This is a genomic window from Pseudomonas sp. FW305-25 (genome assembly GCF_017351415.1).
Lineage (GTDB): Bacteria > Pseudomonadota > Gammaproteobacteria > Pseudomonadales > Pseudomonadaceae > Aquipseudomonas > Aquipseudomonas chlororaphis.
Genome location: NZ_JACNDE010000034.1, coordinates 1 through 57,671, shown reverse-complemented (window position 1 = coordinate 57,671; position 57,671 = coordinate 1). Strand labels below are relative to the sequence as shown.

Annotated in this window: 48 protein-coding genes and 1 pseudogene (1 of these 49 running past the window's edge); 18 read left to right on the top strand and 31 right to left on the bottom strand. The window is 62.0% G+C overall.

Annotated features, from left to right (window positions below):
• Positions 1-7, bottom strand: partial view of an exodeoxyribonuclease III gene (xthA, locus tag J4E58_RS25165; RefSeq protein ID WP_087091635.1) — the beginning only. 806 nt of this gene lie to the left of the window's left edge; only the first 7 of its 813 coding nucleotides appear in the window; the start codon lies at positions 5-7; the stop codon falls past the left edge of the window.
• Positions 8-209: 202 nt separating this feature from the next.
• On the opposite strand from xthA, the gene J4E58_RS25160 reads away from it, so the two are divergent.
• The 7 genes from J4E58_RS25160 (at position 210) to J4E58_RS25130 (ending at position 11,288) form a co-directional block, all read left to right on the top strand.
• Positions 210-860: an N-acetyltransferase gene (locus tag J4E58_RS25160; protein WP_007929645.1), complete on the top strand. Its 651-nt coding sequence runs from the start codon at positions 210-212 to the stop codon at positions 858-860.
• 63 nt (positions 861-923) lie between these two features.
• Positions 924-2,651, top strand: coding sequence for an autotransporter assembly complex family protein (locus J4E58_RS25155; protein ID WP_037035517.1), 1,728 nt, complete (start codon positions 924-926; stop codon positions 2,649-2,651).
• On the top strand, positions 2,648-6,322 hold the full coding sequence (locus tag J4E58_RS25150) for a translocation/assembly module TamB domain-containing protein (RefSeq protein ID WP_087091634.1): 3,675 nt from the start codon (positions 2,648-2,650) through the stop codon (positions 6,320-6,322). The genes J4E58_RS25155 and J4E58_RS25150 overlap by 4 nt, the downstream gene beginning before the upstream one ends.
• A 209-nt stretch (positions 6,323-6,531) precedes the next feature.
• Positions 6,532-7,005 (top strand): MarR family winged helix-turn-helix transcriptional regulator, encoded by a 474-nt coding sequence (locus tag J4E58_RS25145; protein ID WP_007929642.1) that lies wholly within the window; start codon positions 6,532-6,534, stop codon positions 7,003-7,005.
• Positions 7,006-8,475 (top strand): efflux transporter outer membrane subunit, encoded by a 1,470-nt coding sequence (locus J4E58_RS25140; protein ID WP_087091633.1) that lies wholly within the window; start codon positions 7,006-7,008, stop codon positions 8,473-8,475.
• A gap of 15 nt (positions 8,476-8,490) precedes the next feature.
• Positions 8,491-9,693, top strand: coding sequence for an HlyD family efflux transporter periplasmic adaptor subunit (locus tag J4E58_RS25135; RefSeq protein WP_087091632.1), 1,203 nt, complete (start codon positions 8,491-8,493; stop codon positions 9,691-9,693).
• A 65-nt stretch (positions 9,694-9,758) separates the two neighbouring features.
• Positions 9,759-11,288, top strand: a complete 1,530-nt coding sequence (locus J4E58_RS25130; RefSeq protein WP_087091631.1) for a DHA2 family efflux MFS transporter permease subunit — start codon at positions 9,759-9,761, stop codon at positions 11,286-11,288.
• Positions 11,289-11,446: 158 nt separating this feature from the next.
• Here the strand turns inward: J4E58_RS25130 and lpxH are convergent, their stop codons facing one another.
• Both lpxH and J4E58_RS25120 read right to left on the bottom strand, forming a co-directional pair.
• The gene (gene lpxH / locus J4E58_RS25125) at positions 11,447-12,196 is read right to left on the bottom strand and encodes a UDP-2,3-diacylglucosamine diphosphatase (RefSeq protein WP_007929635.1); all 750 of its coding nucleotides are present in this window, start codon (positions 12,194-12,196) and stop codon (positions 11,447-11,449) included.
• Positions 12,193-12,696, bottom strand: a complete 504-nt coding sequence (locus tag J4E58_RS25120) for a peptidylprolyl isomerase (RefSeq protein WP_007929634.1) — start codon at positions 12,694-12,696, stop codon at positions 12,193-12,195. Before J4E58_RS25120 ends, lpxH begins: the two co-directional genes overlap by 4 nt.
• 277 nt (positions 12,697-12,973) lie before the next feature.
• Here J4E58_RS25120 and J4E58_RS25115 point away from each other — a divergent pair, with 277 nt between their 5' ends.
• Positions 12,974-14,671: a glutamine--tRNA ligase/YqeY domain fusion protein gene (locus J4E58_RS25115; protein WP_087091630.1), complete on the top strand. Its 1,698-nt coding sequence runs from the start codon at positions 12,974-12,976 to the stop codon at positions 14,669-14,671.
• Positions 14,672-14,689: 18 nt separating this feature from the next.
• Positions 14,690-16,072, top strand: coding sequence for a cysteine--tRNA ligase (cysS, locus tag J4E58_RS25110; RefSeq protein ID WP_053261852.1), 1,383 nt, complete (start codon positions 14,690-14,692; stop codon positions 16,070-16,072).
• A gap of 79 nt (positions 16,073-16,151) precedes the next feature.
• On the opposite strand, the gene J4E58_RS25105 is transcribed toward cysS, so the two are convergent.
• The gene (locus J4E58_RS25105) at positions 16,152-18,002 is read right to left on the bottom strand and encodes a sigma-54-dependent Fis family transcriptional regulator (protein ID WP_087091629.1); all 1,851 of its coding nucleotides are present in this window, start codon (positions 18,000-18,002) and stop codon (positions 16,152-16,154) included.
• Positions 18,003-18,296: 294 nt separating this feature from the next.
• Between J4E58_RS25105 and J4E58_RS25100 the strand changes: the two genes are divergently transcribed.
• The 6 genes from J4E58_RS25100 to J4E58_RS25075 are packed head-to-tail and all read left to right on the top strand — an operon-like array spanning position 18,297 to position 24,257.
• A complete protein-coding gene (locus J4E58_RS25100) occupies positions 18,297-19,391 on the top strand; it encodes an ABC transporter ATP-binding protein (RefSeq protein WP_007929624.1) in 1,095 nt (364 codons plus the stop codon).
• On the top strand, positions 19,391-20,506 hold the full coding sequence (locus J4E58_RS25095) for an ABC transporter ATP-binding protein (protein ID WP_087091628.1): 1,116 nt from the start codon (positions 19,391-19,393) through the stop codon (positions 20,504-20,506). The genes J4E58_RS25100 and J4E58_RS25095 overlap by 1 nt, the downstream gene beginning before the upstream one ends.
• A complete protein-coding gene (locus J4E58_RS25090) occupies positions 20,503-21,369 on the top strand; it encodes a carbohydrate ABC transporter permease (protein WP_007929620.1) in 867 nt (288 codons plus the stop codon). The genes J4E58_RS25095 and J4E58_RS25090 overlap by 4 nt, the downstream gene beginning before the upstream one ends.
• Positions 21,370-21,380: 11 nt before the next feature.
• Positions 21,381-22,181 (top strand): carbohydrate ABC transporter permease, encoded by an 801-nt coding sequence (locus J4E58_RS25085; RefSeq protein WP_007929618.1) that lies wholly within the window; start codon positions 21,381-21,383, stop codon positions 22,179-22,181.
• 10 nt (positions 22,182-22,191) lie between these two features.
• Positions 22,192-22,464, top strand: coding sequence for a DUF2160 domain-containing protein (locus J4E58_RS25080; protein ID WP_009044596.1), 273 nt, complete (start codon positions 22,192-22,194; stop codon positions 22,462-22,464).
• 50 nt (positions 22,465-22,514) lie between these two features.
• Complete coding sequence (locus J4E58_RS25075) at positions 22,515-24,257, top strand: ABC transporter substrate-binding protein (RefSeq protein ID WP_087091627.1); 1,743 nt, start codon at positions 22,515-22,517, stop codon at positions 24,255-24,257.
• A gap of 178 nt (positions 24,258-24,435) precedes the next feature.
• Here the strand turns inward: J4E58_RS25075 and J4E58_RS32120 are convergent.
• From J4E58_RS32120 to J4E58_RS24965, 23 genes and pseudogenes are all read right to left on the bottom strand, one after another.
• Positions 24,436-24,520, bottom strand: a pseudogene (locus tag J4E58_RS32120) (transcriptional regulator); the annotation flags it as partial.
• 188 nt (positions 24,521-24,708) lie between these two features.
• On the bottom strand, positions 24,709-26,172 hold the full coding sequence (nuoN, locus tag J4E58_RS25070) for an NADH-quinone oxidoreductase subunit NuoN (protein ID WP_087091626.1): 1,464 nt from the start codon (positions 26,170-26,172) through the stop codon (positions 24,709-24,711).
• Positions 26,173-26,179: 7 nt separating this feature from the next.
• Positions 26,180-27,712, bottom strand: coding sequence for an NADH-quinone oxidoreductase subunit M (gene nuoM / locus J4E58_RS25065; RefSeq protein ID WP_007929612.1), 1,533 nt, complete (start codon positions 27,710-27,712; stop codon positions 26,180-26,182).
• A 39-nt stretch (positions 27,713-27,751) separates the two neighbouring features.
• A complete protein-coding gene (gene nuoL / locus J4E58_RS25060; protein ID WP_007929611.1) occupies positions 27,752-29,605 on the bottom strand; it encodes an NADH-quinone oxidoreductase subunit L in 1,854 nt (617 codons plus the stop codon).
• Entirely contained in the window at positions 29,602-29,910 is a 309-nt protein-coding gene (gene nuoK, locus J4E58_RS25055) for an NADH-quinone oxidoreductase subunit NuoK (protein WP_085985111.1), read from the bottom strand. Before nuoK ends, nuoL begins: the two co-directional genes overlap by 4 nt.
• Positions 29,911-29,923: 13 nt before the next feature.
• Positions 29,924-30,424: an NADH-quinone oxidoreductase subunit J gene (gene nuoJ, locus J4E58_RS25050; protein WP_007929608.1), complete on the bottom strand. Its 501-nt coding sequence runs from the start codon at positions 30,422-30,424 to the stop codon at positions 29,924-29,926.
• 9 nt (positions 30,425-30,433) lie between these two features.
• Positions 30,434-30,982 carry an NADH-quinone oxidoreductase subunit NuoI gene (gene nuoI, locus J4E58_RS25045; RefSeq protein WP_003223795.1) on the bottom strand — a complete coding sequence of 183 codons (549 nt, stop codon included), beginning with the start codon at positions 30,980-30,982 and terminating at the stop codon, positions 30,434-30,436.
• Positions 30,983-30,993: 11 nt separating this feature from the next.
• Positions 30,994-32,001, bottom strand: a complete 1,008-nt coding sequence (gene nuoH / locus J4E58_RS25040) for an NADH-quinone oxidoreductase subunit NuoH (RefSeq protein WP_007929607.1) — start codon at positions 31,999-32,001, stop codon at positions 30,994-30,996.
• A complete protein-coding gene (nuoG, locus tag J4E58_RS25035) occupies positions 31,998-34,712 on the bottom strand; it encodes an NADH-quinone oxidoreductase subunit NuoG (RefSeq protein ID WP_087091625.1) in 2,715 nt (904 codons plus the stop codon). Before nuoG ends, nuoH begins: the two co-directional genes overlap by 4 nt.
• A 125-nt stretch (positions 34,713-34,837) precedes the next feature.
• A complete protein-coding gene (gene nuoF, locus J4E58_RS25030) occupies positions 34,838-36,196 on the bottom strand; it encodes an NADH-quinone oxidoreductase subunit NuoF (RefSeq protein ID WP_087091624.1) in 1,359 nt (452 codons plus the stop codon).
• On the bottom strand, positions 36,193-36,690 hold the full coding sequence (nuoE, locus tag J4E58_RS25025; RefSeq protein ID WP_087091623.1) for an NADH-quinone oxidoreductase subunit NuoE: 498 nt from the start codon (positions 36,688-36,690) through the stop codon (positions 36,193-36,195). The genes nuoF and nuoE overlap by 4 nt, the downstream gene beginning before the upstream one ends.
• 2 nt (positions 36,691-36,692) lie before the next feature.
• On the bottom strand, positions 36,693-38,474 hold the full coding sequence (nuoC, locus tag J4E58_RS25020; RefSeq protein WP_007929185.1) for an NADH-quinone oxidoreductase subunit C/D: 1,782 nt from the start codon (positions 38,472-38,474) through the stop codon (positions 36,693-36,695).
• 72 nt (positions 38,475-38,546) lie between these two features.
• Positions 38,547-39,221 carry an NADH-quinone oxidoreductase subunit B family protein gene (locus J4E58_RS25015; RefSeq protein ID WP_007929186.1) on the bottom strand — a complete coding sequence of 225 codons (675 nt, stop codon included), beginning with the start codon at positions 39,219-39,221 and terminating at the stop codon, positions 38,547-38,549.
• Positions 39,222-39,231: 10 nt separating this feature from the next.
• Positions 39,232-39,645 carry an NADH-quinone oxidoreductase subunit A gene (locus tag J4E58_RS25010; protein ID WP_007929187.1) on the bottom strand — a complete coding sequence of 138 codons (414 nt, stop codon included), beginning with the start codon at positions 39,643-39,645 and terminating at the stop codon, positions 39,232-39,234.
• Positions 39,646-40,245: 600 nt separating this feature from the next.
• Entirely contained in the window at positions 40,246-41,571 is a 1,326-nt protein-coding gene (aceA, locus tag J4E58_RS25005; protein ID WP_007929188.1) for an isocitrate lyase, read from the bottom strand.
• A 511-nt stretch (positions 41,572-42,082) separates the two neighbouring features.
• Entirely contained in the window at positions 42,083-42,838 is a 756-nt protein-coding gene (locus J4E58_RS25000; RefSeq protein WP_087091622.1) for a secretin N-terminal domain-containing protein, read from the bottom strand.
• 196 nt (positions 42,839-43,034) lie between these two features.
• Positions 43,035-43,460 carry a GNAT family N-acetyltransferase gene (locus J4E58_RS24995; protein ID WP_007929190.1) on the bottom strand — a complete coding sequence of 142 codons (426 nt, stop codon included), beginning with the start codon at positions 43,458-43,460 and terminating at the stop codon, positions 43,035-43,037.
• Positions 43,453-44,619 carry a cupin domain-containing protein gene (locus tag J4E58_RS24990; protein WP_009044587.1) on the bottom strand — a complete coding sequence of 389 codons (1,167 nt, stop codon included), beginning with the start codon at positions 44,617-44,619 and terminating at the stop codon, positions 43,453-43,455. The genes J4E58_RS24995 and J4E58_RS24990 overlap by 8 nt, the downstream gene beginning before the upstream one ends.
• 82 nt (positions 44,620-44,701) lie before the next feature.
• A complete protein-coding gene (gene purB / locus J4E58_RS24985; RefSeq protein ID WP_087091621.1) occupies positions 44,702-46,072 on the bottom strand; it encodes an adenylosuccinate lyase in 1,371 nt (456 codons plus the stop codon).
• 126 nt (positions 46,073-46,198) lie between these two features.
• On the bottom strand, positions 46,199-46,822 hold the full coding sequence (gene hflD, locus J4E58_RS24980) for a high frequency lysogenization protein HflD (protein ID WP_007929193.1): 624 nt from the start codon (positions 46,820-46,822) through the stop codon (positions 46,199-46,201).
• Positions 46,819-47,943 carry a tRNA 2-thiouridine(34) synthase MnmA gene (gene mnmA / locus J4E58_RS24975; RefSeq protein ID WP_087091620.1) on the bottom strand — a complete coding sequence of 375 codons (1,125 nt, stop codon included), beginning with the start codon at positions 47,941-47,943 and terminating at the stop codon, positions 46,819-46,821. Before mnmA ends, hflD begins: the two co-directional genes overlap by 4 nt.
• 71 nt (positions 47,944-48,014) lie before the next feature.
• Positions 48,015-48,461, bottom strand: coding sequence for an NUDIX hydrolase (locus J4E58_RS24970; protein WP_087091619.1), 447 nt, complete (start codon positions 48,459-48,461; stop codon positions 48,015-48,017).
• A gap of 117 nt (positions 48,462-48,578) precedes the next feature.
• Complete coding sequence (locus J4E58_RS24965; protein WP_087091618.1) at positions 48,579-50,804, bottom strand: NADP-dependent isocitrate dehydrogenase; 2,226 nt, start codon at positions 50,802-50,804, stop codon at positions 48,579-48,581.
• A 505-nt stretch (positions 50,805-51,309) separates the two neighbouring features.
• Between J4E58_RS24965 and icd the strand changes: the two genes are divergently transcribed.
• On the top strand, positions 51,310-52,566 hold the full coding sequence (icd, locus tag J4E58_RS24960; RefSeq protein ID WP_007929208.1) for an NADP-dependent isocitrate dehydrogenase: 1,257 nt from the start codon (positions 51,310-51,312) through the stop codon (positions 52,564-52,566).
• A gap of 90 nt (positions 52,567-52,656) precedes the next feature.
• Here icd and cspD read toward each other — a convergent pair whose 3' ends face one another.
• Positions 52,657-52,914 (bottom strand): cold shock domain-containing protein CspD, encoded by a 258-nt coding sequence (cspD, locus tag J4E58_RS24955; RefSeq protein WP_009044583.1) that lies wholly within the window; start codon positions 52,912-52,914, stop codon positions 52,657-52,659.
• 226 nt (positions 52,915-53,140) lie between these two features.
• Here cspD and clpS point away from each other — a divergent pair, with 226 nt between their 5' ends.
• Together clpS and clpA are read left to right on the top strand one after the other, a co-directional pair.
• Positions 53,141-53,503 carry an ATP-dependent Clp protease adapter ClpS gene (gene clpS / locus J4E58_RS24950; RefSeq protein ID WP_009044582.1) on the top strand — a complete coding sequence of 121 codons (363 nt, stop codon included), beginning with the start codon at positions 53,141-53,143 and terminating at the stop codon, positions 53,501-53,503.
• A gap of 29 nt (positions 53,504-53,532) precedes the next feature.
• Positions 53,533-55,803, top strand: coding sequence for an ATP-dependent Clp protease ATP-binding subunit ClpA (clpA, locus tag J4E58_RS24945; RefSeq protein WP_007929214.1), 2,271 nt, complete (start codon positions 53,533-53,535; stop codon positions 55,801-55,803).
• A gap of 122 nt (positions 55,804-55,925) precedes the next feature.
• Here the strand turns inward: clpA and infA are convergent, their stop codons facing one another.
• The 3 genes from infA to aat all read right to left on the bottom strand — a co-directional run.
• On the bottom strand, positions 55,926-56,144 hold the full coding sequence (gene infA, locus J4E58_RS24940) for a translation initiation factor IF-1 (protein ID WP_002553999.1): 219 nt from the start codon (positions 56,142-56,144) through the stop codon (positions 55,926-55,928).
• Positions 56,145-56,244: 100 nt separating this feature from the next.
• On the bottom strand, positions 56,245-56,952 hold the full coding sequence (locus J4E58_RS24935) for an arginyltransferase (RefSeq protein ID WP_087091617.1): 708 nt from the start codon (positions 56,950-56,952) through the stop codon (positions 56,245-56,247).
• A 57-nt stretch (positions 56,953-57,009) separates the two neighbouring features.
• The coding region (gene aat, locus J4E58_RS24930) for a leucyl/phenylalanyl-tRNA--protein transferase (protein WP_207255338.1) at positions 57,010-57,671 on the bottom strand (662 nt) is incomplete at its 5' end.

Sequence of the window (57,671 nt, the reverse complement as noted above, 5' to 3'; positions counted from 1 at the left end):
TCTTCATGGTCGGCAGTCCTGGCAAAACTGCGATGCTAGCCGACAAGTCGCGCGGCGGCCAGCGTGGCGGCAGGGCAGATGCGCTGCTAAGGTCCATGGGCGGTGGAACGATCACGAGCCTGAAAGGCTCGTAGCTATAACAACCGCGCAGAAGAACGCCGTCACCCAGCGCGGCCACTTCAAGCCGGGCCCAGGGGAGACCAATCGCCATGCCTGAAACCTCGACTGCCATCGCCGACATTCACATGCTCGACAGCGGCTATGCCCGCGAAGCCCGTTCCCTGCTGTATCAGGCTTATCGCCACGAGCCGACCTTCGCTTATCTGTTCGAGTCCGAACGCCCGGGATACGAACAACGGGTGCGGGCCACGGTACGGGAGCTGGTCAAGCAGCACTTCATTCAGGACCTGCCGGCCATCGGCCTGTTGGTCAATGACCGGCTGATCGGCATCGCCCTGATCGCGCCGCCCCAGCGTCGCCTGGGCATTACCGAGAGTTGGGCCTGGCGCCTGCGGATGGTGCTCAGTACCGGTTTCCGTTGCACCCGGCGTTACCTGGACTATCACGCCGCGGTGCTGGGTTGCCTGCCCAGCGATTCGGTGCACGTCCTGCCCTTGCTGGGGATTCATCCGCAATTCCAGGGCAGGCACTTCGGTGAGCAGTTGCTGCAGGCGGTGCACAACTGGTGCGCGGTGGACGAACACTCCCAGGGTGTGGTGCTGGACACCGGCAACCCGCGTTACCTGGCGTTCTATGAGCGCCAGGGTTATGAAGAGATTGGCGAGATCGCCGTCGGTCCGGTCCGCGAGCACGTTTTCTTTCACGCCAACCCGCAGGTTCTGCAAAGCGCGACCGGCTGAACAGAACTTTCCTCACATTTGTGCGCTCTATCGGGCTCCCAGCTCGTGATAGCATTCGCGCCTATGAAGTTTTCAGGAAGATTCACCAGCGGCTTGTTGCTGCTGTTCACAAGCTGTGCGGCACTGGCGCAAAGCGAATTGGACGTCAGGGTCAAACCCTCCAACGATGAACTCAAGGCCAATGTGGAAGGCTACATCGGCGGGGTGGGCGATCGCGACGAGGAAGCCCTGCTGCGTTTCAGCCGTGGCGCCGAGGAGCAGGCTCGCAAGGCCGCCCAGGCCCTGGGCTACTACCAGCCGCAGATCAGCAGCGAAGTCAAAGGCGGCGAAAAGCCGCGTTTGGTGCTGAATATCGATCCTGGCGAGCCGGTGCACCTGCGCAACGTCACCATCCGGGTCGACGGCCCGGCGGCCTCCCTCAAGGGCTTTCGGGTGCCCAGGAGCGACCAGCTGAAAAGCGGCGCGGTCCTCAATCACGGTCATTACGAAGACGCCAAGCGGCTGATCCAGAACCAGGCGTCGCGCTATGGCTTTTTCAGTGGGCGTTTCACCCGGCAGAAGCTGGCCGTGGACCCCCAGGCCGGGGTGGCGGATATCGAGCTGGTCTACGAAAGCGGTCCGCGTTACGCCCTGGGCAAGGTCAGTTTTGCCGGCGATACACCGTTCGACGAAGACCTGCTGCAACGCATGGTGCCGTTCAAGGCCGGCACTCCCTACGATTCCGAGCTGATCGCCGAGCTTAACCAGGCACTGCAATCGAGCGGTTACTTCGAGGGCGTGCGGGTCGACGCGGCGCCGACCGCGGCCGCCGCCGAGGTGATTCCGGTGGCGGTCCAGCTGGAAACCCGCAAGCCGCGCACCATGGGCCTGGGCCTGGGCTTTTCCACCGACGTCGGGCCGCGGGCCAAGGCCAACTGGACCCGGCACTGGGTCAACGCCCAAGGCCACAGCTACGGCTGGGAGGCGGAAGTCTCCGCGCCGCGACAGAACGTCGGCCTGTTCTACGACATACCGCTGGACCCGCCGCTGACCGACAAGCTGCGTTTTGCCGGCGGCTACCAGAACGAAGAAATCGCCAATACCGACACCCTGAGTAAACTGCTCACCCTCGGTCCCGAGTGGCACAGCAAGTTGCCCAGCGGCTGGCAGCGAGTCATCTCGTTGAAGTGGCAACGCGAGGAATACCGCCTTGGCGACGACTCGGGCCTGAGTACCCTGTTGATGCCCGGCATCAGCTATTCCTACCTGCGCAGCGATAACCGCATCGACCCGCACAACGGCTATCGCCTGCAATTCGACAGCAAGGTGGCCAAGGAAGGGCTGGGTTCGGACACCAACCTGTTATATGGCACCGTGCTGCTCAAGGGCCTGACCACGGTGTGGGACAACCATCGCTTCCTCGGCCGGGTGCAGTTCGGTGGCAGCGCCACCAACGGTTACAAGAAGATCCCGCCGTCGCTGCGCTTTTTCGCCGGTGGCGATCAGAGCGTGCGCGGTTACGACTACCAGAGCCTGTCGCCGGAGAACTCCGACGGCGACCGGATCGGCGGGCGCTACATGGTGGCCGGCAGCGTCGAGTATCAGTACTCCATCGCGGAAAAATGGCGCCTGGCGACCTTTGTCGACCAGGGCAACTCCTTCGACAAACTTGAACTGCCGAACCTCAAGACCGGGGTCGGTGTCGGCGTGCGCTGGGTGTCCCCGGTGGGGCCGATCCGCCTTGACCTGGCCCATGCGCTGGACGATGACGGCGGCATTCGCTTGCACTTTTCCATGGGGCCTGAGCTGTGAAGCGTGGTTTGAAGATCGCGGCGCTGGCGCTGCTTGTGCTGGTGGCGGTGCTGGTACTGGCGCTGGCTTCTATACTCGGCACCCAGGCCGGCAGTCGCTGGGCCCTGGGCCTGGTGCCGGGCTTGACCGTGGAAAACTTCGCCGGCCACTTAGGGGGACAGTGGAGCGCCGATCACCTGTTGTGGCAGCAGGACAGCAGCCGGGTCGAACTCCAGGCGCCGAAATTCGCCTGGTCGCCGGCATGCCTGATGCGCATGACCCTGTGCATCGAGCAACTGGACGTGGAGCAGGTCAGCCTGCAATTCCCGCCGGGCGCGGAAGAACAAAGCAGCGGCCCGATCAGCCTGCCGGATCTGCAGTTGCCCCTGGCTATCGAGCTGGGGCAGGTACGGGTCGGCAGCCTGCAGTTCAATGGCAGCGAGGAGCTCAAGGGCCTGCAGCTGGCGGCGCAGTGGACGGCCAAGGGCCTGCTGATCGACTCGGTGAGCCTGCAACGCGACGACCTCAGCCTCAAACTTTCGGGGTTGCTGTCGCCCAGCGGCGACTGGCCACTGAGTGCCACCGGTACCCTCACCCTGCCGGCGCCGGGCAGTGAACCCTGGGCGTTGGCGCTGAAGGTTGATGGCGACCTGCTGAAGACCCTCAAGCTTGCGGCCGACAGCAGCGGTTACCTGCAAGGCCAATTGAGCGGTGAGCTGCAACCGTTGGTGGAGAACCTGCCGGCCCAGGTGCGGATCACCGCCGATGGCTTCAAGGCCAGCGCCGAGCTGCCCGATACCCTGATGCTCAACCAGCTGGAGCTGACCGGCAAAGGCGACCTCAAGGCGGGTTACCAACTGCTGGGCAAGGCCAGCCTGCCGGCCGAGCAGGGGCCGGTGGCCCTGGCGCTGCAAGGCAAGGTCGACGCCAAGGGCGCGCAGATCGCCGCGCTGGACCTGAGCGCCAACGACAAGCAGAACCTCAAGCTGACGGGCCAGCTGGACTGGAGCCAGGGCCTGAACGCCGAAGCCAGGCTCGACTGGCTGGATTTCCCCTGGCATCGCCTGTACCCGCTGATCGAAGAGCCCGCGGTGGCGGTGCGCCGCTTCACTGCCGAGGTCGCCTACCGCGATGGCAACTACCTGGGCAACTTCAAGGGTGACCTCGATGGCCCGGCGGGGGCGTTCAGCCTCAGCAGCCCGTTCAGCGGCGACCTGACGAAAATCTTCCTGCCCCAGTTCAAGCTGGCCGCCGGCCAGGGCAAGGCTGAAGGCCACCTGAACCTGCAATTCGCCGACGGCATCGCCTGGGATACCGCCCTGGATCTGTCGGCGATCAACCCGGCGTACTGGGTCGCCGAGCTGCCGGGCACTTTGGCCGGGCCGCTGCGCAGCCAGGGCGAAATGAAGAACGAGCAACTCAAGCTCAACGCCGACCTCGACCTCAAGGGCAAGCTGCGCGGCCAGCCCGCGGTGCTGCAGGCCAAGGCCGATGGCGCTGGCGAGCAGTGGAACCTGAATACCCTGGACATCCGCCTGGGCGACAACCGCATCAACGGTTCCGGGCGCCTGCAACAGCGTTTGGCCGGGCAACTCGATATCAAGCTGCCGCGTCTCGGCCAGCTGTGGCCCGAGCTGCGTGGCCAGCTCAACGGCCGCCTCGATGTGGCGGGCACCCTGAAGGCGCCGCAGGGCAAGCTCGACCTGCAAGGCCAGCAACTGGTGTTCGTCGACAATCGCCTGCTGAGCCTCAAGCTTGATGCCAGCCTGGACAGCGCGCAACGGGCGCAAATCGACCTCAAGGGGGCCGGCATCCAGGTCGGTGAAACCGCGCTGGGCACGCTGACGGCCAGCGGCCAGGGCGATATCAAGAGCCAGAAGCTGCAACTGGACCTGCAAGGTCCGCAGCTCAAGCTGGCACTGGGCCTGGACGGCAAACTGGACCAGGGCAACTGGCGCGGGCGCCTGGCCAGCGGCGATATCCAGACCGGTGGCCAGGACTGGAGGCTGCAAGCCCCGGCCAAGCTCGAATACCTGGCCGACGGCAAACTCAACTTCGGCGTCCATTGCTGGGCCAGCGGCGATGCCAGCCTGTGTGGCGAGGATCAGCGGCTGATGCCCGAGCCCAAGTTGCGCTACCACCTCAAGCAGTTCCCGATCGACAGCCTCGCGCAGTGGTTGCCCAAGGACTTCGCCTGGAAGGGCCGGCTCAATGCCGATATCAAGCTGGACGTACCGGCCGGCGGCCCGCAGGGGCGGATCCTGCTGGACGCCAGCGGTGGCACCTTGCGGGTCAAGGAAAAGCAGCAGTGGCTGGACTTCCCGTACCAGACGCTGAAACTCGACACCACCCTCAACCCCAAGCGTATCGACACTCAACTGGCGTTCAGTGGCGGCAAGCTCGGTGAGCTGATGCTGCAGGCGCAGATCAATCCGCTGCCGAAAAACAAGCCGCTGTCCGGCGAGTTCCGCCTCAGCGGCCTGGACCTGGCGGTGGCGCGGCCGTTCGTGCCAATGGTCGAAAAGCTCACCGGCACCCTCAATGGCAGCGGGCGCATCTCCGGCGGTCTGCTGGCGCCGCAGGTCAATGGCAACCTGGCCCTTAGTGGTGGCGAAGTTTCCGGCCCTGAATTGCCCATCAGCCTCCAGGACCTGCAATTGCAGGCGCTGATCGCCGGTGAAAGCGTGCAGTTGAGCGGCGGCTGGAAGAGCGGCAAGGCCGGCCAGGGCAGTCTGAACGGCAATATCGCCTGGGGTCAGGCGCTGGTGGTGGACCTGAGCCTGAAAGGCTCGCAACTGCCGGTCACCGTCGAGCCCTATGCGGTGCTGGACGTGGCGCCGGACCTGAAGATCTCGATGAAGGACGACAAGCTGGCGATCGCCGGCAAGGTCCATGTGCCCAAGGGTGAGATCACCATCCGTGAATTGCCGCCATCGACGGTCAAGGTGTCGGACGACACGGTGATCATCGGCCACCAGACCGAGGAGGGCAAAGCGCCGATGGCCATGGCGATGGACATCGATGTGGTAGTTGGCGAGGACAAGCTCAGCTTCACCGGTTTCGGCCTGACCGCCAACCTGCAAGGCCACGTGCACATCGGCGACAACATGGACACCCGTGGCGAGTTGTGGCTCAACGACGGCCGCTACCGTGCCTACGGTCAGCGCCTGACCGTGCGCCGGGCACGTCTGCTGTTCGCCGGGCCGATCGACCAGCCGTACCTGGACATCGAGGCGATCCGCCAGACCGATGACGTGATCGCCGGCATCCGCCTCAGTGGCAGCGCCGAACAACCGACCACGCAGATCTTCTCGGAACCGGCCATGAGCCAGGAGCAGGCGCTGTCCTACCTGGTGCTCGGGCGTCCCTTGAGCACCACCGGCGAGGACAACAACATGCTGGCGCAAGCTGCCCTGGGCCTTGGCCTGATGGGCAGCTCGAACATCACCGGCGGGCTGGCCAAGGACCTGGGGATCGACGACTTCCAGCTCGACACCCAGGGCAGCGGCAACACCACCAGCGTGGTGGCCAGCGGCAATATCTCCGAGCGGCTCAGCCTGCGTTACGGGGTGGGGGTCTTCGAGCCGGCCAACACCATCGCCCTGCGCTACAAGCTGAGCAAAAAGGTCTACCTGGAAGCGGCCAGCGGTGTCGCCAGTTCGCTGGATATCTTCTACAAGCGCGACTTCTAGCTCGTCGACAATCCAGTCCCCTTTGGCGAGGGGGCTGGTGTTCACCACGCCGCTCCTCCAGCCGGTAATTCTCCCGCCGATTCTTGACTTCAAGGCTTTCCCATTAATTAGCTTAATAGTAAGCATGCTAATTATTGTTTGGATATTGGCTGCCTAGGCAGTAACATCTCGACATACTTTCGCTGCCTAGGCAGCTAACAGGTGGTCAGATGAAGCACTTCACCCCAGACGATTTCCACAATTGCCACCTCGGGCTCTTGCTGGGCCGCGCGGCCCTGCTCAAGGACCGGATCATCGACACCCACATGGAGCCCCACGGCATCACCGCCGCGCAGTTCAAGGTGCTGATCATCATGGCCCAGTTCGGCGTCGACACCCCGGCCGAGCTGTGCCGCCACCTGTCCCTCGACAGCGGTTCCATGACCCGAATGCTCGATCGCCTCGAGCAGAAGGACTTCCTCGCCCGCCAACGCTCGGAGCACGACCGCCGCCAGGTGCGCCTGGTGCTCACCGAGGAGGGCCAGAAGCTCGCCGACTGCCTGCCGCACATCGGCGCCAACGCGATGAACCAACTGGCCGGCGCCATCACCCCCGAAGAGTTGAAAACCCTGGAACAGATCCTCAAGAAAATTTTGCTGGCGGCCGGTGACCCGATCACCGTGTTGCGGGTAGGTGATAAGTAAATGAGCAGTAAAACCTTGCGTGCCCGTTTGAGCCTGGTGCTGCTGGCCATGAGCCTGGCGGGATGTGCCAACTACAGTGGCCTGACAACCGAAGGGGTGAGCCTCGATGCCAAATCCCTCAAGGCCGGACAATCCTTGGGTGGCGTGACCCTGTCGCCGGCGGCCTGGCCGAAGAGCGACTGGTGGAAGAGCCTGGGCGATCCACAGCTCGACGGCCTGATCCGCGAGGCCCTGCACGACAGCCCCGACATGCAGATCGCCAGCGCCCGCGCCCACCAGGCCAGCGCGGCGGCCTATGCCGCGGACGCGGCACGCATGCCGACCCTGGACGCCAGCGGCAGTGTCAGCCGCTCGCGGCTGTCCCGTTCGCAGGACCCGAGCGGGCAGGGTGACAACTACAGCACGATGCGCAGCCTGACAGGCAACTTCAGTTACACCTTCGACCTCTGGGGCGGTCAGCGCGATACTTGGGAAGCCGCTCTGGGCCAGGCGCGCGCCGCCGAGATCGATCGCCAGGCCGCGCAACTGACCCTGGCCGCCGACGTGGCCCGGGCCTACAGCGACCTGGGCCAGGCGCATATCGTCCATGACCTGGCCACTGAAGACCTCAAGCGCACCCGGCAGATGCTCGACCTGAGCCAGAAACGCCTGAGCTCGGGCATTGACAGTCAGTATCAGTACCAGCAGACCGAAAGCCTGGAGGCCAGCTCCGAAGCCAGCCTGATCGATGCCGAGAAAAACCTGCAGAGCGCCAAGATCGCCCTCGCGGTATTGCTCGGCAAAGGCCCGGACCGGGGCAACGAAATCGCCCGGCCGAAAGTCCTGCAGGCCAGCGCGGTGGCACTGCCGTCGGTGCTGCCGGCGGAACTGCTGGGCCGCCGTCCGGATCTGGTGGCCGCGCGCTGGCGGGTCGAGGCGGCGAGCAAGAGCATCGACGCTGGCAAGACCAACTTCTATCCCAACCTCAACCTGAGCGCCGCTGCCGGCACTCAAGCGTTGCTGGGGGACGCGATGTTCGGATCGGCCAGCCGCTTCTTCAATATCGCCCCGACCGTGTCGCTGCCGATCTTCGACGGTGGCCGCCTGCGCGCCGACCTGGATGCCCGGGACGCCGACTACGACCTGGCCGTGGCGCAGTACAACAAGAGCCTGGTGAATGCCCTGGGGGATGTCAGTGACACCATCTCCCAGCTGCGTGACATCGGTCGGCAGATCGCCGCCCAGCAACACGCCACCGACATCGCCCAGGACTCCTACGACACCGTGGTCCAGCGTTACGGCTCGGGGATCGGCAATTACCTGGACGTGCTCAGCATCGAGCAGCAGTTGCTGCAGGCCCAGCGTCAGCTGGCGACCCTGAATGCCCAGCAGATCGACCTGTCGATCCAACTGATGCAGGCCCTGGGCGGTGGTTTCCAGACCGACAATCTGGCCGCGGCCACCCCGACCCCAGCCTCGCGCACTCAATAATTCAAGGTACTCATCATGGCCACTGCCGCAACCAACAACGCTCCCGAAAACACCCCGGACACCGCCAACCCACGCAAGCGCAAGGTCATGCTGCTGGGCCTGGTGGCGCTGATCGTCCTGGGCGGGCTGGGGGTCTTTGCCTGGTACGAACTCTACGGACGCTGGAATGAAGGCACCGACGACGCCTATGTGAACGGCAACGTGGTGGAAATCACCCCGCTGGTCACCGGTACGGTGGTCAGCATCGGCGCCGACGATGGCGACCTGGTCCACGAAGGCCAGGTGCTGGTCAACTTCGACCCCAACGATGCCGAGGTCGGCCTGCAAAGCGCCGAGGCCAACCTGGCCCGTACCGTGCGCCAGGTGCGCGGGCTGTACAGCAACGTCGACGGCATGCGCGCCCAGGTGGCGGCGCAGAAGGCCGAAGTGCAGAAGGCCCAGGACAACTTCAGCCGCCGCCGGACCCTCGCCAGCAGCGGGGCGATTTCCCAGGAAGAACTGTCCCATGCCCGTGACGACCTGACCTCGGCGCAGAACGCCCTGGCCAATGCCCAGCAGCAGCTCAACACCACCAACGCGCTGGTGGACGACACCGTGGTATCGAACCATCCGGACGTGCAGGCGGCCGCCGCGCAACTGCGCCAGGCCTACCTGACCAACGCCCGCAGCACCCTGATCGCCCCGGTGACCGGTTATGTCGCCAAGCGCACCGTGCAACTGGGCCAGCGGGTACAGCCGGGCACCGCATTGATGGCGGTGATCCCGCTCGACCAGCTGTGGATCGACGCCAACTTCAAGGAAACCCAGCTGCGTGACATGCGCATCGGCCAGCCGGTGGACATCGAGGCCGATATCTACGGCAGCGACGTCAAGTACAGCGGCACCATCGACAGCTTGGGCGCCGGTACCGGCAGTGCCTTCGCCCTGTTGCCGGCGCAGAACGCCACCGGCAACTGGATCAAGATCGTGCAGCGGGTGCCGGTGCGCATCCATGTGAATGCCGAAGAACTGGCCAGGCACCCGCTGCGGGTCGGTCTGTCGACGGTGGTCAACGTCGACCTGCATGACCAGAGCGGCCCCGTGCTGGCCCAGCAGCCGCCACAAAAGGCGTCGTTCAGTACCAGCGTCTACGACCGCCAGCTGGGCGAGGCCGATGCCCTGATCGCCCGCCTGATCCACGACAACAGCGCCGCCATCGGCAAGACCGCGCAGCGCTGATTCGCCGATCCCTCTGCTGCGGCCGTTAGCGGCCGCGGCGTCTGCCTCGCTTCATAGGATTCGCGATGAGCAATAATGCCTCTTTCACGCCGCCCAGCCTGTTGCTCAGCACCATCGGCCTATCGCTGGCGACCTTCATGCAGGTGCTCGACACCACCATCGCCAACGTGGCCTTGCCGACCATCTCGGGCAACCTCGGGGTGAGTTCGGAGCAGGGCACCTGGGTGATCACCTCGTTTGCCGTGAGCAACGCCATCGCCTTGCCACTGACCGGTTGGCTGAGCCGGCGCTTCGGCGAGGTGAAGCTGTTTATCTGGGCCACCCTGCTGTTCGTGCTGGCCTCCTTCCTCTGCGGGATTTCCACCTCCATGCCCGAGCTGGTGGGCTTTCGTGTGCTGCAAGGGGTGGTGGCCGGGCCGTTGTACCCGATGACCCAGACCCTGCTGATCGCGGTCTACCCGCCGGCGAAAAGGGGCATGGCCTTGGCGCTGCTGGCGATGGTCACGGTGGTGGCGCCGATTGCCGGGCCGATTCTCGGCGGCTGGATCACCGACAGTTACAGCTGGCCGTGGATCTTCTTCATCAACGTGCCGATCGGCCTGTTCGCCGCCTGGGTGGTCAGGCAGCAGCTGAAGGCGCGGCCGGTGGTGACCAGTCGCCAGCCGATGGACTACATCGGCCTGCTGAGCCTGATTGTCGGCGTCGGTGCCTTGCAGATCGTGCTCGACAAGGGCAACGACCTGGACTGGTTCGAATCCAACTTCATCGTTATCGGTACGTTGATCTCAGTGATCGCCCTGGCGGTGTTCGTGATCTGGGAAATGACCGACCGCCATCCGGTGGTCAACCTGCGGCTGTTCGCCCACCGCAACTTCCGCATCGGCACCATCGTGCTGGTGGGCGGTTATGCCGGTTTCTTCGGCATCAACCTGATCCTGCCGCAGTGGGTGCAGACCCAGATGGGCTATACCGCGACCTGGGCCGGCCTGTCGGTGGCGCCGATGGGCATCCTGCCGGTGCTGATGTCGCCTTTCGTCGGCAAGTACGCGCACAAGTTCGACCTGCGCTTGCTGGCCGGTCTGGCGTTCCTGGCGATCGGCCTGAGCTGCTTTATGCGCGCCGGGTTCACCAACGAGGTGGACTTCCAGCACATCGCCCTGGTGCAGCTGTTCATGGGTATCGGCGTGGCGCTGTTCTTCATGCCGACCCTGAGCATCCTGATGTCGGACCTGCCGCCGCACCAGATTGCCGATGGCGCCGGCCTGGCCACCTTCCTGCGGACCCTGGGTGGCAGTTTCGCCGCCTCGCTGACCACCTGGATCTGGATCCGCCGGGCGAACGAGCATCATGCCTACATGGGCGAACACATCAGTACCTTCGAACCTGCCACCCGCGATGCCCTGGGCACCTTGGGCGGTGCCAGCAACCAGGCCTACGCGCAACTGGACCAGGTGCTGACCGGCCAGGCGTACATGATGTCCACCGTGGACTACTTCACGCTGCTGGGCTGGAGCTTCATGGCGCTGATCCTGCTGGTGTGGCTGGCCAAGCCACCGTTCACTGCCAAGGCCGGGCCGGCGTCGGCGGGGCATTGAGGGTGCGGTAGGGCAGAGGAATTATCGCGAGCAGGCTCGTTCTTACAAAAAGGTACGTCTTGCTGTAGGAGCGAGCTTGCTCGCGATAGAACGCGCAGCGTTCGCCTGGAAGGCCTCGCAACAAGGCCCTTCGGGCCTTATCGCAGCCTGCGGCGGCGCTACAGGCGGGGCAATGCCTGCTGCGACGGCACGAAGTCGAAAGCCGCCAGCTGGAAGCCCTGTTCATCCACCTGCAAGGCCCAGCCCTGACGGTCCCAGTCCCCCAGCACGATGCGCTTGGCGGCCTGGTCGCCGATCTGCAACTTGTGGATGGCCGGGCGGTGGGTGTGGCCGTGGACCAGGGTCCGCACCTTGAACGCCTGCATGATCCGCGGCACTTCGTCCGGGGTCACGTCGACGATGTCGTTGGCCTTCATGCGGGTTTGCGCGCGGCTTTCATTGCGCAGCTTGCGCGCCAGCTTGTGCCGGGTGCGCAGCGGCAGGTGCCTGAGGATCCACAACGAAACCGGGTTGCGCAGGTAGCGGCGCATGCGCATGTAGGCTTCGTCGCGGGTGCATAGGCTGTCGCCGTGCATCAGCAGCACCGGCTCGCCGTAGAAGTCGACCACGCTCGGGTCCTTGAGCAGGGTCGCGCCCGCGGCTTTGCAGAAGGCCTTGCCGAGCATGAAGTCGCGATTGCCATGCATCAGGAAAACCTGCGTGCCGCTGTCGCTGAGCTCGCGCAGTGCCTGGCAAATGGAAAGCTGGTAGGGGGTCATGGCGTCGTCGCCGATCCAGACCTCGAAGAAATCTCCCAGGATGTACAGCGCTTGCGCCGAGCGGGCACGCCCGCCCAGTAAATCCAGAAACGCCCGGGTAATGTCCGGGCGCTCCTCTTCCAGATGCAAATCTGAAATCAGCAGTATCACTCAACGATCTCGGCTTTCTCGATGATCACGTCTTCTGCCGGTACGTCCTGGTGGCCGGCCTTCATGGTGGTGGCCACGCCTTTGATCTTGTCGACCACTTCGGTGCCGGCGACCACTTTGCCGAATACCGCGTAGCCCCAGCCCTGCACGGTCTTGCCGCTGTGGTTGAGGAAGCTGTTGTCAGCGACGTTGATGAAGAACTGCGCGGAAGCCGAATGCGGCTCCATGGTGCGGGCCATGGCGACGGTGTACTTGTCGTTGGAAAGACCGTTGTCGGCTTCGTTCTGGATGCTTGGACGCTTGTCTTTCTTTTCTTTCATGCCTGGCTCGAAACCGCCGCCCTGGATCATGAAGTTACCGATGACGCGGTGGAATACGGTGTTTTCGTAATGACCGGCTTTAACGTATTCGACGAAGTTGGCCACGGTGACCGGGGCTTTCTCGGCGTTCAGTTCCAGCACGATGTCGCCGTGGTTGGTGGTCAGTTTGACTTGGGTCATGATCGGTACTCTTTATAAGGAGGAGCGTTTTCAAGGAATTCCCGGGTTCCGGGAGGCAGGCCTGGGGCCCGCGGGCCGGAACCGCGCTGGCAAAAATCCGCCAAGGTGCGCAGTTTAGCGTGACGGGCGTGAAATTCGAGGCTGTTTTTTCATTTGCGACGGATTAATCGCGGCAGATTTAAAGCCCGCTCTGTCAGGGGCTTGACCGCATCGGCTATGATATCCGTTTTGATTTATCAGGCCGCACCGGCCGCGCACTTGTACGTTCAAGGATCCTATGAGCAAGCCCACTGTCGACCCTACCTCGAATTCCAAGACCGGACCGGCCGTTCCGGTCAATTTCCTGCGCCCGATCATCCAGGCGGACCTGGACTCGGGTAAGCACACACAGATCGTGACCCGCTTCCCGCCGGAACCCAACGGCTACCTGCACATCGGTCACGCCAAGTCGATCTGCGTGAACTTCGGGCTGGCCCAGGAATTCGGCGGCGTCACCCACCTGCGTTTCGACGACACCAACCCGGCCAAGGAAGACCAGGAATACATCGACGCCATCGAAAGCGACGTCAAGTGGCTGGGCTTCGAGTGGTCCGGTGAAGTGCGCTACGCCTCGCAATACTTCGACCAGTTGCACGAGTGGGCGGTGGAGCTGATCAAGGCGGGCAAGGCCTATGTCGACGACCTGACCCCCGAGCAGGCCAAGGAATACCGTGGCAGCCTGACCGAGCCGGGCAAGAACAGCCCGTTCCGCGATCGCAGCGTCGAAGAGAACCTGGACCTGTTTGCCCGCATGCGCGCTGGCGAATTCCCGGACGGTGCACGTGTGCTGCGGGCCAAGATCGACATGGCCTCGCCGAACATGAACCTGCGCGACCCGATCATGTATCGCATCCGCCATGCGCATCACCACCAGACCGGCGACAAGTGGTGCATCTACCCGAACTACGACTTCACCCACGGTCAGTCGGACGCCATCGAAGGCATCACCCACTCGATCTGCACCCTGGAGTTCGAAAGCCATCGCCCGTTGTACGAATGGTTCCTGGAAAACCTGCCGGTGCCGGCACAGCCGCGCCAGTACGAGTTCAGCCGCCTGAACCTGAACTACACCATCACCAGCAAGCGCAAGCTCAAGCAACTGGTGGACGAGAAGCACGTCAACGGTTGGGACGACCCGCGCATGTCGACCCTGTCGGGCTTCCGTCGTCGTGGCTACACGCCGAAATCCATCCGCAACTTCTGCGAGATGGTCGGCACCAACCGTTCCGACGGCGTGGTGGACTTCGGCATGCTGGAATTCAGCATCCGTGACGACCTCGACCACAGCGCCCCGCGCGCCATGTGCGTGCTGCGTCCGCTGAAGGTGTTGATCACCAACTACCCGCAAGACCAGGTCGAGAACCTCGAACTGCCGCGCCATCCGAAAGAAGACATGGGTGTGCGGGTGCTGCCGTTCGCCCGTGAAATCTACATCGATCGCGACGACTTCATGGAAGAGCCGCCAAAGGGCTACAAGCGCCTGGAACCGGCCGGCGAAGTGCGCCTGCGCGGCAGCTACGTGATCCGCGCCGACGAGGCGATCAAGGACGCCAACGGCAACATCGTCGAGCTGCGTTGCTCGTACGACCCGGACACCCTGGGCAAGAACCCGGAAGGGCGCAAGGTCAAGGGCGTGATCCACTGGGTGCCGGCCGCCGCCAGCGTCGAGTGCGAAGTGCGCCTGTACGATCGCCTGTTCCGTTCGCCGAACCCGGAGAAGGCCGAAGACAGCGCAAGTTTCCTGGACAACATCAACCCTGACTCCCTGCAGGTCCTCACTGGTTGTCGTGCCGAACCCTCGCTGGGCAACGCACAGCCGGAAGACCGTTTCCAGTTCGAGCGCGAAGGTTACTTCTGCGCGGATATCAAGGACTCGAAACCGGGCGCACCGGTATTCAACCGTACCGTGACCCTGCGCGACTCCTGGGGTCAGTGATCAGTTAAGGAACTCCTTGTGCTAACGATCTACAACACGCTCACCAAGAGCAAAGAAGTCTTCAAGCCGCTCGATGGCAACAAGGTGCGCATGTACGTGTGCGGCATGACCGTGTACGACTATTGCCACCTGGGCCACGGCCGCAGCATGGTCGCCTTCGACCTGGTGACCCGCTGGCTGCGCTTCAGCGGCTACGACCTGACCTATGTGCGCAACATCACCGACATCGACGACAAGATCATCAATCGGGCCAATGAGAACGGCGAGTCGTTCGAGGCGTTGACCGAGCGCATGATCGCGGCGATGCACGAAGACGAAGCGCGCCTGAACATCAAGAAGCCGGACATGGAGCCGCGTGCCACCGACCATATCGCCGGCATGCACGCGATGATCCAGACCCTGATCGACAAGGGCTACGCCTACGCGCCGGGCAACGGCGACGTGTACTACCGGGTCGGCAAGTTCCTCGGTTACGGCAAGCTGTCGCGCAAGAAGATCGAAGACCTGCGCATCGGCGCGCGGATCGAAGTCGACGAGTCGAAGCAGGACCCGCTGGACTTCGTGCTGTGGAAAGCCGCCAAGCCGGGCGAGCCGAGCTGGGAATCGCCATGGGGCGCCGGGCGTCCGGGCTGGCACATCGAATGCTCGGTGATGTCGACCTGCTGCCTGGGCGAGACCTTCGACATTCATGGCGGCGGCAGCGACCTCGAGTTCCCGCACCATGAAAACGAGATCGCCCAGAGCGAGGCGGCCACCGGCAAGACCTACGCCAATGCCTGGATGCATTGCGGCATGATCCGCATCAATGGCGAGAAGATGTCCAAGTCCTTGAACAACTTCTTCACCATCCGCGACGTGCTCGACAAATACCATCCGGAAGTGGTGCGTTACCTGTTGGTGTCGAGCCACTACCGCAGCGCGATCAACTACTCGGAAGACAACCTCAAGGACGCCAAGGGCGCCCTGGAGCGTTTCTACCACGCCCTCAAAGGCCTGCCGACTGTACCGGCCGCCGGTGGCGAAGCCTTCGTCGAGCGTTTCACCGAGGTGATGAACGACGACTTCGGCACGCCGGAAGCCTGTGCGGTGCTGTTCGAGATGGTGCGCGAGATCAACCGTCTGCGCGAGAGCGATCTCAATGCGGCGGCCGGTCTGGCGGCGCGCCTGCGGGAGCTGGCGGACGTGCTGGGTGTGCTGCAGCTGGACGCCGACGACTTCCTGCAGGCCGGTGCCGAAGGCCGGGTCGACGCAGCGCAGGTCGAAGCGCTGATCCAGGCGCGCCTGGCGGCCCGGGCCAACAAGGACTGGGCCGAGTCCGACCGCATCCGCGACCAGATCACCGCCATGGGCGTGGTGCTGGAAGACGGCAAGGGTGGGACTACCTGGCGCCTGGCTGACTGATTGCTGTACTGGCGACAAACAGAAACCCGCCTTGTGCGGGTTTTTGTTTGCCTGCCATTCGGGGGCAGGGGGCGGGCAATCAATCCTCCTGCTGGCGCAATCTTTTATAGAGGGTATTGCGACTCACCCCCAGGCGCCGGGCCAATAGGGATATGTTGCCGCCCACGGCCTTGAGCTGGCGGTGCAGGTCGGGGGTGTCTTGCAGGTCGATGTCGCCGGGCGGTTCGTGGCTGGTGGCTGGCTCCATGTCCAGGTCGACAAAAAAGTCGTCCGGCAGGTGCTCGGCGCGGATCGGTTGTTCTTCGGCCATGGCCAGCGCCACCTGCATCACACTGCTGACCTGGCGCAGGTTGCCCGGCCAGGGATGGCGCTCGAACAGTTCCTGGACATCGCGGCTGAGCCCGGCCCATTGGCCGGACTCGCGGTGTTGCTCCCAGATACGCTTGAACAGCGCCTGTTTGTCGCTGCGTTCGCGCAGGGGCGGCAACTCCAGGGTCAGGCCGCCGATGCGGTAATACAGGTCCTCGCGGAAACGCCCGAGTTGTACCTGTTCGCGCAGGGAGCGGTTGGTCGCCGAGATGATGCGGATGTCCACCGGGAACAGCTCGCTGCTGCCCACCGGTTGCACGCAACGCTCTTGCAGCACACGCAACAGGCGGGCCTGGGTCGGCAAGGGCATGTCGCCGATTTCGTCGAGGAACAGCGTGCCTTTGTCGGCCTTGCGGATCAGGCCGATGCTGCCTTTCTGGCTGGCGCCGGTGAAGGCGCCTTTCTCGTAGCCGAACAACTCGGACTCCACCAGTTCGGCGGGGATCGCCGCGCAGTTGACGGCAATGAACGCCTGTTTGCTCCGCGAGCTGGCTTGATGCAGGGCCTTGACGAAAACTTCCTTGCCGACGCCGGTTTCGCCGTGGATCAGCAGCGGAATGTCCTTTTCCAGCAGCCGTTCGGCCTGGCGCACGGCCTTCTCCACCCGGCTGTCGCCGAAGTGCAGGGTGTTCAGGCTGATGGCATCTGTGTTGGCGGGAGCCGGACGGGAAGGTGGCTCGACGAAGACTCGGGCCTGGATCGGCATCTGCCTTGGACGCTTGAGCAGGCAATGGAAGCGGTTGCGACCGGCGGCCTGCAGGGCGAAGGGCAGGCCTTCGGGCTGGTTGAGCAATTCCAGCAGGGAGACCTTGAACAGGCTTTCGATGCCGACCCGCGACAGGCTGATGCCCAGCAGGTTGTCGGCGCGGCGGTTGGCCGAAAGCACCTGGCCGCTGTCATCGAAGATCAGCAAGCCGGCCCACTGGCTGTCGAGGTTGTTCAGGCCGGTGTTGAAGGTCAGCTGGAAATGCCGGCCTTGGAACAGGTTGAGGATCAGCCGGTTCTCCACGGTCTGGCTCATCATCTTGACCATGCCCAGGGTATGGGAGGGCGGCAGGTAGCTGTCGCTGGAAACGTCCAGCACCGCGATCACCCGGCGCTCGGCATCGAAGATCGGCGCGGCCGAGCCGGTCATGAAGCGGTTGGCCTTGAGAAAGTGTTCATCGTGCTCGATATGCACCGCCTGTTCGCAAGCCAGGGCGGTGCCGATGGCGTTAGTCCCACTGCAGTGTTCCAGCCAGCTGGCGCCGGCGCTGAAACCACGGGCCAGGCTCGGCTGGATAAAACGCTGGGTGCCCCAGGACGTCAGCACCTGGCCCTGGTTGTCGGCGAGCATGATCAGGCAATTGGAGTTGCTGAGGATGTTCTCGTAGTAGGGCAGGACTTCCTGGTGGGTGGTCTGCACCAGGGCATGCTGGCTCTCCAGCAACTGGGCGATGCGCTCGGCGGGCAGTTGGTCGAAGGCGGGCGCGCTCTGGTGGCTGAGGCCAAAGGCCCGGCAGCGACTCCAGGAGTCCTTGATGATGGTCTCGTGAGACAGCGGTGAGGCAGGTGCGCTCATGGCGGTAGGTCTCTGAAAACGCTTTTATTGTTGTTATTGGCCTATGCCCGGGACTGTGGCGTTTACGGGCAAAAGCGTCCATCCAGTGTTGTTCACTCTTGTTCATTGTCAACCGCCGGACTGTTCAGTTGTTCAGTGCGGGTTGTTCATTTCTGTTCAGCTGTGAACCTTCCAATAGCCTGTCTTTTAATAAATATCAGGCTTATCAGTGGCTTGGTTTGCTGCCGCGGTTCTGGCACGAAAGTCGCTCTGCTGCTCCGGTCGCTTGACTCCAATAATAAAAAAGGCCGAGCCATGTCATTAACGCTGGAGCATGTCAGTCGTGTCGTCGAGGGCCAGACCTGGATCGATGACATCTCGCTGCGCTTTGAACCCGGTTCCTTCAATGTCCTGCTGGGGCGCACGCTGTCCGGCAAGACCAGCCTGATGCGCCTGATCGCCGGGCTCGACAAGCCCGCCAGCGGGCGCATCCTGATGAACGGCGTGGACGTCACCGGGCGCCCGGTGCGGCTGCGCAACGTGTCGATGGTCTATCAGCAGTTCATCAACTACCCGACCATGACCGTGTTCGAGAATATCGCCTCGCCGCTGCGCCAGGCCGGCGTTTCGGCGCAACTGATCGAGAGCAAGGTGCTGGAGACGGCGAAGATGCTGCGGATCGAGAAGTTCCTGCAGCGCCATCCGCTGGAGCTGTCCGGCGGCCAGCAGCAGCGCACGGCGATGGCCCGGGCGCTGGTCAAGGATGCCGAGCTGATCCTGTTCGACGAGCCGCTGGTCAACCTCGACTACAAGCTGCGCGAAGAGCTGCGCCAGGAGATGCGCGAGCTGTTCCAGGCCCGCCACACCATCGCCATCTATGCCACCACCGAGCCCAACGAGGCGCTGGCCCTGGGCGGCACCACCACCATCCTCCACGAGGGGCGCCTGGTGCAGAGCGGCAAGACCGCCGAGGTCTATCACCAGCCCCAGACGGTGCTGGCTGCCGAGCTGTTCTCCGAACCGCCGATCAACCTGATGCCGGGGCGCATCGCCGGCAATGAAGTGAGCTTCGCCAATTTCGTGCACTTTCCGCTGAACGTCGATCTGCGCCCGGTCGGCGAGGGCGAGTTCCGCTTCGGCGTGCGGCCCAGCCATATCTCCCTGGTACCGAGCAACGACGACGACCTGGAGCTGGCGGTGACCGTCGAGGTGGCGGAAATCAGCGGCTCGGAAACCTTCCTGCATGTGCGCAACGAACAATTCCTATTGGTGCTGCACCTGCCCGGCGTGCACGAATACGACGTCGACGCGCCGATCCGCATTTATATCCCCACCCACAAACTGTTCGTCTTCGATGCCCAGGGCCGTCTGGTCCAGGCACCGGGGCGGCGCGTCGCGAGGGTTGCCTGATGGCCGAGATCCGTTTGCACAACCTCGCCCACAGTTACACCAGTACCCCGGCCGGTCCCGAGGACTATGCGATCCGCGAGATGAACCACGTCTGGGAGCAGGGCGGCGCCTATGCCTTGCTCGGGCCGTCCGGCTGCGGCAAGTCGACCTTGCTCAACATCATTTCCGGGCTGCTCAGCCCTTCCCAGGGGCAGGTGCTGTTCGATACCCGGGTGGTCAACGAGCTGACTCCCGAGAAGCGCAACATCGCCCAGGTTTTCCAGTTCCCGGTGGTCTACGACACCATGACGGTGTTCGACAACCTGGCCTTTCCGCTGCGCAACCAGGGCCTGGCCGAGGCCAGGGTGCACAGCAAGGTGCAGGAGATCGCCGAGGTCCTCGACTTGCAGGCGCTGCTGAACAAGAAGGCGCGCAACCTCAGCGCCGACGAAAAGCAGAAGGTTTCCATGGGCCGCGGCCTGGTGCGCGACGACGTATCGGCGATCCTGTTCGACGAGCCGCTGACGGTGATCGACCCGCACTTGAAGTGGAAGCTGCGGCGCAAGCTCAAGCAGATCCACGAGCAGTTCAACATCACCATGGTCTACGTCACCCACGACCAGCTCGAAGCCTCGACCTTCGCCGACAAGATCGCGGTGATGTACGGCGGGCAGATCGTCCAGTTCGGTACCCCGCGGGAGCTGTTCGAGCGGCCGAGCCACACCTTTGTCGGCTACTTCATCGGCAGCCCGGGGATGAACCTGATCGAGGTCCGGGCAGAGGCCGGCGGTGTCAGGTTCGCCGGCACCCACCTGCCATTACCTGAAGCCTTGCAGCAGCGAATCGCCGAGATCGATTACCAGAGCCTGAAAGTCGGCATTCGCCCGGAGTTCATCCATGTCTGGGACGAGCCTTACGAGGAGGCGCTGCAGGCCGACGTGGTCCACATCGAGGACCTGGGTACCTACAAGATCATGACCCTGAACCTCGACGGCGCGGTCTTGAAAGTGCGGCTGGCCGAAGACAAACCGGTGCCGCAGGGCAGGGCCTGCATCAGCTTCCCAGCGCAGTGGCTGATGGTCTACGCCGACGAATACCTGCTGGAGGCCCACGCCACGAACGAGGTTCAGCCATGAACAAAGTGCAGAACAACAAAGCCTGGTGGCTGGTATTGCCGGTGTTCCTGCTGGTGGCCTTCAGTGCGGTGATCCCGATGATGACCGTGGTCAACTATTCGGTGCAGGACATTTTCGACCAGTCCAGCCGCTATTTCGTCGGCGCCGACTGGTACCGCCAGGTGCTGCTCGACCCGCGCCTGCACGACTCGCTGCTGCGCCAGTTCATCTATTCGGCCTGCGTGCTGCTGATCGAAATCCCCTTGGGCATCGCCATCGCCCTGACCATGCCGAGCAAGGGGCGCTGGTCGTCGGTGGTGCTGATCATCCTCGCCATTCCGCTGCTGATCCCGTGGAACGTGGTGGGCACCATCTGGCAGATCTTCGGTCGCGCCGACATCGGCCTGATGGGCTCGGCGCTGAATGCCCTGGGCATCGATTACAACTACGCGGCCAACACCATGGATGCCTGGGTCACGGTGCTGGTGATGGACGTGTGGCACTGGACCTCGCTGGTGGCGCTGCTCTGCTTTTCGGGGCTGCGGGCGATCCCGGACGTGTATTACCAGGCGGCGCGCATCGACCGGGCGTCGAACTGGGCGGTGTTCCGCCATATCCAGTTGCCGAAGATGAAAAGCGTGCTGCTGATCGCGGTGATGCTGCGCTTCATGGACAGCTTCATGATCTACACCGAGCCGTTCGTGCTCACCGGCGGCGGGCCCGGCAACGCCACGACTTTCCTCAGCCAGACCCTGACCCAGATGGCCATAGGTCAGTTCGACCTGGGCCCGGCCGCGGCGTTCTCCCTGGTGTACTTCCTGATCATCCTGCTGGTGTCCTGGCTGTTCTACACCGCCATGACCCACTCCGACGCCAATCGCTGAGGACGGCCGCCATGACCAAGCGCAAGCTGATACCGCTGCTGATCTACATCCTGTTCCTGCTGGTGCCGATCTACTGGTTGCTGAACATGTCGTTCAAGAGCAACAACGAGATCCTCGGCAGCCTGACCCTGTGGCCCCAGGACTTCACCTGGCACAACTACAAGGTGATCTTCACCGACCCCAGCTGGTACACCGGCTACCTCAACTCGCTGTATTACGTCAGCCTGAACACGGTGATTTCCCTGAGCGTGGCGCTGCCGGCGGCCTACGCCTTTTCGCGCTACCGCTTCCTCGGCGACAAGCACCTGTTCTTCTGGCTGCTGACCAACCGCATGGCGCCGCCGGCGGTATTCCTGCTGCCGTTTTTCCAGCTGTATTCGTCCATCGGCCTGTTCGATACGCACATTGCCGTGGCCCTGGCCCACTGCCTGTTCAACGTGCCGCTGGCGGTGTGGATTCTCGAAGGCTTCATGTCCGGGGTGCCGAAGGAAATCGACGAGACCGCCTACATCGATGGCTACAGCTTTCCCAAATTCTTCGTGAAGATCTTCGTCCCGCTGATCGGCTCGGGGATCGGTGTGACGGCGTTCTTCTGCTTCATGTTTTCCTGGGTCGAACTGTTGCTGGCGCGGACTTTGACCTCGGTGAACGCCAAGCCGATCGCCGCGGTGATGACCCGCACCGTGTCCGCCTCCGGTATCGACTGGGGCGTGCTGGCGGCCGCCGGGGTGCTGACCATTCTGCCGGGCATGCTGGTGATCTGGTTTGTTCGCAACCATGTGGCCAAGGGCTTTGCCCTGGGCCGGGTATGAGGAACCGTTGATGGAATGGATGAACTGGACCGCCCCGACGGCGGCATTCTTCGGTGTCATTGCCTTGATCCTGCTGGGCATGACCACTTGGGAGCTGCGTTCGCCGAGCATCCCTCGGCGCGGCTTCCTGCCGATTGCCACCACCCGTGGCGATCGTCTGTTTATCGGTCTTCTCGGCAGCGCCTACCTGCATCTGCTGGTAATCGGCGCCACCGACTGGAGCATCTGGGTGGCGTTCGTGCTGTCCCTGGTGTGGCTGTTGGCTGTGATGCGTTGGGGCTAGCCGGGCGCGTGCGCGGCGGTCCTGCTTCGAAATTCAACCGGGAGGTCTCTATGTTCGACAAAAACAATAAGCTGCGACATAGCGTTTCATTGGCGGCCATGCTGGCATTGAGCGGCCTGAGCGCGACGGCCTGGGCCGACGCCTATGAGGACGCCGCGAAAAAATGGATCGGCAGCGAGTTCAAGCCATCCACCCTGACCGCGGAGCAACAGCTGGAAGAGCTGAAGTGGTTCATCAAGGCGTCCGAGCCGTTTCGCGGGATGAAGATCAACGTGGTCTCGGAAACCATCGCCACCCATGAATACGAGTCCAAGGTGCTGGCCAAGGCTTTCAGCGAAATCACCGGGATCAAGCTGACCCACGACCTGCTGCAGGAAGGCGACGTGGTGGAGAAGCTGCAGACCCAGATGCAGTCGGATAAGAATATCTATGACGGCTGGGTCAACGACTCCGACCTGATCGGCACGCACTTTCGTTATGGCAAGACCGAATCCATCACCGACCTGATGGCCAACGAAGGCAAGGACTACACCTCGCCGACCCTGGACATCAAGGACTTCATCGGCATTTCCTTCACCACCGCGCCGGACGGCAAGATCTATCAACTGCCCGACCAGCAGTTCGCCAACCTGTACTGGTTCCGCGCCGACTGGTTCGAGCGGGCCGACCTGAAAGCCAAGTTCAAGGAGAAGTACGGCTACGAGCTGGGTGTGCCGGTGAACTGGTCGGCCTATGAGGACATCGCCAAGTTCTTCAGCGAGGACGTCAAGGAGATCGACGGCAAGCGGGTCTACGGGCATATGGACTACGGCAAGAAGGACCCGTCCCTGGGTTGGCGCTTCACCGATGCCTGGTTCTCCATGGCCGGCGGCGGCGACAAGGGCTTGCCCAACGGTTTGCCGGTGGACGAGTGGGGGATCCGCGTCGAGGATTGCCATCCGGTGGGCTCCAGCGTGACCCGCGGCGGCGACACCAACGGCCCGGCGGCGGTGTTCGCCACCACCAAATACGTCGACTGGATGAAAAAGTACGCGCCACCGGAAGCGGCGGGCATGACCTTCTCCGAGTCCGGGCCGGTGCCGTCCCAGGGCAATATCGCCCAGCAGATCTTCTGGTACACCGCGTTCACCGCCGACATGACCAAGCCGGGCCTGGCGGTGATGAACGCCGACGGCACGCCGAAATGGCGCATGGCGCCGTCGCCGCGTGGACCGTACTGGGAAGAGGGCATGAAGCTGGGCTATCAGGACGTGGGTTCCTGGACCTTCATGAAGTCCACCCCGGAGAAGCAGAAACTCGCGGCCTGGCTCTATGCCCAGTTCGTGACCTCGAAAACCGTGTCGCTGAAGAAAACCATCGTCGGCCTGACACCGATCCGCGAGTCGGACATCAACTCCCAGGCGATGACCGACCTGGCGCCGAAGCTCGGTGGCCTGGTGGAGTTCTATCGCAGCCCGGCCCGGGTGCAGTGGACGCCGACCGGCACCAACGTGCCGGACTATCCACGCCTGGCGCAGTTGTGGTGGAGCCATATCGCCGAAGCCGCCAGCGGCGAGAAAACCCCGCAACAGGCGCTCGATGGCCTGGCCAAGGACCAGGACGCGATCATGACCCGGCTCGAGCGCTCGAAAGCCCAGGCCACTTGCGCACCGAAAATGAACCCCGAGCGCGACGCGCAATACTGGTTTGACCAGCCGGGCGCGCCGAAACCGAAACTGGCCAACGAGAAACCCAAGGGGGAAACCGTGAGCTACAGCGAGCTGCTCAAGTCGTGGGAGGCAGCGCGCAAATAAGGTTGTGGATCGGTAATGCGCAACGGCACCTTCGGGTGCCGTTTTTTTCGAGGCGCGCGATGATTGCGTTGTCGCTTTCGCGAGCAAGCCTACCCTGGCTGCTTCGTGGCGCAGGTGCCGACGGTCTTCAGTTCTGTAGGTGTAGAGGGTTGCCGCTCGATTGCTCGCGACAGCGTCCTGGTGGGTAGTGTGATCCTGCCGTGGCGTTCATCTGCCAGCGCTTCAAGGCCTTCGATCAACTCGGAAAAGATGTCTCGTCTCATCGTCTTTCCTTGCCTCTATTTGAGTGTGGCGTGTGGAGTTCACTTTAAAGCCAGGCACAGTTCGGGTATGTCAGGCATCACGGATTTGCTTGAAGGGCAATTCGCAGGGTAGGGGAGGGCCGTTCCCATAAATGCAAAACGGCGCCCGAAGGCGCCGTCTTGTTTTACTGCGGATCGTTCTTGAGTGATCAGCCCGCCAGACCGGATTGCTGGACCAGGATCAGCAGCGGTTGTGGGTAGATGCCGAGGAAGAACGCCAGGACCGCGATGGCCAGCAGCATCACGCCGCCGGCTTTCTGTTCCCAGTGCAGCTGGGCGTCGACGCGGCGCAGGTTCGGCTCGATCAGGTACAGGGTGACCATGACGCGCAGGTAGTAGAACACGCCGATGGCGCTGCCCAGGACCAGGGAGCCGACCAGCCACCATTGGTGCGCTTCGACACCGGTGGCGATGATGTAGAACTTGCCGATGAAGCCCGCGGTCAGCGGGATGCCGGCCAGGGACAGCATCATCACGGTGAGTACGGCGGTCAGGTACGGACGGCGCCAGAACAGGCCGCGGTACTCGTACAGGGCATCCGCGTCGCGACCCTTGTAAGGCGAGGACATCAGGGTGATCACGCCGAAGGCGCCGAGGCTGGTGATCACGTAGGTGACCAGGTAGACGCCGATGGCTTCCATCGCCAGGCCTTTGCTCGCCACCAGGGCGATCAGCAGGTAACCGAAGTGGGCGATGGAGGAGTAACCCAGCAGACGCTTGAGGTTGCTCTGGGTCAGCGCCAGCAGGTTACCGAACAGGATCGAGGCAATCGCGATCAGGGTCAGTACGGTGTTCAGGACACCGCTGCTGGCCACCGGCGAGATCTGGAACAGGCGCACCATCACCGCGAATACCGCCACCTTGCTCGCGGTGGCCAGGAAGGCCGCCACAGGCGCCGGGGCCCCTTCGTAGACGTCCGGGGTCCACAGGTGGAAGGGTACCAGCGACAGCTTGAATGCCAGGCCGATCAGCATCATGCCCAGGCCCAGTTGGGCCAGCGGGCTAGGCAGGCCGGTCGCGGCCAGGGCCTGACCGATGCCGTTGAAGCTCAGGCTGCCGGCTTCGGCGTAGAGCAGGGCCATGCCGAACAGCAGGAACGCGGAACCGGCGGCCGACAGCACCATGTACTTGATGCCGGCTTCCAGCGAGCGCTTGTTGAAGAAGGCATAAGCCACCAGGCCGTAGACCGGTACCGAGAGCAGCTCCAGGCCGATGAACAAGCCGGCCAGGTGCTGCGCGCTGACCAGAACCAGGCCACCGGCGGCGGCCATCAGGATCAGCAGGTACAGTTCTTCGCGGTTGCCCGGGTAACCGGTGCCGCCGTCGCCCAGGTAGGCATGGGCGAGGGTGACGCAGGCCAGGGTGGCCACCAGGATCAGCGCCATGTACAGGCAGGCGAACTGGTCGATTTGCAGCAATGGAGTCACCGCCAGAGGGGTGACTTTCAGGGCCGGGAGGATCGACAGCAACGCCAGGTTCAGACCGGCGACCGACAGCAGGAAGGTTTGCGAATGGTTGCGACGCCAGGCGATAGCCAGCATCACCACAATGATGGTGAGGCTGGTGATCAACAGCGGCGCAAGCGCGATAAAGTGTTGAATCGTAAAGTCCATAGCGCTCTTACCGGGCCGAAGCGAGTTGAGTGAAGGCGGTGCCGAGCCATTGCTGCACGCCACTCATGGTGGCGGCAGAGGTATCGAGGAACGGTTGCGGGTAGATGCCGATGTAAATCAGCAGCGCCGCCAGTCCGACCACCATGATCAGTTCGCGAGCATCCATGCCGTGCAGGACCGCGTCCGACTTGGCGGGGCCGAAGTAGGCACGGTGAATCATGATCAGCGAATAGACCGAACCGAACACCAGGCCGGACGTCGCGAGCACGGTGACCCATGGGGCACGGGCGAAGGTGCCGATCAGGATCAGGAATTCGCCGACGAAGTTACCGGTCGCCGGCAAGCCCAGCGAGGCCGCGGCGAAGAACAGGCTGATGGCTGGCAGGTAGGCGATCTTCGACCACAGGCCGCCCATTTCACGCATGTCGCGGGTGTGGGTGCGTTCGTACAACTGGCCGCACAGGATAAAGAGTGCCGCCGCCGACAGGCCGTGCGCGAGCATCTGGATCACCGCGCCCTGCAGGGCCAGCTGGCTGCCGGAGTAGATACCGATCAGCACGAAGCCCATGTGCGAAACGCTGGAAAATGCCACCAGGCGCTTGATGTCGGTCTGGGCGAAGGCCAGGAAGGCACCGTAGAAGATCCCGATCAGACCCAGGGTCATGGCGATCGGCGCGAACTCGGCCGAGGCATTCGGGAACAGCGGCAGGGCGAAACGCAGCAGGCCGTAGGCCGCGGTCTTCAGCAAGATACCGGCGAGGTCCACGGAGCCCGCGGTCGGTGCCTGGGCGTGGGCATCGGGCAGCCAGGAGTGGAACGGCACCACCGGCAATTTCACCGCGAAGGCGATGAAGAAGCCGAGCATCAGCACGTACTCGGTGGTGGTCGACATCTTGGTCTTCAACAGGTCGGCGTAGTTGAAGGTGATCACGCCGGTGTCGTTGAAGTTGACCAGCACCAGACCGAGGATCGCCACCAGCATGATCAGGCCGGAAGCCTGAGTGAAGATGAAGAACTTGGTCGCGGCGTAGATCCGGGTTTTCTTGCCGTCCGAAGAACTGTGACCCCAGAGCGCGATGAGGAAGTACATCGGCACCAGCATCATTTCCCAGAAGAAGAAGAACATGAACAGGTCGAGGGCGAGGAACACGCCGACGACACCGCCCAGGATCCACATCAGGTTCAGGTGGAAGAAACCCACGTGACGCTGGATCTCTTTCCAGGAACACAGGACGGACAGCACGCCCAGGAGGCCGGTCAGCAGGATCATCAACAGCGACAGGCCATCGAGGGCCAGGTGCACGTTGATGCCGAAGCGCTCGATCCAGACGTGCTTGAACTCCAGGGTCCAGGTCGGATCGGCGCCAGGTGCCGGAGCGAATGAATAGTCGCCATGGGCCCACAGCCAGAGGCCGAGAGCGAGTTCCAGGGACATGGTCAGCAGCGCAATCCAGCGGGGGAGGGTGGCGCCGAAGCGCTCACCCATCCAGCACAGCAGGCCGCCGATGAAGGGGATCAGGATTAGCCAAGGCAGAATCATGACGGGCTCAATTCCTTTCGCAAGTTCGCAAGGTTCATATCAGACCGCTACCAGCACGACGGCGCCGATAACCAGCACGGCACCAGCAGCCATCGAGGCGGCGTACCAACGCAGTTGACCGGTTTCCGTACGGCTCAAGGAGTTGTGGCCCCCTTTGGCCAGGCGCGGGATCAGACCGATGGTCTGGTCGAGCGGGTCTTTGCGCAGTACATGGCTGATCGCCAGATATGGCTTGACGAACAGTTTGTCGTAGATCCAGTCGAAGCCCCAGGCAGCGAACCACCAGGCCGAGAGGATGCGGCCGATGCCGCTGTTGGCGACGGCGGTAACGAAGCGACGCTTGCCGAGGAACAGCAGCGCGGCCAGCAGGATACCGGCGATGGCGATGGCGCCCGACGCCAGTTCCAGGCTGTGCTTGGCTTCGCCACCGGCATGGCCGACGCTTTGCGGCAGTACGCCGTGCAGCGGTGGAGTGATCATGGCGCCGACGGCGGTCGACAGAATGATCAGCACCGACAGCGGCAGCCAGTGGCTGATGCCATGGCCGGCATGGGCTTCGGTCTTGGCTTCACCGTGGAAGGTGATGAAGATCAGGCGGAAGGTGTACAGCGAGGTCATGAAGGCCCCCACCAGACCGGCATACAGCAGGCCGTGGTTACCGCTGGCGAAGGCTTCCCAGAGGATCTCGTCCTTGGAGTAGAAACCGGCGGTGACCAGTGGCAGGGCCGCAAGGGCCGCGCCGCCGACGATGAAGCTGGCGTAGGCCAGTGGCAGTTTCTTCCACAAGCCGCCCATCTTGAAGATGTTCTGCTCGTGGTGACAGGCAACGATCACCGCACCGGAGGCAAGGAACAGCAGGGCCTTGAAGAAGGCGTGGGTCATCAGGTGGAAGATCGCGCCATCCCAGGCGCCAACGCCCAGGGCCAGGAACATGTAGCCGATCTGGCTCATGGTCGAGTAGGCGAGAATCCGCTTGATGTCGGTCTGGACCAGCGCGGCGAAGCCGGCCAGGACCAGGGTCACGCCACCGACGACGCCCACCAGGTGCAGGATATCCGGCGCCAGGGCGAACAGACCGTGGGTACGGGCGATCAGGTAGACACCGGCGGTCACCATGGTTGCGGCGTGGATCAGTGCCGAAACCGGAGTAGGACCGGCCATCGCGTCCGCCAGCCAGGTCTGCAGCGGCAGCTGGGCGGATTTACCGACCGCGCCACCCAGCAGCATCAGGGTCGCCAGGACGATCCAGAAGTCGCCGGCCTGGAACTTCGCAGGCGCCGCGACCAGCAGTTGTTGGATATTCAGGGTGCCCAGCTGCTGGAACAGGATGAACAGGCCGATGGCCATGAACACGTCGCCGATGCGGGTGACGATAAAGGCCTTGAGTGCCGCGTTACCGTTGTTGCGGTTGCTGTAGTAGAAACCGATCAGCAGGTACGAGCACAGGCCCACGCCTTCCCAGCCGAAGTACAGGAACAACAGGTCATCGCCGAGCACCAGGAACAGCATGCTGGCGATGAACAGGTTGGTATAGGCGAAGAAGCGCGAGTAACCGTCTTCACCGCGCATGTACCAGGACGCGAACAGGTGGATCAGGAAGCCCACGCCCACCACCACGCCGAGCATGGTCACGGACAGGCCATCCAGATACAGGGCGAAGGTCGGCTTGAAGTCACCTACGGTCATCCACTGCCACAGCACCTGGGTGTAGTGGCCACCTTCCGGCGGGGCGACGTTGAATTGCCAGATCACATAAGCCGCGACAATCGCCGACAGGCCAACGGAGCCGACACCGATCAGGGCGGCGAGGTTTTCCGAGAGGCGTCCACGGGAGAACGACAGCAGCAGGAAACCGATCAGGGGGAACAGGAAAGTCAGATAGAGAAGGTTCATCCGCGCATCTCGCTGGCAGCGTCGATATCGAGAGTGTGGAAGCGGCGATACAGCTGCAACAGGATCGCCAGGCCAATACTGGCCTCGGCGGCTGCCAGGCTGATCACCAGGATGAACATGATCTGTCCATCCGGCTGCGCCCATCTGGCACCTGCGACGATGAAGGCCAGGGCGGAGGCGTTCATCATCACTTCCAGGCTCATCAGCACGAAGAGAATGTTGCGGCGCACCATCAGGCCGACCAGGCCAAGGCAGAACAGGATGCCGGCAACGGCCAGGCCATGCTCCAGAGGGATAGTTCCGATCGTAGGCATGTTCTTACTCCTTCGCCTCGTTGCGGCCCAGGTGGAACGCCGTGACGGCTGCGGCGAGCAGCAGCATCGAGGCGAGTTCGACCACCAGCAGATAAGGACCGAACAGGCTGATGCCCACGGCCTTGGCGTCCACGGTGGTGTGGCCAACACCGGTACCGCTCTGGTGGCTGAACAGCACGTACAGCAGCTCCACCAGCAGCAGGGCGGCGAGCACCACAGGCCCCAGCCAGATTCCCGGCTTGAGCCAGATGCGTTCCTGCTGAACCGAGGCAGGCCCCAGGTTCAGCATCATCACCACGAACACGAACAGCACCATGATGGCGCCAGCATAGGCGATCACTTCCAGCACGCCGGCGAACGGCGCGCCGAGGCTGAAGAAGGTCATCGCCACGGCGATCAGCGAAATGATCAGGTAGAGCAGGGCGTGCACAGGGTTGGTGTTGGTCACCACGCGGAGCGTGGAGACAACGGCAACACCTGACGCGAAATAGAAAGCGAATTCCATCTTTCTTCCTTAAGGCAGCAAGCTCTTCACGTTGATCGGCTCGGCTTCGTTTTGCGCGGAGCCTTTTGGCTTACCGGCAATGGCCATACCTGCAACACGATAGAAGTTGTAATCAGGGTTCTTTCCGGGGCCGGAGATCAGCAGATCTTCTTTCTCGTAAACCAGGTCCTGACGTTTGAACTCGGCCATCTCGAAATCCGGGGTCAGCTGGATCGCGGTGGTCGGGCAGGCTTCCTCGCAGAGGCCGCAGAAGATGCAACGCGAGAAGTTGATGCGGAAGAAGTCCGGGTACCAGCGACCGTCTTCGGTTTCAGCTTTCTGCAGCGAGATGCAACCCACCGGGCATGCCACGGCGCACAGGTTGCAGGCTACGCAACGCTCTTCGCCATCGGGGTCGCGGGTCAGCACGATGCGGCCGCGGTAGCGGGGCGGCAGGTAGACCGGCTCTTCCGGGTATTGCAGGGTGTCGCGCTTGCGAAAGCCATGGCCGAAGACCATCACCAGGCTGCGCAGTTGGGTACCAGTACCCTTAACGATGTCGCCAATATATTTGAACATGGGTCAAATCCTCACTGAACCGCGCCTGCTGGCGTGTTCAACAACACAAGCGCAGCAGTCACCAGCAAATTGATCAGGGTCAGCGGCAGGCAGAATTTCCAGCTGAAGTCCATCACCTGGTCATAACGCGGACGCGGGATGGAAGCGCGCAGCAGGATGAACAGCATGATGAAGAACGCGGTCTTCAGGGCGAACCAGACGAAGGACAGTTGCGGCAGGATGCCGAACGGACCGTGCCAGCCACCGAAGAACAGGGTGACCAGTAGTGCCGAGATCAGGATGATGCCGATGTACTCGCCAACGAAGAACATGCCCCATTTCATGCCGGCGTATTCAATGTGGTAACCGTCGGCCAGTTCCTGTTCCGCTTCCGGCTGGTCGAACGGGTGACGGTGAGTCACGGCCACGCCAGCGATGAAGAAGGTACAGAAGCCGAAGAACTGCGGAATGATGAACCACAGGTTCTGCGCCTGGTAGTCGACGATGTCGCGCATGTTGAACGAGCCGACCTGGGCCACGATGCCCATCAGCGCCAGGCCCATGAACACTTCATAGGACACGGTCTGGGCCGAGGCGCGCAGGCTGCCGAGCAGGGCGAACTTGTTGTTGCTCGACCAGCCGGCGAACAGCACCGCGTAGACCGACAGGCCGGCCATGGCGAAGAAGAACAGCAGGCCGATGTTCAGGTCCGCCACGCCCCAGGTCGGGGTGATCGGGATGATCGCGAAAGCGATCAGCAAGGCGCTCATGGCCACGACCGGTGCCAGGGTGAAGATCACCTTGTCGGCAAACGGCGGGGTCCAGTCTTCCTTGAAGAACATCTTTAGCATGTCGGCGGCGATCTGGAACATGCCGAACGGGCCAACGCGGTTCGGACCGTAACGGTCCTGCCACCAGCCCAGCAGGCGACGTTCGACAAAGCTGAGCAAGGCACCTGCGACCACCACGGCCAGCATGATGACCAGGGCTTTGACGACCGCCAGGATCACGTCGATCACTTCAGGGGTGAACCAGGTCATTGCGCTGCCTCCTGCAGACCGTCAACGGATTTGCCAAAGAACGCCGGTGGAATGCCCGCCAGGCCTGCTGGCAGGGCCACCAGGCCAGCGCCCAGCTCTTCGTTGATGCGCAGCGGCAGACGCAGGGTCTGGCCCGCCACGCTCACGGCGAGCAGCGCGCCATCGTTGACGCCCAGGCGGTCGGCTTCGGACTTGGCCAGGGAGACGTAGGCGGCCGGGATGCGTTCCTGGACCGGAGCGGCTTTCGAAGAGTTCTCCTCGCTGCCGAACAGGTGGTAGAACGGCACCGCCTGCCAGGTGCCCTGGGCAGGGGAGAAGGCGCGCGGCACGCTGGCGAACCAGCCGAGGCTGTCGCCCTGGCTTTCGATCAGGCGGGTGCCCGGATCGCCGGCACGCAGGTGACCACCGACTTCGTCCTGGAACTTGTTCCAGGCTTGCGGCGAGTTCCAGCCCGGCGACCAGGCGAACGGCACCTGGGAGCGTGGTTCCACGGAGCCCGAGTAACCTTCCATGGAGAAGGAAAACGCGGTGTCCTGGTCTTGCGGGGTACGTGGCTCGTGCACGCTGATATCGGCGCGCATGGCGGTACGGCCGCTGTAACGCAGCGGTTCGCGAGCCAGCTTCAGGCCCTTGATGCGGAACGACGCCGATGGCGCGGCATCGACGATGTGCGCCAGTTGCGGGTTGCTCTGGGCGCAGGCGGCGGTCACGTGGTCCAGCTGGGTCCAGTCCACCGGCTTGTTCAGCAGGGTAGAGCGCAGGGCATGCAGCCAGCGCCAGCCTTCGTGAACCAGGATGCTGGCATCCATATAGGTTGGATCGAACACCTGGAAGAAGCGCTGGGCACGGCCTTCCTGGCTGACCAGGGTGCCGTCGCCCTCGGCGAAGCTGGCCGCTGGCAGGACCAGGTGCGCGCGATCGCTGGTGGCGGTCTTCTGATGGTCGGCGACGATCAGCACTTTCGCGGCGTTCAGCGCGGCATCGACCTTGGCGGCGTCGGTGCGGGTGTACAGATCGTTTTCCAGCACGACCAGGGCGTCGGCCTGGCCATCGATGACCGCTTGCAGGGCGGCGTCCACCGATTCGCCACCGAGCATGGCCAGGCCGAGGCTGTTGGCCTCGGGCACGATCAGGCTGATGGAACCGTTCTTCTCGCGCAGCTTGAGGGCCTTGGCGATGTTCGCCGCAGCTTCGATCAGCGCCTTGGAACCCAGGGAGGTGCCGGCGATGATCAGTGGGCGCTTGGCGGCGAGGAGGGCGTCGGCGATGCGCTTGGCCAGCTCAAAGGCTTCGCTGTCCAGGCCTTCGACGGCCGGGGCGCTGGCGTCCAGGGCGTGGGCCACGGCAAAACCGATGCGCGCCAGGTCGTCGGGAGCGGCGTGTACACACTCTTCGGCGACGTCGTCGAGCTTGGTTTCAGCGATGCTTGCAATGAACAGCGGGTTCAGCGCGTGCTGGCCGATGTTTTTCACCGCGGCGTCGAGCCATGGCTGGACGCGCATGGCGTCGGCCATCTCTTCGGCCTTGCCCTTGACCGACTGGCGCAGGGCCAGGGCCATGCGGGCGGCGGTCTGGGTCAGGTCCTCGCCGAGGACGAACACCGCATCGTGGTCTTCGATGTCGCGCATGGTCGGCACGGGCAGCGGGCTGTTTCTCAGCACTTGCAGGACCAGGCGGATGCGCTCCAGTTCGGCGGCTTCGATACCGCTGTAGAAGTGCTCGGCGCCTACCAGTTCACGCAGGGCGTAGTTGCTTTCCAGGCTGGCGCGAGGAGAGCCGATACCGACAATATTGCGCCCGCGCAGCAGGTCGGCGGCCTTGTCCAGCGCCTGGTCCAGGTTCAGCTTGGTACCGTCGTTCAGCAGCGGCTGGCGTGGACGGTCTTCGCGGTTGACGTAGCCATAGCCGAAACGGCCACGGTCGCACAGGAAGTACTGGTTCACCGAACCGTTGTAGCGGTTCTCGATGCGCCGCAGTTCGCCGTAGCGCTCGCCCGGGGAAATGTTGCAACCGCTGGAGCAGCCATGGCAGATGCTCGGCGAGAACTGCATGTCCCATTTGCGGTTGTAGCGCTCGGAGTGAGTCTTGTCGGTGAACACACCGGTCGGGCAGACCTCGGTGAGGTTGCCGGAGAACTCGCTTTCCAGGGTGCCGTCTTCAACGCGACCGAAGTACACGTTGTCGTGGGCGCCGAACACACCGAGGTCGGTGCCGCCGGCATAGTCCTTGTAGAAACGCACGCAACGGTAGCAGGCGATGCAGCGGTTCATCTCGTGAGCGATGAACGGGCCGAGTTCCTGGTTCTGGTGGGTACGCTTGGTGAAGCGATAACGGCGCTCGTTATGGCCGGTCATCACGGTCATGTCTTGCAGGTGGCAGTGACCGCCTTCCTCGCAGACCGGGCAGTCGTGCGGGTGGTTGGTCATCAGCCATTCGACGACACTGGAGCGGAAGGCCTTGGATTCTTCATCGTCGATGGAGATCCAGGTGTTGTCGGTGGCGGGAGTCATGCAGGACATGACGATGCGACCACGGGTGTCGTTCTCGTCGGTGTACTGCTTGACCGCGCACTGGCGACAGGCACCGACGCTACCGAGAGCGGGGTGCCAGCAGAAATAAGGGATGTCGAGGCCTAGTGACAGACATGCCTGTAACAGGTTGTCCGCCCCATCGACTTCGAGCGCTTTGCCGTCTACGTGGATAGTGGCCATGGTTCAAAGTTCTTCGTTGGCCCGGTGTCAGCGGGCGTGGCTAATGGAATCTTGGTGCTCGCCTGGCGCGTCGCGGCGTCTTCAGGCGATACGAGGGCGGCACGGACCACCCTCGTTCGATATGTTTACGCGCCGACTACGATCGGCCGGGCCAGAGGCGGGATGGCGACAGCACTGGTGGCTGCGATGCCGGCCTCGAACTCTGGACGGAAATACTTGATGGCACTGCCCAATGGCTCCACGGCGCCCGGTGCGTGAGCACAGAAGGTCTTGCCTGGGCCGAGGAAACCGACCAGACCCAGCAGGGTCTCGATATCACCGGCTTGCCCTTCGCCTTTCTCGAGGGCGCGCAGCAGCTTGACGCTCCACGGCAGGCCATCGCGGCAAGGGGTGCAGAAACCGCAGGATTCGCGGGCAAAGAACTCTTCCATGTTGCGCAGCAGCGACACCATGTTGATGCTGTCGTCGACCGCCATCGCCAGGCCGGTACCCATGCGGGTGCCTACCTTGGCGATGCCGCCGGCGTACATTTGCGCATCCAGGTGCTCGGGCAGCAGGAAACCGGTACCGGCGCCGCCGGGCTGCCAGCACTTGAGCTTGAAGCCGTCGCGCATGCCACCGGCATAGTCTTCGAACAGCTCGCGCGCGGTCACGCCGAACGGCAGTTCCCACAGGCCAGGGTTCTTCACTTTGCCGGAGAAGCCCATCAGCTTGGTGCCGTGGTCTTCACTGCCTTCGCGAGCGAGGGATTTGTACCACTCCACGCCGTCGCCGATGATCGCCGGCACGTTGCACAGGGTCTCGACGTTGTTCACGCAGGTCGGCTTGCCCCACACGCCGACGGCGGCGGGGAAGGGCGGCTTGGAGCGTGGGTTGGCGCGGCGGCCTTCGAGGGAGTTGATCAGTGCGGTTTCTTCACCGCAGATGTAACGCCCGGCACCGGTGTGGACGAACAGCTCGAAGTCGAAGCCCGAGCCCAGGATGTTCTTGCCCAGCAGGCCCGCGGCCTTGGCTTCTTCCACGGCACGGTTGAGGTGCTTGGCGGCGGTGGTGTACTCGCCCCGCAGGAAGATGTAGCCGCGGTAGGTTTTCAGCGCACGGGCGCTGATCAGCATGCCTTCGATCAGCAGATGGGGCAGTTGCTCCATCAGCATGCGGTCTTTCCAGGTGTTGGGTTCCATTTCATCCGCGTTGCACAGCAGGTAGCGGATGTTCATGGATTCGTCTTTGGGCATCAGGCCCCACTTCACGCCAGTGGGGAAGCCCGCGCCGCCGCGGCCCTTGAGGCCGGCGTCCTTGACGGTCTGGACGATGTCGTCCTGGGACAGGTCGGCGAAGGCCTTGCGCGCAGCGGCGTAGCCGTTCTTGGCCTGGTACTCGTCGAGCCATACCGGTTCGCCGTCGTCGCGCAGGCGCCAGGTCAGCGGATGGGTTTCCGGGCTGCGCTGGATGCGGTTGGCAGGGCCGAAGGATGTCAGGGTCATACGTAGCCCTCCAACAGTTTGGCCACGCCAGCAGGCTGCACGTCGCCGAAAGTGTCGTCGTCGATCATCAGCGCCGGGGCCTTGTCGCAGTTGCCCAGGCAGCATACCGGCAGCAGGGTGAAGCGGCCGTCGGTGGTGGTCTGGCCGAGGCCGATGCCCAGCTCGCTCTGGATCTGGCTGACCACGGACTCGTGGCCGCCGATGTAGCAGACCATGCTGTCGCAGACACGGATGATGTGACGGCCGACCGGCTGACGGAAGATCTGGCTGTAGAACGTCGCAACGCCTTCTACGTCGCTGGCCGGGATGCCGAGGATCTCGCCGATGGCGTAGAGCGCGCCATCAGGCACCCAGCCACGTTCCTTCTGGACGATCTTCAGGGCTTCGATAGACGCCGCGCGCGGGTCTTCGTAGTGATGCAGCTCGTGCTCGATGGCCGAGCGCTCGGTTTCGCTCAGGGCGAAACGGTCTGTCTGGATAAGCGTGCTGTTCATGCTTAGCGGTCCACGTCGGCCATAACGAAGTCGATACTACCCAGGTACGCGATCAAGTCCGCGACCATGCTGCCGCGGATCACCGAAGGGATCTGCTGCAGGTGGGCGAAGCTCGGAGTGCGGATCCGGGTGCGGTAGCTCATGGTGCCGCCATCGCTCGTCAGGTAATAACTGTTGATGCCCTTGGTCGCTTCGATCATCTGGAAGGACTCGTTGGCCGGCATGACCGGGCCCCACGAAACCTGCAGGAAGTGCGTGATCAGGGTCTCGATGTGCTGCAGCGTGCGCTCTTTCGGTGGCGGCGTGGTCAGCGGGTGGTCCGCCTTGTACGGTCCTTCCGGCATGTTGCGCAGGCACTGGTCGATGATCTTGATGCTCTGGCGCATCTCTTCGACGCGGACCATGCAGCGGTCATAGGCATCGCCGTTGGCCGCCAGCGGTACTTCGAATTCGAAGTTCTCGTAGCCGGAGTAGGGGCGCGCTTTACGCAGGTCGAAATCGCAACCGGTGGAACGCAGGCCGGCACCGGTGACGCCCCATTCCAGGGCTTCCTTGGTGTTGTAGGCGGCGACGCCGATGGTACGACCCTTGAGGATGCTGTTCTGCAGGGCGGCCTTGGTGTATTCGTCGAGGCGCTTGGGCAGCCAGTCGACGAAGTCTTTCACCAGTTTTTCCCAGCCGCGCGGCAGGTCGTGGGCGACGCCGCCGATACGGTACCAGGCCGGGTGCAGGCGGAAACCGGTGATCGCTTCGATCACGGTGTAGGCGCGCTGACGGTCGGTGAAGGTGAAGAACACCGGGGTCATGGCGCCGACGTCCTGGATGTAGGTGCCCAGGAACAGCAGGTGGCTGGTGATCCGGAAGAACTCGGCCATCATGATGCGGATGACGTCGACCTTCTCCGGCACCTTGATCCCGGCCAGTTTCTCGACCGAGAGCACGTACGGCAGGTTGTTCATCACGCCGCCGAGGTAGTCGATACGGTCGGTGTACGGGATGAAGCTGTGCCAGGACTGACGCTCGGCCATCTTCTCGGCGCCACGGTGGTGGTAGCCGATGTCCGGTACGCAGTCGACGATCTCTTCGCCGTCCAGCTGCAGGATGATGCGGAAGGCACCGTGGGCCGAAGGGTGGTTCGGGCCCAGGTTGAGGAACATGTAGTCCTCGTTAGCGCCGGAACGCTTCATGCCCCAATCTTCCGGCTTGAAGCGCGCGGCTTCTTCTTCCAGTTGTTGCTTGGCCAGGGTCAGGCTGAACGGATCGAACTCGGTGGCGCGCGCCGGGAAATCCTTGCGCAGCGGGTGACCTTCCCAGGTCGGCGGCATCATGATGCGCGACAGGTGAGGGTGGCCGGCGAAGTCGATGCCGAACATGTCCCAGACTTCACGCTCGTACCAGTTGGCGTTCGGCCAGATACCGGTCACGGTCGGCAAGCTGAGGTCGCTCTCGGACAAGGCGACCTTGATCATTACGTCACTATTACGTTCGATCGACAGCAGGTGGTAGAACACGCTGAAGTCGGCGCCTGGCAGCCCTTGGCGCTTGGTGCGCAGACGCTCGTCCACGCCATGCAGGTCATAGAGCATGACGTACGGCTTGGGCAGGTTGCGCAGGAAGGTCAGGACTTCGACGAGTTTGGCACGGGTAACCCACAGCACCGGCATGCCGGTGCGGGTGGCCTGGGCGGTGAACGCCTCAGGGCCGAAACGGTTATTGAGTTCGACGACCACATCCTGGTCGTCTGCCTTATAAGGCGGGATGTACAGAGCACTGCCTGTAGTCATGGTTTTTTATCGCTTTCGGTCAACGTAAAGAATGAAGCCAGTTTTTCGTTCTTTGTAAGAAGCGTTCTGGAATCAGACTTCGTCGGGGCTGCGCAGGTTGGTTACCTGAATACGCTGTTCGCGGCGCTGTTCCTTTTGCGACGGCATTTCGGCGCGATATACGCCTTGGTCACCGACGACCCAGGAAAGTGGGCGACGCTCCTGGCCAATCGACTCCTGCAAGAGCATCAGACCTTGCAGAAAAGCTTCAGGGCGGGGCGGGCAGCCAGGCACGTAGACGTCCACGGGCAGGAACTTGTCCACCCCTTGAACGACGGAATAGATGTCGTACATGCCACCGGAGTTGGCGCACGAACCCATGGAGATGACCCACTTCGGCTCGAGCATTTGCTCGTAGAGACGCTGAATGATCGGCGCCATCTTGATGAAGCAGGTTCCGGCAATAACCATGAAATCCGCCTGGCGCGGTGATGCCCGGATAACTTCGGCGCCGAAGCGCGCGATGTCGTGGGGCGCCGTGAAGGCGGTGGTCATTTCCACGTAGCAGCAGGACAGGCCGAAGTTGTACGGCCACAGGGAGTTCTTACGCCCCCAGTTGACCGCGCCGCTCAGCACGTCTTCCAGCTTGCCCATGAAGATGTTTTTGTGGACTTGATCTTCTAACGGATCGGAAACGGTTTCCCGTTCGCCGATCGGATACTGCTCGTTAGGAGCATCGGGGTCGATCCTGGTGAGATTGTATTGCATCGCCAAAGCCTCATTGTTTTAGCTTCGCCTGCCGCTTACGGCGACCTTCCGGAGCCCAATCAAGAGCCCCCACCCGCCAAAGGTAGACAAGACCTGCCAACAGAATTGCTATGAAAACGAGAGCTTCGACGAATCCGGTCCAGCCGCTTTCGCGGACGGACACAGACCAGGCAAAGAGAAAGAGGGCTTCGATATCGAAGATCACGAAGAGCATCGCGACCAGATAGAATTTGGCTGAGAGCCGCAAGCGGGCGCCACCGGTAGGTAGCATGCCGGACTCGAACGGTTCGTTTTTGCTGCGGCCCCAGGCTTTTGACCCGAGGAGGCTGGAGACGCCGAGCATGAAGGCGCAAAGGCCGCCTACACCCAGAAGGAAAATGGCAAAGCCCCAGTTGTGGGCCATGAGTCCTGTCGCTTCGGGCATGCTGGTAATCCTTAACAGAGAGCAAAGGTCTCTGAGCTTGATAAAGAAATAAAGCAGTGACGATATGTCGCAGTGCAATCAATCGCCGTGATTTTATGGCTAAACACCGGGCAAGTAAATTTTCATGGCGAAATTATTTAGCGGAATAAGGACATAGCTCCCCTTGCAAGCCCCGTAAGCCACGGCCTGTGGGCATTAGCGGGTGTTTTGTTAATTATGTTTTGTCCTCGCTGTAACGAACATTATCGCCTCTAAATGATAATCAATATTATTTGGCGCTGCTTTTAAACAATGGTTCCCATGAAGAGCCGCTAAGTTGTCTTTTATATGCTCGTTACTGCAAGTTGCGAGCGAGCCCCTTTTACCCGCTTTTTTCTCCACGCATACCGCTCTGGATCAATGTTTTGCCTGATTGGCAGGGTGTCCGGGCCGATGTCGTCGCGAGCAGGCTCGTTCCTGTCGCAGCTTGTGGGGTGCCGGTGATGCCTGCAAAAGCTGCAGGCAAAAAAAACGCCCCGAACCAGTCGGGGCGTCAGATGTGCAGCACTGCAGTTAGCTTTTACCGGGTCTGCAATGGCCGTTTTTCAGCGCGAAGTCGAATCAGTGGAACTGTTCTTCTTCGGTGGAGCCGGTCAGTGCGGTTACCGAAGACGAGCCGCCCTGGATCACGGTGGTCATGTCGTCGAAGTAGCCGGTGCCCACTTCCTGCTGGTGAGCCACGAAGGTGTAACCCTTGGCGGCGTCAGCGAATTCCTGCTCCTGCAGCTTCACGTAGGCGGTCATGTCGTTGCGGGCGTAGTCGTGCGCCAGGTTGAACATGCTGTGCCACATGTTGTGAATGCCGGCCAGGGTGATGAACTGGTGCTTGTAGCCCATGGCGGACAGTTCGCGCTGGAACTTGGCGATGGTCGCGTCGTCCAGGTTCTTCTTCCAGTTGAAGGAAGGCGAGCAGTTGTACGACAGGATCTGGTCCGGGTATTCCTTCTTGATCGCTTCGGCGAAGCGGCGGGCTTCGTCCAGGTCCGGCTTGGCGGTTTCGCACCAGATCAGGTCGGCATACGGCGCGTAGGCGAGGCCGCGAGCGATGGCCTGGTCGAGGCCGGCGCGCACTTTATAGAAGCCTTCCTGGGTGCGGGTGCCGGTCACGAACGGCTGGTCGTACGGGTCGCAGTCGGAGGTCAGCAGGTCGGCGGCGTTAGCGTCGGTGCGGGCCAGGATGATGGTCGGTACTCCGGCAACGTCGGCTGCCAGGCGGGCAGCGGTCAGCTTCTGCACGGCTTCCTGGGTCGGAACCAGTACCTTGCCGCCCATGTGGCCGCATTTCTTCACGGAAGCCAGCTGGTCTTCGAAGTGAACGCCAGCGGCGCCTGCTTCGATCATGCTCTTCATCAGCTCGTAGGCGTTCAGCACGCCGCCGAAACCGGCTTCTGCGTCAGCCACGATCGGCGCGAAGTAGTCGATATAGCCTTCGTCACCCGGGTTCTTGCCGGACTTCCACTGGATCTGGTCGGCGCGACGGAACGAGTTGTTGATGCGCTTGACCACGGTTGGAACGGAGTCCACCGGGTACAGCGACTGGTCCGGGTACATCGATTCGGCGGAGTTGTTGTCCGCGGCAACCTGCCAGCCCGACAGGTAGATCGCCTGGATGCCGGCTTTGACTTGCTGTACAGCCTGGCCGCCGGTCAGGGCGCCCATGCAGTTGACGAAATCTTTCTCAGGACGGAAGGACGGTTTGGCACCCTGGGTCACCAGGTTCCAGAGCTTCTCGGCGCCCATGCGTGCCAGGGTGTGCTCAGGTTGAACCGAGCCACGCAGACGGACAACGTCGGCAGCGGAATAAGTGCGAGTCACGCCTTTCCAGCGCGGGTTTTCAGCCCAGTCTTTTTCAAGGGCTGCAATTTGCTGTTCGCGTGTCAGTGCCATGGAGATAAACCTCGTCGCGTCTTGTGTGAAAAGTCGTTCTTGGGCGGAAAATTCCGACTCGCCAGATACGCAGGTCAAAGGGTGCGTAGTTGGCTGCTCGCTGACCAGAAGCTTAGGCGGTCAAGTCGGGTATGACGCGATGGCGACGGTTGAACGATGGGCTCAAGGGGAAAGTGAGCAGGTGAGGGCCAGCTGTCGGGCGCATTCGGGCGTCGTGGGCCTTCATACGAACCATCAGTGTGTTGCCGATCTACCTAATTAGCTTCCGTCCCTCGGGACAACCTCGTTCCAGTCGCAATCTCGTCAAACACACCTTGTGGGCGGTACAGACACGAATCGGCTCAGGTGGGTAGGTTAGAGCTGCGATCCGAAGGCCCTTGCCAGGGCCCCTGATTAGCGGGAGCGAGGCCATCATGCCTTCGGTTTTTTGCCTCGTCAAACGTTTTGTAGTGCTTTTTTTTCACCACTACATCTTTGGTCTAATACGACTAATCAGTCAGTTTCCGGTGCTTTAGTCCAAGGCGTCGACTTTCACTCGCAAGGTCATGTCATCCCGGCCCTGAGTCGAGTAGCTGCGGGTTGTAGCCTGTTTGTCGGCCTGGTTCTGGCGATTGACGCCGGCCAGGGTGATCCACTCGCCAAGACGGCCGCTGACAGTTGTGTCGGTACTTTGCACATTCACTACATCGGGACGTTCCTGGCTCATGCGGTCACGGTTGGTACTGATGCTCAGGTGGACGGTTTCGCCGGTGACGCTGGCCGTGACGTAGAAACCCTGGGTGACGTTGCGATACTGGGTCTGGTTCTGCAGGCGGCCGTAAGGATCGGTCTGGGTGGTGGTCAGCGGCACGCTCTGGCCGACCTGGATCAGGGCCGGTATGCCTTCGCTGGCCTGGATCTGCTGGATGCCGCCATCGCGGCTGACGGTGCTGCGGCTGATGATGCGGGTTTGCGGCGCGCCGTTGAGCGAATAACCCTGGTTGTTCTGGGTGTTGTTTTCGTTGGTGTCGACCGTGATCAGCAGGCGTTTGGCGGCGGTATCCAGTTGCGCGATGAAGGCGCGCAGTTCCTCGATCTTCTCCGGTTCCGCATTGACGATCAGTTGGTTGCCGTAGGCGCTGACCTGGCCTTCCTTGCCGAGGAAGTTCTGTGCGACGGGCAGCAGGTCGGCGCTGGTGCGGTTGTTCAGGGGCACGATCTCGGTCGCGGCCGAGACTGAAAAGCTTGCAGTCAGCAGCAGCGTCGTGAGCAGGGTGCGTAGGGACATGTCCGTTATCTCCGCTAGGGGTGGAAGCCTTGAGTTTGACAGTTTGTCGGCCCGCGGTGGGGCAAGTTGAATCGCCGATGGCAAAACGCCCCAGCCTCCCTGGAGCCAGCTTAGCTTGCTGGATCCGGGGAGGCCGGGGCGTTTTGTGACGCTTGGCAGGGCATCGTCAGCAGGTTCGCTGCTGCGCGGGGCTTGCTCAGGCGTTGCCGCGAACCATGTCGACGTGAGGAATGCCCGCTTCCAGGAACTCCTCGCTGACGATGCTGAAACCCAGGCGCTCATAGAAGGCGGTAGCCTGGACCTGGGCGCTGAGCATCAGCTGCTTGAGGCCACGTTTCTCGGCTTCGCCGATCACTGCCTGCATCAGCGCATCGCCGACCTTCAGGCCGCGCCAGTCCTTGAGCACCGATACCCGGCCGATCTGCCCATCGGGCAGCAGGCGTGCGGTGCCGATCGGAAAGTCGCCTTCGAGCGCGAGGAAATGCACCGCGCTGTCGTCGTCGGCATCCCACTCCAGCTCAGGGGGGACGGATTGCTCGATGATGAACACCGCTTCACGAATGCGCCGGATCTCGGCGTTATCCTTTTGCCAGTCTGCGACACGTACGCGAATCTTATTCATCGGCAAATCCCAGGCTTCCTTGCTTGACCAGTTCGCACAGCAGGCTGCGTCCATCTTCGTCCGCCAGCCATGGGCCAAGGTTGTCGAGGTGCAGCGCGTCGGCGGCGCAAATCATCTTCAGCAGTTCGCGCAGCTTGCCCGGCAGGTAGCGGCTCTGGCCGCTGGCGAACAGCAGCAGGTCGTCGTCGACTTCGGACCAGGCCAGGCGCGCGCTCGGGTTGCGGATCAGGATGGCGCCCTGCTCGAGGCTGCCGAGCAGGTCTTCTTCTTCCAGCTCGGGGCCAACCACCAGTTCCGGGTAGCGCGGCTCGGTCATGAACTGGCCGAACCAGGTCAGCAGCATGCGCTCGTCGCTCATGTGCTCGGCCAGCAGGCCCTTGAGGCGATCGAGGGCGTCGTGCTGGATCTGGTGCGGGTCGCTGACAGGTTGCACGTCGGCGTCGGTATAACGCTCTTCATCCGGCAGGTACTGGCTGAGGAAGTCGGTGAAGTGGGTCAGCACTTCGGCGGCGCTCGGCGCGCGGAAGCCCACCGAGTAGGTCATGCAGTCGTTCACCGCGACGCCGTAGTGGGCCAGGCGCGGTGGCAGGTAGAGCATGTCGCCGGGTTCCAGGACCCAGCTTTCGGTTTCTTCGAACTCGGCGAGGATGCGCAGGTCCGCGTGCTGCAGCAGCGGGCTTTCGGCGTCGCACATCTGGCCGATCTTCCAGTTGCGCTTGCCGTGGCCTTGCAGCAGGAACACATCGTAGTTATCGAAGTGCGGGCCGACGTTACCACCGGGAGCGGCGAAGCTGATCATCACATCGTCGATGCGCCAGCTTGGCAGGAAACGGAAATGCTCCAGCAGTTCGGCGACTTCCGGCACGAACTGGTCGACGGCCTGGACCAGCAGGGTCCAGTCACGCTCCGGCAGCTTGCTGAACTCGTCTTCGGCGAACGGGCCGCGACGCAGTTCCCAAGGGCGTTCGCCATGCTCGATGACCAGGCGCGATTCGACCTCTTCTTCCAGCGCCAGGCCGGCCAGTTCGTCGGCGTCGATCGGGCTTTCGAAGTCGGGCAGGGCCTGACGGATCAGCAGGGGCTTTTTCTGCCAGTAGTCACGCAGGAATTCCCGTGCGCTGATGCCGCCCAGAAGTTGAAGAGGAATATCAGGATTCATGTGTAACCTATTGAAAAAATGCACTTTTCATACGGGAATAAAAACGCCCGGCGCTGCCGGGCGTCAAAGGTCTTGCCATCGATCAGATGCGTTTGGCTTGCGCCGCGGCATTGCCGATGTAGCTGGCCGGGGTAAGCTTTTTCAGCTCGGCCTTGGCGGCTTCAGGCATTTCCAACGCGTCGATGAAGGTCTGCAGTGCTTCAGGGCTGATGCCCTTGCCGCGCGTCAGTTCCTTGAGTTTTTCGTACGGGTTTTCGATGTTGTAGCGGCGCATCACGGTCTGGATCGGCTCGGCCAGGACTTCCCAGCAGGCATCCAGGTCTTTGGCGATTTTCTGGGCGTTGAGCTCCAGCTTGCTGATGCCTTTGAGGCTGGCCTCGTAAGCGATCACGCTGTGGGCGAAACCGACGCCCAGGTTACGCAGGACGGTGGAGTCGGTCAGGTCGCGCTGCCAGCGGGAGATCGGCAGTTTGCTCGCCAGGTGCTGGAACAGTGCGTTGGCGATACCCAGGTTGCCTTCGGAGTTTTCGAAGTCGATCGGGTTGACCTTGTGCGGCATGGTCGAGGAACCGATTTCGCCGGCGATGGTGCGCTGCTTGAAGTAGCCCAGGGAGATGTAACCCCAGATATCGCGATCGAAGTCGATCAGGATGGTGTTGAAGCGCGCGATGGCGTCGAACAGCTCGGCGATGTAGTCGTGCGGCTCGATCTGCGTGGTGTACGGGTTGAAGCTCAGGCCCAGCTCGTCTTCGATGAAGGCGCGGGCGTTGGCTTCCCAGTCGATTTCCGGGTAGGCCGACAGGTGTGCGTTGTAGTTGCCCACGGCGCCGTTGATCTTGCCCAGCAGTGGCACGGCGGCGACCTGAGCGATCTGGCGCTCCAGGCGGTACACCACGTTCGCCAGTTCTTTGCCCAGGGTGGTCGGCGAGGCCGGCTGGCCGTGGGTACGCGACAGCATTGGCACGTCGGCGAAGCGCAGGGCCAGTTCGCGGATAGCCCCGGCGGTCTGGCGCATCAGCGGGAGCATCACTTCGTCGCGGCCTTCGCGCAGCATCAGGGCGTGGGACAGGTTGTTGATGTCCTCGCTGGTGCAGGCGAAGTGGATGAATTCGCTGACGTTGGCCAGTTCAGGCAGCTTGGCGGCCTGTTCCTTGAGCAGGTACTCGATGGCCTTGACGTCGTGGTTGGTGGTGCGTTCGATCTCTTTGACACGCTCGGCGTGCTCCAGAGAGAAATTTTCCGCCAGAGTGTTCAGTACAGCGTTGGCCTCAGCGGAAAACGCTGGCACTTCGCTGATGGCGGAATGGGCGGCCAGGCGCTGGAGCCAGCGCACTTCGACCAGGACACGAGCACGGATCAGGCCGTATTCGCTGAAAATGGGGCGCAGGGCCTGGGTTTTGCCGGCGTAGCGGCCGTCAACAGGGGAAACCGCAGTGAGCGAAGAGAGCTGCATGGGGTGTTCTCGGACAGTCGGGCAACGAAATGGGGCGCGTATCATACATGAAAATATCCGCCGGTCCGTTGCCAACTGACCAGCGTCTTACGCGTTACTGACTACAAAAGGTCTTGCGGGCGCAGTTCAGCTGCTGCGCATCAACGGATAAAGCTCTTTGAGCAGTTTGCGGCGGCTGATCACCAGCTGCCAGCGGTGGCCGCCCAGTTGGCGCCACAGCCGCGCCGAACGGATGCCGGCCAGCAGCAGGGCGCGGATCTTCGAGGCATTGCTCGGCTGCTGCAGGTTGCGCATGTCGCCATGCACCTGGATCCTCTGGCGCAAGGTGCTCAGGGTGTCCTGATACAGCGAGCCGCAAGCGGCAACCACGTTTTCGTGGGCCGGGCCGAAATGTTCGACCTGGGACTGAATCTGCGGCAGGCGCTTGCCGATGATTTCCAGCAGGTCGTCGCGCTTGGCCAGCTGGCGCTCCAGGCCGAGCATCGACAGGGCGTAGCGCAATGGTTCGCGCTGCAGGGTGCTGGGGTCGCGTTCCAGGGCGCCGATCAGGGCGCGATAACCTTCACGCAGGTTGATGTCGTCGCCACCGTAGACTTCCAGGGTGTCTTTCGGGTCGCGGATCAGCAGGCTGCCAAGCATGCAGCTCAAGGCTGCTTCGGTGACCTGGCCGGTCTTGGCGATCTTGTCCACCAGCACGGCGGCGAGAAACACGCCGCCCAATGCCGTCAGTTGCTCCTGGGTCGGGCTCATGCCTTGCTGCTCCAGGGTTCTGCGACTTCGATCACGCCGCCGCCCAGGCAGGTTTCGCCGTCATAGAAGACTACGGATTGGCCGGGGGTGACCGCGCGTTGCGGGTCATCGAAGGTGGCACGGTAGCCGCTGGCGGTCTGTTCCAGGGTGCAAGGCTGGTCGCTCTGACGGTAGCGCACTTTCGCGGTGAGGCGGCGCGGCTGGCTCAGGTCGATCGGGTTGACCCAATAGATGTCGGAGGCGAGCAGGGCGCGGGAGAACAACCACGGGTGATCGTTGCCCTGGCCAACGATCAGCTCGTTGTGCTCCAGGTCCTTGATCAGCACGTACCACGGCTCATCGCCGGCGTCCTTGAGGCCGCCGATGCCCAGGCCCTGGCGCTGACCGATGGTGTGGTACATCAGGCCGTGGTGGCGGCCGATCACTTCACCTTCGGTGGTCTTGATCTCGCCGGGCTGGGCCGGCAGGTATTGCTTGAGGAAGTCGCTGAAGCGTCGTTCACCGATAAAGCAGATACCGGTGGAGTCCTTCTTCTTGGCGGTGGCCAGGTCGTGTTTCTCGGCGATCGCGCGGACTTCGGGCTTTTCCAGCTCGCCAACCGGAAACAGGGTCTTGGCGATCTGTTCGCCGCCGACGGCGTGCAGGAAGTAACTCTGGTCCTTGTTCGGATCCAGGCCCTTGAGCAGTTCGGTGCGCCCATCGATGTCGCGGCGGCGCACATAGTGGCCGGTGGCGATCAGGTCGGCGCCGAGCATCATGGCGTAGTCGAGGAACGCCTTGAACTTGATTTCACGGTTGCACAGGATGTCCGGGTTCGGCGTGCGGCCGGCCTTGTATTCGGCCAGGAAGTGCTCGAACACATTGTCCCAGTACTCGGCGGCGAAGTTGGCGGTGTGCAGCTTGATACCGATCTTGTCGCACACGGCCTGGGCGTCCGCGAGGTCGTCCATGGCGGTGCAGTACTCGGTTCCGTCGTCTTCCTCCCAGTTCTTCATGAACAGGCCTTCCACCTGGTAACCCTGCTCCATCAGCAGGAGGGCGGAAACGGAAGAGTCCACGCCGCCGGACATGCCGACGATGACGCGCTTCTTTTGGGTGTCAGAAGGGGCTGGATCACGCATAGGAATTCAACGGGTGTCTTGAAAAAGGACGCGATTCTAACAGGCTGAGGCCTGCAAGGCTAAAACTGCGGTTAAAGCGACGGACGGATCAGCTCGAGGCTGTGCAGTTGGCCGGCCAGATAGTCGTCGACACAGCGGATAATCAGCTCGCTGCGCCATTGCGGGCGCAAGGCCAGCAGTTCGTCGCGGCTCAGCCAGCGCGGGCCGATGATGCCGTCGTCCAATTGATAGTCGGGGTGATGCCTGAGCGGTTTGCCGGCAAAGCAGACGCGTTGGTAGGTCACGCCATTGCTGGGGGCGGTGTACAGGTAGATGCCGACCACGCCGGTCAGCTCGATGTCCCAGCCGGTTTCTTCCAGGGTTTCGCGAATGGCCGCCTGGAGCAGGCTTTCGTCCGGGTCCAGGTGCCCAGCGGGCTGGTTGAACACCGCCTGCTCGCCCTGGAACTCCTCGACGAACAGGAGGCGCCCCTGATCCTCAACGATGGTGGCGACGGTGATGTGGGGTTGCCATTCCATATATAAAGCTCCGTCTTGAGTGGGTGGACATCATAAGGCGAACGCCAGTCCTACAGGTGTTGTCCAAAAAGCACAAACCCCGGCACCTGGCCGGGGTTTGTATGACAGCGGTGTTGCTTAAGCCAGCGCAGCGATAGCCGCGTTGAGGGTGGCGCTTGGGCGCATGGCCTTGCTCACCAGCTCAGGGTTGGCGCTGTAGTAGCCGCCGATGTCCACTGGCTTGCCTTGAACGCCGTTGAGTTCGGCGACGATGGTCGCCTCGTTCTCGGTCAGGGTCTTGGCCAGGGTGCTGAACTGCGCTTGCAGGGCGGTATCTTCAGTCTGGGCGGCCAGGGCCTGGGCCCAGTACAGCGCCAGGTAGAAGTGGCTGCCGCGGTTGTCGATGTTGCCGACTTTGCGCGATGGCGACTTGTTGTTGTCCAGGAATTGACCGGTTGCCTGGTCGAGGGTCTTGGCCAGTACCAGTGCTTTCGGGTTGTTGTAAGTGTTGCCCAAGTGCTCCAGGGAAGCGGCCAAGGCCAGGAACTCACCCAGGGAATCCCAGCGCAGGAAGTTCTCTTCCAGCAGCTGTTGTACGTGCTTCGGAGCCGAACCGCCGGCGCCGGTTTCGAACAGGCCGCCACCGTTCATCAGCGGCACGATCGACAGCATCTTGGCGCTGGTGCCCAGTTCCATGATCGGGAACAGGTCGGTCAGGTAGTCGCGCAGCACGTTGCCGGTGACGGAGATGGTGTCCTTGCCTTCGCGGGTGCGGGCCAGGGTGAACTTCATGGCATCGACTGGCGACATCACGCGGATGTCCAGGCCGGCGGTGTCGTGATCCTTCAGGTAAGCCTGGACCTTCTCGATCATCACGCCGTCGTGGGCACGCATCGGATCCAGCCAGAAAATCGCTGGCGTGCTGCTGGCGCGAGCGCGGTTGACGGCCAGTTTGACCCAGTCCTGGATCGGCGCGTCCTTGGTCTGGCACATGCGGAAGATGTCGCCGGCTTCGACGGCCTGTTCCAGCAGCAGGTTGCCCTTGCTGTCGGTAACGCGAACGACGCCGTCAGCCTTGATCTGGAAGGTCTTGTCGTGGGAGCCGTACTCTTCGGCTTTCTTCGCCATCAGGCCAACGTTCGGCACGCTGCCCATGGTGGTCGGGTCGAAGGCGCCGTTGGCCTTGCAGTCTTCGATCACGGCCTGGTAGATGGTGGCGTAGCAGCGATCCGGGATCAGCGCCTTGGTGTCGTGCAACTGGCCGTCGGTGCCCCACATTTTGCCGGAGTCACGGATCATGGCTGGCATCGAGGCGTCGACGATCACGTCGCTCGGCACGTGCAGGTTGGTGATGCCTTTGTCGGAGTTGACCATGGCCAGGGCAGGGCGCACAGCGTAGACAGCCTGGATGTCGGCTTCGATCTGCGCTTGCTGCTCCGCGGGCAGGGCCTTGATGCGGGCGTACAGGTCGCCGATGCCGTTGTTCAGGTTGAAGCCGATCTGGCTCAGCACGTCGGCGTGCTTGCTCAGGGCGTCCTGATAGAACTCGGCAACGATCTGGCCGAACATGATCGGGTCGGAAACCTTCATCATGGTGGCTTTCAGGTGCACCGACAGCAGTACGCCTTGCTTCTTGGCGTCTTCGATCTCGGCGGCAACGAAAGCCCGCAGGGCCTTCTTGCTCATGACTGCGCAATCGAGGATCTCGCCGGCTTGTACGGTGGTTTTTTCCTTCAGGACGGTAGCGTTACCGTCTTGAGCGATCAGCTCGATCTTCACAGTGTCCTGGGCGTCGATCAGGGCGGCTTTTTCGCTGCCGTAGAAATCGCCCTGGCTCATGTGAGCGACGTGGGACTTGGAGTCTTTGGCCCAGGCGCCCATTTTGTGTGGGTGCTTGCGCGCGTAGTTCTTGACCGAAAGCGGAGCGCGGCGGTCGGAGTTGCCTTCACGCAGGACCGGGTTCACGGCGCTGCCCTTGACCTTGTCGTAGCGCGCCTTGGTGTCTTTATCGGCGTCGCTGGTCACGGTTTCCGGGTAGTCCGGCAGGGCGTAGCCCTTGGCTTGCAGCTCTTTGATCGCGGCCTGAAGCTGCGGTGCCGAAGCGCTGATGTTCGGCAGCTTGATGATGTTGGCTTCAGGCGTTACGGCCAGGTCGCCCAGCTCGGCCAGGTGGTCCGGTACGGCTTTGTCGCCCAGCAGCTCCGGGAAGCTGGCAAGAATACGCCCTGCGAGAGAGATGTCGCGGGTTTCCACGGCAATATCAGCGGAAGCGGTGAAGGCTTCGACGATAGGGAGCAGCGAGTAGGTGGCGAGGGCGGGGGCTTCGTCGGTGAAGGTATAGATGATCTTCGAGCGGGTGGGCATATTCGGATTAACTCTCTTCTTTGCTAAAGCGTGCGCAGAAACTCGAGGGGGCGCCGGGTAAGCGCGTTCGTTCAAAGTCATCCGTGAACCGAATGTCGAGGTTTCTTCGCGGTGATGTTGGGTGCATCAGTCGAGCGTCAAGCGGGTGGGCTGCGGTAACAACCCGGCTTTGGGCGGAAAGTCTCGGCTCCTTTTTTCCAGTAGCAGAGCGCTCAGCCGTCGTGACTCTGTGGTCAGCGGCGGCATTATACATAGGTAGCTGGCAAAACGCCGACGGTTCATATGCAACCGATCTCGTCCATTGGTCTAAAGGTCGCAGGCGGGGTGGCGGCGTAGAGTCCTCCACAGTGCTCAAGTTTGGCGCTTTTCCCTTTGCTTTCAGGCTTGTAGGCCACGAACTGCGCAGCCTTCACGGCATATGAGCGGAACATGAGGTTCCCGTCCAGATTCAACTGGGGTACGCTCGAACGCAGCCAGATGTTCAATCCACACAACGGAGTTCAGCATGGGATACAAGAAGATTCAGGTTCCAGCAGTCGGCGACAAAATCACCGTCAACGCAGACCATTCTCTCAATGTTCCTAACAACCCGATTATCCCTTTCATTGAAGGCGATGGTATTGGCGTTGATATCAGCCCGGTCATGATCAAGGTTGTCGATGCTGCTGTTAAGAAGGCCTACGGCGGCGAGCGCAAAATCTCCTGGATGGAAGTCTATGCCGGCGAGAAAGCAACTCAAGTGTACGACCAGGACACCTGGCTCCCTCAGGAAACCCTGGACGCAGTCAAGGATTACGTGGTTTCCATCAAGGGCCCGCTGACCACTCCGGTAGGTGGTGGTATCCGTTCCCTGAACGTAGCCCTGCGTCAGCAGCTTGACCTGTATGTGTGCCTGCGCCCGGTGCGCTGGTTCGAAGGCGTGCCGAGCCCGGTGAAGAAGCCTGGCGATGTCGACATGACCATTTTTCGTGAGAACTCGGAAGACATTTACGCCGGTATCGAATGGAAGGCCGGCTCCGCCGAAGCCACCAAGGTCATCAAGTTCCTCAAAGAAGAAATGGGCGTCACCAAGATCCGTTTCGACGAAAACTGCGGTATCGGCGTCAAGCCGGTTTCCCTGCAGGGCACCAAGCGTCTGGCGCGCAAAGCGCTGCAATATGTGGTCGACAACGACCGCGATTCGCTGACCATCGTGCATAAAGGCAACATCATGAAGTTCACCGAAGGTGCCTTCAAGGAGTGGGCCTATGAGGTGGCGGCGGAAGAATTTGGCGCGACGCTGCTCGATGGCGGCCCGTGGATGCAGTTCAAGAATCCGAAAACCGGCAAGAACGTGATCGTCAAGGACGCCATCGCCGATGCGATGCTCCAGCAGATCCTGCTGCGTCCGGCCGAATATGACGTGATCGCGACCCTCAACCTGAACGGTGACTACCTGTCCGACGCACTGGCGGCTGAAGTGGGCGGGATCGGCATCGCTCCGGGCGCCAACCTGTCCGACACCGTGGCCATGTTCGAGGCGACCCACGGTACGGCGCCGAAGTACGCGGGTAAGGACCAGGTGAACCCGGGTTCGCTGATCCTGTCCGCGGAAATGATGCTGCGTCACATGGGCTGGACCGAAGCGGCCGACCTGATCATCAAGGGCACCAACGGCGCCATTGGTGCCAAGACCGTGACCTACGACTTCGAGCGCCTGATGGAAGGCGCCACGCTGTTGTCGTCTTCGGCGTTCGGCGATGCGCTGATCTCTCACATGTAAATTGACACGCTCCAAATGAAACGGCCGGCTCAATCGATTGAGCCGGCCGTTTTTTTATGACTGTTTTTTATGACTGGATGCTGAAGATTTTCAGCTCAGGGCCGTTTCCTGGTAGGAGGGGGCTGCGGCGGGGGTGTTCTGGGTCTTGATGGATTGGATTTTCACGGCGTGCAGGCCCTTGGGTCCTTGAGTGATCTCAAAGCTCACGGCCTGGCCGGCTTTCAAGGTTTTGTAGCCTTCCATCTCGATGGCCGAGTAGTGGGCGAAAAGGTCGTCGCTTTTACCCTCCTCATTAATGAAGCCATAACCCTTGGCGTTGTTGAACCACTTGACCTTGCCGCTTGCCATGCTCATATCCCTCTGCAACAGACTCCATCACTGGAGTATCATCCAGTTCATCCGTACCGGAATCCGAAAATATAGGATTGACGGTACGGACCTTTATTACCCAATGTGGGCTCTATTGGTTGTAACACCGTTTTGCCGATAGTCAAGGTGACCCGGCGGTCGGAGTTGAAATCCCCCTGGAGTGCCCCCACCACTGTATTTGCTCAACTAACGAACCTTTCTTTCCATGCATGCAATCAGCCAGATTCGACTAACATTCAATCAGGATCGCCCGGATTTCCAAGACGACGATTCCGCTGGCTTGGCTGTACAGGAAGCTAAGCCGACGTTGCAGGCTCCGCCGATGTACAAGGTGGTTTTGTTCAATGATGACTACACACCGATGGATTTCGTCGTCGAAGTGCTCGAGGTGTTTTTTAACCTGAATCGCGAGCTGGCGACCAAGGTAATGCTGGCCGTTCACACAGAAGGACGGGCAGTATGTGGATTGTTTACCCGCGACATCGCCGAGACCAAGGCCATGCAGGTCAACCAGTACGCCAGGGAAAGCCAGCATCCGCTACTCTGTGAAATCGAGAAGGACGGTTAACGCCGACCACTTGGGTATGAGGTGAAGCTATGTTAAACCGCGAGCTCGAAGTCACCCTCAATCTCGCCTTCAAAGAGGCTCGTTCGAAGCGTCATGAGTTCATGACCGTCGAGCACCTCTTGTTGGCTCTTTTGGATAATGAGGCCGCCGCCACCGTTTTGCGTGCCTGCGGAGCAAACCTCGACAAACTCAAGCACGACCTGCAGGAGTTCATCGACTCCACCACGCCGCTGATTCCTGTGCACGACGAGGATCGTGAAACCCAGCCAACCCTGGGCTTCCAGCGTGTGCTGCAACGTGCTGTCTTTCATGTGCAGAGCTCGGGCAAGCGCGAAGTGACCGGCGCCAATGTGCTGGTTGCGATCTTCAGTGAGCAAGAGAGTCAGGCGGTGTTCCTGCTGAAACAGCAGAGCGTTGCCCGCATCGATGTCGTCAACTACATCGCCCATGGCATCTCCAAAGTGCCGGGGCATGGCGATCATTCCGAAGGTGAGCAGGATATGCAGGACGATGAAGGCGGTGAGTCTTCCTCTTCAGGTAATCCGCTGGATGCTTATGCCAGCAATCTCAATGAGCTGGCGCGCCAGGGGCGTATCGACCCGTTGGTCGGTCGTGAGCAGGAAGTCGAGCGTGTGGCGCAGATTCTTGCGCGTCGGCGCAAGAACAACCCGCTGCTGGTGGGCGAGGCCGGGGTCGGTAAAACGGCCATCGCCGAAGGTCTGGCCAAGCGCATCGTCGACAGTCAGGTGCCTGACCTGTTGGCCAGCAGCGTGGTGTACTCCCTGGATCTCGGCGCGTTGCTGGCAGGTACCAAATACCGCGGCGATTTCGAGAAGCGTTTCAAGGCGTTGCTGGGCGAGTTGAAGAAACGTCCGCAGGCGATCCTGTTCATCGACGAGATTCATACCATCATTGGCGCCGGGGCGGCGTCCGGTGGGGTGATGGATGCCTCGAACCTGCTCAAGCCGCTGCTTTCCTCGGGCGACATCCGTTGCATCGGTTCGACCACCTTCCAGGAGTTCCGTGGAATTTTCGAGAAGGACCGGGCCTTGGCTCGCCGTTTCCAGAAGGTCGATGTGTCCGAGCCTTCGGTAGAGGACACCATCGGTATTCTGCGCGGCCTCAAGGGGCGTTTCGAGCTGCACCACAGCATCGAGTACAGCGATGAGGCATTGCGCGCCGCCGCCGAACTGGCGTCGCGTTATATCAATGACCGGCATATGCCCGACAAGGCGATCGACGTGATCGACGAGGCGGGCGCCTATCAGCGTCTGCAGCCTGTCGACAAGCGCGTAAAACGCATAGAGGTCGCTCAGGTCGAGGATATCGTGGCGAAAATCGCGCGGATTCCGCCGAAACACGTCACCAGTTCCGACAAGGAGCTGCTGCGTAACCTCGAGCGCGACCTGAAGCTGACGGTGTTCGGCCAGGATGCAGCGATCGACTCGCTGTCGACCGCGATCAAGCTGTCCCGTGCCGGCCTGAAGTCGCCGGACAAGCCCGTCGGTTCGTTCCTGTTCGCCGGGCCTACCGGTGTCGGTAAGACCGAGGCTGCACGGCAGTTGGCCAAGGCGCTGGGTATCGAACTGGTGCGTTTCGACATGTCCGAGTACATGGAGCGTCACACCGTGTCGCGTCTGATCGGTGCGCCTCCGGGTTATGTCGGTTTCGACCAGGGCGGTTTGCTGACCGAAGCGATTACCAAGCAGCCTCACTGCGTATTGCTGCTCGATGAAATCGAAAAGGCCCACCCGGAAGTCTTCAACCTGCTGCTGCAGGTGATGGACCACGGCACCTTGACCGATAACAACGGGCGCAAGGCGGATTTCCGCAACGTGATCGTGATCATGACCACCAACGCAGGTGCCGAGACCGCGGCGCGGGCTTCCATCGGGTTCACTCATCAGGATCACTCTTCCGATGCCATGGAAGTGATCAAGAAGAGCTTCACGCCGGAATTCCGTAACCGTCTGGACACCATTATCCAGTTTGGTCGCCTCAGTCATGAGGTCATCAAGAGCGTGGTGGACAAGTTCCTTACCGAACTGCAGGCGCAGCTGGAGGACAAGCGCGTTCAGCTGGAAGTCACCGATGCGGCCCGCAGCTGGCTGGCGGCTGGTGGTTACGATGTGACCATGGGTGCTCGTCCTATGGCACGCCTGATCCAGGACAAGATCAAGCGTCCGCTGGCGGAGGAGATACTCTTTGGCGAACTGGCCGAGCATGGCGGTGTGGTGCACATCGACATCAAGGATGGCGAGCTGACCTTCGAGTTCGAGACCACTGCAGAAATGGCCTGACCAGCTGCAATAAAAAAAGGCGCCGCAAGGCGCCTTTTTTATATCTGTTCTGTAGGCAGGCAGAGTAAATCGCGGGTAAACAAAAACGCCCGGCATGGGCCGGGCGTCTTGTATTGACTTGCTTAGCGAGCGCGGTAAGTGATGCGCCCTTTGCTCAAGTCATAGGGCGTCAGTTCGACGCGCACTTTGTCACCGGTAAGAATACGAATGTAGTTCTTGCGCATCTTGCCGGAGATATGCGCGGTTACGACGTGCCCATTTTCCAACTCCACACGAAACATGGTGTTGGGCAGGGTGTCGACGACAGTGCCTTCCATTTCGAAGCTGTCTTCTTTCGACATGCAGTAAAGCCCTCGGTGTCCAATGAATGGCCCGGTGCAACTGCGCCAGGCAAAAGCGGCGTGCATTGTGCCCGAAAAGTGGGGTTCAAGCCAAGGGCTTCTAGTTCAGGATGACCCATCTCTGGTTAATCAGCAGCTCAATGGGCCGATATTGGGTCTTGTAGTTCATCTTTTTGCAGTTCTTGATCCAGTATCCGAGGTAGACCGCGTCCAGACCCAGGCGCAAGGCTTCGCCGATCTGCCACAGAATGGCGTAGCGGCCGAGGCTGCGGCGCTCTTCATCGGGTTCGTAGAAGGTGTAGACCGCGGAAAGGCCATTGGGCAGCAGATCGGTGACGGCCACGGCGAGCAGGCGCCCATCGAGGCGGAACTCGTAGAATCTGGAGAAGGGCAGATCGCGAACCAGAAAGGTCGAGAACTGATCGCGGCTGGGTGGGTACATGTCGCCATCGGCGTGGCGTTGCTCGATATAACGCTGGTAAAGGTCGAAATACTCTTCGCTGAACCCCGGTTTGGCAGGCTGGACTTTCAGGTCGGCATTGCGTTTGAGAATACGTTTTTGCTGACGATTGGGTACAAACTGCGCGGCAGGAATGCGTGCCGGAACACAGGCATTGCAGTTCTGGCAATGCGGCCGGTACAGGTGGTCGCCACTGCGGCGAAAGCCCATTTCCGACAGATCTGCGTAGACATGCACATCCATGGGCTGACTAGGATCGAGGAACAGCGTGGTCGCCTGTTCTTCGGGCAGGTAGCTGCAAGAGTGGGGCTGAGTGGCATAAAACTTCAAACGCGCCAACTCGGTCATGAATCAACCCTCGGGATTAGCTTTGAATTAAGTGTAAGCCACACCGGCAAAACCCGCCTAGGAAACCCATATGGCGCGGCTGGGCTGGTCCAGATGGCGCCGCAGATAGCCGGCGAACTCCTGGCGGGGGATGGCGCGGGCGCCCAGGCTGTGCAAGTGGTCGGTGGGCATCTGGCAGTCGATCAGGGCGAAGCCCCATGCCCGTAAATGTTGGACCAGCGTGACGAAGCCGAATTTCGACGCATTGTCGGCCCGACTGAACATCGATTCGCCAAAAAACAGCTGGCCCATTGCTAGCCCATACAGCCCGCCCACCAGCAAACCCTGATCCCAGACTTCGACCGAATGGGCATAACCGCGCTTGTGCAGTTCAAGGTAGGCATCCTGCATCGATTCGGTGATCCAGGTGCCGTCGGCATAAGGGCGTGGCGCCGCGCAGGCGCTGATGACCGCGGCAAAATCCTGATCGAAGGTGACCTGGTAGCGTTGCTGGCGCAGCAGCTTGCCCAGGCTGCGGGATACATGCAGTTCGTCTGGAAATAACACTGTGCGTGGGTCGGGTGACCACCAGAGGATGGGCTGGCCTTCGGAAAACCAGGGAAAGCAGCCGTGGCGATAGGCCTGGATCAGCCGGTCGGCCGACAGGTCGCCGCCGGCGGCCAACAGGCCGTTGGGGGTGCGCAGGGCCTTTTCCAGCGGGGGAAATTCGAAGGTGTTGC

Coding starts and splice junctions, on each gene's coding strand:
- J4E58_RS25010 (WP_007929187.1), bottom strand. CDS start 39,645: ATGCCCGAAGCGACAGGACTCATGGCCCACAACTGGGGCTTTGCCATT.
- J4E58_RS25015 (WP_007929186.1), bottom strand. CDS start 39,221: ATGCAATACAATCTCACCAGGATCGACCCCGATGCTCCTAACGAGCAG.
- nuoG (WP_087091625.1), bottom strand. CDS start 34,712: ATGGCCACTATCCACGTAGACGGCAAAGCGCTCGAAGTCGATGGGGCG.
- nuoF (WP_087091624.1), bottom strand. CDS start 36,196: ATGACCCTGACATCCTTCGGCCCTGCCAACCGCATCCAGCGCAGCCCG.
- J4E58_RS24935 (WP_087091617.1), bottom strand. CDS start 56,952: ATGACCGAGTTGGCGCGTTTGAAGTTTTATGCCACTCAGCCCCACTCT.
- J4E58_RS25095 (WP_087091628.1), top strand. CDS start 19,391: ATGGCCGAGATCCGTTTGCACAACCTCGCCCACAGTTACACCAGTACC.
- nuoI (WP_003223795.1), bottom strand. CDS start 30,982: ATGTTCAAATATATTGGCGACATCGTTAAGGGTACTGGTACCCAACTG.
- J4E58_RS24965 (WP_087091618.1), bottom strand. CDS start 50,804: ATGCCCACCCGCTCGAAGATCATCTATACCTTCACCGACGAAGCCCCC.
- nuoM (WP_007929612.1), bottom strand. CDS start 27,712: ATGATTCTGCCTTGGCTAATCCTGATCCCCTTCATCGGCGGCCTGCTG.
- aceA (WP_007929188.1), bottom strand. CDS start 41,571: ATGGCACTGACACGCGAACAGCAAATTGCAGCCCTTGAAAAAGACTGG.
- nuoE (WP_087091623.1), bottom strand. CDS start 36,690: ATGAACAGCACGCTTATCCAGACAGACCGTTTCGCCCTGAGCGAAACC.
- nuoL (WP_007929611.1), bottom strand. CDS start 29,605: ATGAACCTTCTCTATCTGACTTTCCTGTTCCCCCTGATCGGTTTCCTG.
- cspD (WP_009044583.1), bottom strand. CDS start 52,914: ATGGCAAGCGGCAAGGTCAAGTGGTTCAACAACGCCAAGGGTTATGGC.
- nuoN (WP_087091626.1), bottom strand. CDS start 26,172: ATGGACTTTACGATTCAACACTTTATCGCGCTTGCGCCGCTGTTGATC.
- J4E58_RS25115 (WP_087091630.1), top strand. CDS start 12,974: ATGAGCAAGCCCACTGTCGACCCTACCTCGAATTCCAAGACCGGACCG.
- J4E58_RS25105 (WP_087091629.1), bottom strand. CDS start 18,002: ATGAGCGCACCTGCCTCACCGCTGTCTCACGAGACCATCATCAAGGAC.
- J4E58_RS25160 (WP_007929645.1), top strand. CDS start 210: ATGCCTGAAACCTCGACTGCCATCGCCGACATTCACATGCTCGACAGC.
- icd (WP_007929208.1), top strand. CDS start 51,310: ATGGGATACAAGAAGATTCAGGTTCCAGCAGTCGGCGACAAAATCACC.
- clpA (WP_007929214.1), top strand. CDS start 53,533: ATGTTAAACCGCGAGCTCGAAGTCACCCTCAATCTCGCCTTCAAAGAG.
- J4E58_RS24990 (WP_009044587.1), bottom strand. CDS start 44,619: ATGAATCCTGATATTCCTCTTCAACTTCTGGGCGGCATCAGCGCACGG.
- J4E58_RS25140 (WP_087091633.1), top strand. CDS start 7,006: ATGAGCAGTAAAACCTTGCGTGCCCGTTTGAGCCTGGTGCTGCTGGCC.
- J4E58_RS25145 (WP_007929642.1), top strand. CDS start 6,532: ATGAAGCACTTCACCCCAGACGATTTCCACAATTGCCACCTCGGGCTC.
- J4E58_RS24970 (WP_087091619.1), bottom strand. CDS start 48,461: ATGGAATGGCAACCCCACATCACCGTCGCCACCATCGTTGAGGATCAG.
- J4E58_RS25090 (WP_007929620.1), top strand. CDS start 20,503: ATGAACAAAGTGCAGAACAACAAAGCCTGGTGGCTGGTATTGCCGGTG.
- nuoC (WP_007929185.1), bottom strand. CDS start 38,474: ATGACTACAGGCAGTGCTCTGTACATCCCGCCTTATAAGGCAGACGAC.
- mnmA (WP_087091620.1), bottom strand. CDS start 47,943: ATGCGTGATCCAGCCCCTTCTGACACCCAAAAGAAGCGCGTCATCGTC.
- nuoH (WP_007929607.1), bottom strand. CDS start 32,001: ATGACCTGGTTCACCCCTGAAGTGATCGACGTGATCCTGGCGGTCGTC.
- hflD (WP_007929193.1), bottom strand. CDS start 46,822: ATGAGCCCGACCCAGGAGCAACTGACGGCATTGGGCGGCGTGTTTCTC.
- J4E58_RS25085 (WP_007929618.1), top strand. CDS start 21,381: ATGACCAAGCGCAAGCTGATACCGCTGCTGATCTACATCCTGTTCCTG.
- J4E58_RS24995 (WP_007929190.1), bottom strand. CDS start 43,460: ATGAATAAGATTCGCGTACGTGTCGCAGACTGGCAAAAGGATAACGCC.
- nuoJ (WP_007929608.1), bottom strand. CDS start 30,424: ATGGAATTCGCTTTCTATTTCGCGTCAGGTGTTGCCGTTGTCTCCACG.
- purB (WP_087091621.1), bottom strand. CDS start 46,072: ATGCAGCTCTCTTCGCTCACTGCGGTTTCCCCTGTTGACGGCCGCTAC.
- J4E58_RS25000 (WP_087091622.1), bottom strand. CDS start 42,838: ATGTCCCTACGCACCCTGCTCACGACGCTGCTGCTGACTGCAAGCTTT.
- J4E58_RS25155 (WP_037035517.1), top strand. CDS start 924: ATGAAGTTTTCAGGAAGATTCACCAGCGGCTTGTTGCTGCTGTTCACA.
- infA (WP_002553999.1), bottom strand. CDS start 56,144: ATGTCGAAAGAAGACAGCTTCGAAATGGAAGGCACTGTCGTCGACACC.
- J4E58_RS25135 (WP_087091632.1), top strand. CDS start 8,491: ATGGCCACTGCCGCAACCAACAACGCTCCCGAAAACACCCCGGACACC.
- J4E58_RS25130 (WP_087091631.1), top strand. CDS start 9,759: ATGAGCAATAATGCCTCTTTCACGCCGCCCAGCCTGTTGCTCAGCACC.
- J4E58_RS25120 (WP_007929634.1), bottom strand. CDS start 12,696: ATGACCCAAGTCAAACTGACCACCAACCACGGCGACATCGTGCTGGAA.
- J4E58_RS25080 (WP_009044596.1), top strand. CDS start 22,192: ATGGAATGGATGAACTGGACCGCCCCGACGGCGGCATTCTTCGGTGTC.
- J4E58_RS25100 (WP_007929624.1), top strand. CDS start 18,297: ATGTCATTAACGCTGGAGCATGTCAGTCGTGTCGTCGAGGGCCAGACC.
- clpS (WP_009044582.1), top strand. CDS start 53,141: ATGCATGCAATCAGCCAGATTCGACTAACATTCAATCAGGATCGCCCG.
- J4E58_RS25075 (WP_087091627.1), top strand. CDS start 22,515: ATGTTCGACAAAAACAATAAGCTGCGACATAGCGTTTCATTGGCGGCC.